The organism is Mycolicibacillus trivialis (assembly GCF_002102395.1).
GTDB lineage: Bacteria > Actinomycetota > Actinomycetes > Mycobacteriales > Mycobacteriaceae > Mycobacterium > Mycobacterium triviale.
Map to the genome: position 1 here is coordinate 1 of NZ_LQPZ01000022.1, position 46,364 is coordinate 46,364.

Below are 46,364 nucleotides of genomic sequence, written 5' to 3' on the forward strand. Positions count from 1 at the left end.
CCCGCAGACCTGCCTCCGCCCCCGGCCGACGCCCCGCCCATGGAGGCGTTCACCGCGATGCCGCCGCAGGGCCCGGCCGACCCGGGTGCGCTGCCGGACCTGCAGTCGGTGCCGCAGCCGGTGTTCGACGTGGCCAACCAGCTGATGTCCGGCGAGACCCCCACCGGGTTGACGCTGCCGGAGAACATGCCGGTCGGCCCGGAGGTCCCGCGTGACCTGGCTGGCCACCCCGACGCCGCCTATGTGCAGGAACTGTGGCAGGCCATGCAGGACCAGGGCATCAACAACGACGATGCACTGGCCGCACTGACCAACCCGGACCTGCAGCCGGCGTAAGACCGTTTCGAGTTGGGCGGGTTCGGCTTCGTGCCGGGCCCGCTCACTCGTCTCTGGGGAGGGCGTCTCTGGGGAGGGCTGAGCCGAGCCAGCCCATCAGGCCGAGCCGGCCGGATCAGGCCGAGCCCACCCACTCCTCGGTGCCGTCGGCGAAGAACTGGTGCTTCCACACCGGTAGCCGCTCCTTGATGGTGTCGACCAGCAGCGCGCAGGTGGTGAACGCCTCACGGCGGTGATCGGCGGCCACGGCGGCCACCAGGGCGGCATCGCCGATGTGCAGGGTGCCGACGCGGTGGCTGGCCGCGACCGCCCGCACCCCGTGCGCCTGCGCCGCGACCTCCGCGACCGCCTCGGCCAGCACCTCCTGGGCCGACGGGTGCGCCGAGTACTCCAGGTGCAGCACGTCGCGGCCGCCGTCGTGGTTGCGCACCGCCCCGACGAACCCGACGACCGCGCCCGCGGCGCGGTGCATCACCAGTTCCTCGTGCTCGGCGAGGACGATCGGCTCGGTGCTCAACTCCGCGCGCAAGACTTCCGCGGGGGCCGCGGTCATCGCTTGTGGTCTTTGCCGGCGATCTGGTCCAGCGCGTGGTCGAGCACGTCGGCGAGCACGCCGAGGCCGTCGCGCACCCCCCCGGTCGAGCCGGGCAGGTTCACGATCAGGGTGTTCCCGGCCACCCCGCACACCCCGCGGGACAGCACCGCGGTGGGCACCTTGGGCAGACCGGCGCGGCGGATGGCGTCGGCCAGCCCGACCACCTCGTAGTCCAGCACGGCCAGGGTCTGGGCGGGGGTGTCATCGGACGGCGAGATGCCGGTGCCGCCGGTGGTGATGACGACGTCGGCGCCGATCGCCTCGCGCAGCGCCTGCCCGACCGCGTCGCCGTCGGGAACCACCTGCGGCTCGGGGGCTGCGAAGCCGCGTTCGGCGAGCCAGTCGGCGATGATCGGCCCGGAGCGGTCCTCGTAGGTGCCGGCGGCGGCCCGGGTCGAGGCGACGATGATGTGTGCTGTCCGGTTGCTCATGAGCGCTCCCATGTTCCGTGTCGGCCGCCTTCTTTGCGCAGCACCCGCACGTCGTCGAGTGTCGCGGCGCGGTCGACTGCCTTGACCATGTCATAGAGGGTGAGGCCGGCGACGCTGACCGCGGTCAGGGCTTCCATCTCCACGCCGGTGCGGTCGGTGCTGCGCACGGTCGCGGTGATCGCGATCTCGGCGGCACCGATGTCGAACTGCACGTCGACGCCGCTGAGCGCCAACTGGTGGCAGAGCGGGATCAGTTCGCTGGTGCGTTTGGCGGCCATGATCCCGGCCAGGCGAGCGGTGGCCAGCGCGTCGCCCTTGGGCAGCCCGCCCGCCGAGATCAACTGCACCACCTGCGCCGACGTCCGGAACACCCCGGCGGCCACCGCGATGCGACGGGTGCTCGACTTCTCGGTGACGTCGACCATGTGGGCGGCGCCGTGTTCGTCGAGGTGGGAGAGCGGGCTCGGTGTCGGTTCGGACTCCTCAGCCACGCGGTTCACTCCTACTTGTTGACGACGGTGACCGGGTGCACGTAGGGGATGTCGTCGGTGGGCAGCGGGAACTCGACCTCACCGAACGGTGACAGCGCGCCGGGCCGGTCGGTCGCCAGCTCGCTCACCGCGATCTCATCGGGGCCGACGTCCGGCCACCCGTTGTCCACGTACCTGGTTTTATCCACAGTCTCAGCCACGGCCCCATTCTGACAGGTCAGGCCCGGCGATGTTGCCGGGCGTCTGTTTTACGCTGGTCGGCGATGACCGAGAACGCCCCGAACGTCACGTTGGGGTCCTGGCTGGCCGATCTTCCCGACGATCGGCTGGTCCGGCTACTGCAACTGCGCCCGGACCTGGCCCAGCCCCCGCCGGGCAGCATCGCGGCGCTGGCGGCGCGCGCCCAGGCCCGCCAGTCGATCAACGCCGCCTGCGACGACCTGGACTTCCTGCACCTGGCGGTGCTCGACGCGCTGCTGGTGCTGCACGCCGACACCACCGCGGTGCCGGTGGCGAAACTGACCGCGCTGTTCGGTGAGCGCGCCCCCCACGACGCGGTCGAGCAGGCCCTAGCCGACCTCGCCGACCGCGCGCTGGCCTGGGGCGACAGTGCGGTGCAGGTCGCCCCGGAAGCCGGCGCCGGCCTGCCCTGGTATCCCGGCCAGGTCACCGTGGAGGCCGACGACCGCGGCGCCGACGAGCTCATCGCCGTGATCGAGGACCTCGACGACGCGCAGCGCGAGGTGCTCGAGCGGCTGGTCTCCGGCTCCCCGATCGGCCGCACCCGCGACGCCGCGCCCGGCGCCCCGGCCGACCGGCCGGTGCCGCGGCTGCTGGCCGCCGGCCTGCTGCGCCAGCTCGACGACGAGACCGTAATCCTGCCCCGCCGGGTGGGCCAGGTGCTGCGCGTCGAGGAGCCCGGCCCCGAGCAGCTGACCGCCCCCGACCCGGTCGTCGCGACCCACCGTGACGTCGACGCCGCCGCCGCGGGCGCGGTCATCGACCTGCTCCGCGAGGCCGACGTCGTCCTCGACCAGCTCGGCGCGGTGCCGGCCGCCGAACTGCGCACCGGCGGACTCGGGGTGCGCGAGGTGCGCCGGCTGGCCAAGACCACCAGCATCGACGAGGTCCGGCTGAGCCTGATCCTGAGCCTGACCGCCGCCGCCGGGCTGATCGCCAGCGGCATCCCCGACCCCGAACCCGAGGACGGTGAGGGCCCGTTCTGGGCGCCGACCATCGGCACCGACCGGTTCGCCGATCTGACCACCGCGCAGCGCTGGCACGTGCTGGCCCGCACCTGGCTGGACCTGCCGGCCCGGCCGAGCCTGATCGGCAGCCGCGGCCCCGACGGCAAGACCTGCGGGGCGCTGTCGGATGCGCTGTATTCCACCGCGGCGCCGCTGGACCGCCGGCTGCTGCTGGAGTTGCTGGCCGACCTGCCCGCCGGGTCCGCCGTGGACGTGGCGTCCGCGTCGGCGGCGCTGGTGTGGCGCCGCCCGCGCTGGGCGCGCCGGCTGCAGCCCGAGCCGGTGGAGGATCTGCTCGAGGAGGCGCACGCGCTGGGCCTGGTCGGCCGCGGTGCCCTGAGCGCCCCGGGCCGGGCGCTGCTGGGCGCGGAGGACCCCGACGATGCCACCGTGGTCGCCGCGATGGACCGCGCGCTGCCCGCCCCGATCGACCACTTCCTGGTGCAGGCCGACCTGACCGTGGTGGTGCCCGGCCCGCTGGAGCGTCCGCTGGCCGAGGAGTTGGGCGTGGTGGCCACCGTCGAGTCGGCGGGGGCGGCGATGGTCTACCGGATCAGCGAGGCCTCGCTGCGCCACGCGCTGGACACCGGCCGCACCGGCGCTGGGCTGCAGGCGTTCTTCGAGAAGCACTCCAAGACCCCGATCCCGCAGGGGCTGACCTACCTCATCGACGACGTGGCACGCCGACACGGCCAGCTGCGCATCGGGGTGGCCGCGGCGTTCATCCGTTGCGACGACGCCGCGCTGCTGGCCCAGGCGGTCGCGATTCCCGACGCCGAGCGCCTGGCGCTGCGCGCCCTGGCCCCGACGGTGGCGGTCGCGCAGGCGCCGATCGCCGAGGTCCTCACCGCGCTGCGCGACGCCGGGTTCGCCCCGGCCGCCGAGGACGCCACCGGCGCCGTGGTGGATCTGCGCCCCGGCGGCGCCCGGGTGCCCGGAGCCGTGCGCCGGCGCTCCTACCGTCCGCCGCCGCCGCCGAACCCGGAGACGCTGGGCGCGATCGTCGGGGTGTTGCGCAAGGTCACCGCCGGGCCGTTCGACACCGTCCGCCAGCAGCCGGGAACGATCCTGATGCTGCTCAAACAGGCCGCGCTGGCCCACGCCGACGTCGTGCTCGGCTACGTCGACGCCGCGGGAGTCGCCACCCAGCGAGTGGTCTCCCCGATCAGCGTGGCCGGCGGGCAACTGGTGGCGTTCGACTCCGCGACCTCCCGGGTCCGCGAGTTCGCCGTGCACCGCATCACCTCGGTGGTGTCGGCGACGTCCGGATAATGGGCCGGGTGACATTGCGAAGGGAGCGGGACCGATGACCGAAGGACCGCTGATCGTCCAATCGGACAAGACCGTGCTGCTCGAGGTCGACCACGAGCTGGCCGGTGACGCCCGCGCGGCGATCGCCCCGTTCGCCGAGCTGGAACGCGCCCCCGAGCACGTGCACACCTACCGGATCACGCCGCTGGCGCTGTGGAACGCCCGCGCCGCCGGCCACGACGCCGAGCAGGTGGTCGACGCCCTGGTCAGCTACTCGCGCTACCCGGTGCCGCAGCCGCTGCTGGTCGACATCGTCGACACCATGGCCCGCTACGGCCGGCTGCAGCTGGTCAAGCATCCCGCTCACGGTCTGACCCTGGTCAGCCTGGATCGGGCGGTCCTTGAGGAGGTGCTGCGGCACAAGAAGATCGTGCCGATGCTCGGCGACCGCATCGACGACGACACCGTCGCGGTGCACCCCAGTGAGCGCGGCCGCATCAAGCAGGTGCTGCTCAAGATCGGCTGGCCGGCCGAGGACCTGGCCGGCTACGTCGACGGCGAGGCCCACCCGATCGCGCTGGAGCAGAACGGCTGGGAGCTGCGCGACTACCAGGAGATGGCCACCGACTCGTTCTGGGCCGGCGGCTCGGGCGTCGTGGTGTTGCCGTGTGGGGCGGGAAAGACGCTGGTGGGTGCGGCTGCGATGGCCAAGGCGGCGGCCACCACGCTGATCCTGGTCACCAACACCGTGGCAGGACGGCAGTGGCGCCGCGAGCTGCTCGCCCGCACGTCGCTCACGGAGGATGAGATCGGCGAGTACTCCGGGGAGCGCAAGGAGATCCGCCCGGTGACCATCGCCACCTACCAGGTGATCACCCGGCGCACCAAGGGCGAGTACCGGCACCTGGAGCTCTTCGACAGCCGCGACTGGGGGCTGATCATCTACGACGAGGTGCACCTGCTGCCGGCGCCGGTGTTCCGGATGACTGCCGATCTGCAGTCGCGGCGGCGGCTGGGGCTGACGGCCACCTTGATCCGCGAGGACGGCCGCGAGGGCGACGTGTTCTCGCTGATCGGGCCGAAGCGCTACGACGCGCCGTGGAAGGACATCGAGGCGCAGGGCTGGATCGCACCGGCCGAGTGCGTCGAGGTGCGGGTGACGATGACCGACAACGAGCGGATGCTCTACGCGACCGCCGAGCCCGAGGAGCGCTACAAGCTGTGCTCCACCGCGCACTCCAAGGTGGCGGTGGTCAAGGCGATCCTGGCCGCCCACCCCGACGAGCAGACCCTGGTGATCGGGGCCTACCTCGACCAGCTGGAGGAGCTCGGCGAGCAATTGGACGCCCCGGTGATCCAGGGTTCGACCAAGACCGCCGAGCGGGAGGCGCTGTTCGACGCGTTCCGGCGCGGGGAGATTTCCACGCTGGTGGTCTCCAAGGTCGCCAACTTCTCCATCGACCTGCCCGAGGCGGCGGTGGCGGTGCAGGTGTCGGGCACGTTCGGGTCGCGGCAGGAGGAGGCGCAGCGGCTGGGCCGGTTGCTGCGGCCCAAGGCCGGCGGCGGCGGCGCGATGTTCTACTCGGTGGTCTCCCGGGACAGCCTGGACGCCGACTACGCCGCGCACCGGCAGCGGTTCCTCGCCGAGCAGGGCTACGGCTATGTGATCAAGGACGCCGACGACCTGTTGGGGCCGGCGATCTAACACAATCAGCCCCCGCCCCGGGGGAGACAGCAGAAGGTGAGATCGGCTAACATTCCCCTATGACGACGACGACCAAGCGTGTGCTGCGTGCCGCCGGTGCTGCGCTGGCGCTGGGCATCGCCGCTCCGCTGTTCAGCGGGGTCGCGGCGGCCGACTCGACCGAGGACTACCCGATCCCGCGGCGGATCATCGCCACCGACTGCACCGCCGAGCAGATCCTGGCCGCGGCCCGCGACTTCACCCCGATCTACTACGACCGCTACATGGCCGACTACAACAACAAGTCGCCCGACGTGCAGCGGCGTACCCGCGACAAGTTCCACTGGTTTTTCTCGATCAGCCCGGCCGAGCGTCGCGCCTACTCCGAGGAGATGGCCACGAACATCTACCACGACACGCTGGTGTTCGACTGGCCTAACCACGGCAAGATCTTCTTCAACAACAAGGGCGTCGCCGCCAAGGAGACCGAGAACTGCATGAACTACCCGCCGGACGACCCGTCGGTGTGGATCCGATGAGGGCCATACGCGCAACGGTGGTCGCGGCGCTGGCGGCGCTGCCGCTCACGCTGGCCGTCCCGGCGCACGCCGACGACGTCGACAGCCAGTTCAACCGGCAGTTGCAGACCTACGGCATCTACGCGCCGAAGGACAAGAACGCCTACCTGGCCAAGATCACCTGCCACCGGTTGGGCACCCACCTGGACGCCAACGCCGCGGAGTCGATCGCGTTTCTGAGCAAGAACCTCGACCGGCACAGCACCGAGGCTCAGAAGTGGCAGTTCCTGGGCCTGTCGATCACCACCTACTGCCCCGACCTGAGCTACGTCGTCGAGCAGGCTGCCGCACAACGCTGACCGCGCGGCGCCTCTGCTGCTAGGTTTCCTTCCATGAGTAGCGGCTCGGTTCCCGGCGGGGTCGTACACGCGCTCCCCGACGATCTGCGCGAGGCGCTGGCCGCGGAGCCCGCGCTCCTGGCGGCCTGGCGTGACATCACGCCGCTGGCCCGCAACGAGTTCATCTGCTGGGTCGAGGACGCCAAGCAGGCCGCGACCCGCCAACGCCGTATCCGCCGCACCGGCGAAGAGTTGGCCGAGGGCAAGCGCCGGCCGTGCTGCTGGCCGGGGTGCAAGCATCGGGAGCGCACGGGTAAGCCATGAGAATTCAAGCGGCCGTGCTCCGCGACCCGCAGGGCCCGTTCACGATCGAGGACCTCGACCTCGCCGACCCCGGGCCGCATCAGATCCTGGTCAAGGTCGCCGCCGTCGGGCACTGCCACACCGATGTGTTGCCGCGCGCCCAGATCGGTTTCGGTGCACCGCCGATCGTGCTCGGGCACGAAGGCGCCGGAGTGGTCGAGGCGGTCGGCTCGGCGGTCGAGACCGTCGCGGTCGGCGATCACGTCGTGCTCAGCTTCGACTCGTGCGGAACGTGCGCGAATTGCCGTGGCGCACACCCGGCGTACTGCGACACGTTCTTCCCGCGCAACCTCGGCGGGCCCGCACTGGACGGGTCGGTGAGCCACGTCGACGGTGCCGGAACGCCGGTGGCGGGACGGTGGTTCGGCCAGTCCTCGTTCGCCACCCACGCACTGGTCGACGCGAAGAACGCCGTCGTCGTCGACCCGAGCCTGCCGCTGGCGATGCTGGCGCCGCTGGCCTGCGGCGTGCAGACCGGCGCCGGCGCCATCCTCGAGGCCCTCGACGTGCGCCCCGGTGACGGGGTGGTGATCACCGGGACGGGTGCGGTCGGACTCTCGGCGGTGATGGCCGCCAACGCCGTCGGCGCGGGGCCGATCATCGCCGTCGACATCAACGCCGACCGCCTCGCGCTGGCAAGCGAATTCGGCGCCACCCACGCCATCGACGGTGCGGCCGGTGACCTTACCGAGCAGATCGCTGCGCTCGCGCCGCGCTACGGCCTGGATACCACCGGGCTGCCCGCGGTCATCACCGCCGTCGTCGACGCCCTTCCCGCCCGCGGTGTGCTGGGTCTGGTCGGGGTGCAGCAATCGGATCTGGTGTTGGCGCCCACGGCGCTTGCCGCAGGCAAGACCCTCACCGGCATCTTGGAGGGCAGCGTCGATCCGCAGGTCTTCATCCCGCGACTCATCGGGCTGTGGCAGGCGGGGAAGCTGCCGTTCGACCGGCTCGTGACCACCCTGCCGCTGTCGGAGATCAATACCGCCGAGCAGCGCGCCCTGGCCGGGGAGATCATCAAGCCGGTGCTGATCCCCGGCGAGTGAGGGGTCAGGCCCTACTTACGCCTTTCCCACCGCCAGCTGCTCGGTCCGAGCTTCCTCGGCCGGGACCGGGTCGGGCGGCGGCTCGAATTCCCAGGGCTTCTGCGGCCACCAGAACCAGCGGCCCAGCAGCACCGCGATCGACGGGGTCATGAACGAACGCACCACCAGGGTGTCGAAGAGCAGACCCAGACCGATCGTCGTCCCGACCTGTCCGATGACGACCAGCTCGGAGACCGCCATCGACATCATCGTGAAGGCGAACACCAAACCCGCTGCGGTGACGACGGATCCGGTCCCGCCCATGGCTCGGATGATGCCGGTCTTCATCCCGGCGTAGACCTCTTCGCGGAATCGCGCCACCAGCAGCAGGTTGTAGTCGGCGCCGACGGCCAACAGGATGATGACCGACATCGCCAGCACCATCCAGTGCAGGTCGATGCCCAGGATGTGCTGCCAGAACAGCACGGAGAGCCCGAACGAGGCGCCCAGGGAAACCGCGACCGTCCCGACGATCACCGCCGCGGCCACGATGGCGCGGGTGATGATCAGCATGATGATGAAGATCAGCGCCAGCGAGGCCAGCCCCGCGATCATCAGGTCGATCGCCGACCCTTCCGACATGTCCTTGAACGTCGCCGCGGTGCCGGCCAGATAGATCGTCGAGCCCTCCAGCGGGGTTCCCTTGATCGCCTCCTTGGCCGCGGTCTTGATCGGCTCGATGTGCTTGATCCCCTCCGGGGACATCGGGTCGCCCTCGTGGGAGATGATGAACCGCACCGCATGACCGTCGGGCGAGAGGAACATCTTCATCCCGCGTTTGAAGTCGGGGTTGTCGAAGGCCTCCGGCGGTAGGTAGAACGAGTCGTCGTTCTTCGACTCGTCGAACGCCTTGCCCATGGCGGTCGAGTTCTCCTGCATCGCGTTCATCTGATCCTGCAGACCCTTCTGGGTCTGGTACATGGTCAGCATGTAGGTCTTCATGTTCTTCATCGTCGAGATCATCCGCGGCATCAGCGCGACCATCTGCGGCATCAACTCATCGAGTCGGTCCATGTCAGGCAGGATGTCGCTGAAGTCCTCGGTCATCACGTCGACGCCGTCGAGCGCATCGAAGATCGACCGCAGCGACCAGCAGACCGGGATGTCGAAACAGTGTGGCTCCCAGTACAAGTAGTTGCGGATCGGCCGGAAGAAGTCGTCGAAGTCGGCCAGCGCGTCGCGCATGCCCTCGATGTCGTGAACCATCGAATGCATCTTGGTGACCATGCTGTGGGTGGTGGCCGCGATGTCGGTGGTGATGGAATGCATCTCTTCCATCGTGTCGATCGTCACCTGGATGTCGTCGGCCTGTTTGAGCATGTCCGACATCATCTTCTGCTGGTAGGTCTCATTCATCTTCTGGGTGACGCCGTTCATCGAGATCTGGAACGGGATCGAGGTGTGCTCGATCGGGGTGCCCAGCGGCCGGGTGATCGACTGCACCCGCCCGATGCCCTCCACCTGGAAGATGGCCTTGGCGATCTTGTTGATGACCAGGAAGTCCGACGGGTTGCGCATGTCGTGGTCGGTCTCGATCAGCAGCAACTCGGGGTTCATCCGCGCCTGCGGGAAGTGCCGGTCCGCGGCCGCGTACCCGACGTTGGCCGGCAGGTCGGCGGGCAGATACTCACGGTCGTTGTAGCTGGTGCGGTACCCGGGCAGGGTGAGCAGCCCGATCATCGACAGCCCGACGGTGGCCACCAGGATCGGTCCCGGCCACCGGGTGATCGCCGCGCCGAGCTTGCGCCAGCCGCGGACCCGCATCATGCGCTTGGGTTCCAGCAGCCCGAACCGGCTGGCGATCGCGACCACCGCGGCGCCCATGGTCAGCGCCGCCGCCACCACGGTGACCATGCCGATCGCCAGCGGGATACCCAGCGACCGGAAGTACGGCAGGTTGGTGAAGTGCAGACAGAATGTGGCGCCGGCGATCGTCAGCCCGGAGCCCAGGATGACGTGGCCGCTGCCGTGGTACATGTCGTAGAAGGCCGCGACCCGATCCATGCCCCGGCCTCTGGCCTCCTGATATCGGCCTATCAGGAAGATCGCGTAGTCGGTGGAGGCGGCGATCGCCAGCGTCACCAAAAGGTTCGTCGCGAACGTGGAGAGCCCGATGATTTCGTGGTAGCCCAGGAAGGCCACCACGCCGCGCGCCGCCGACAGCGACATCACCACCGTGCCGAGCACGATCAGAACGGTCACGATCGAGCGGTAGACGAACAGCATCATGACCGTGATCACGATGAAGGTGACGCCGAGGATCATCTGCATGCTGCGGTCACCGGCGATGTGCTGGTCGGCTGAGAGCGCCGCCGGGCCGGTGACGTAGACCGCCAGTCCCTCGGGGCGGTCGGGGGTGTCGGCGACGATCTTCTGGGCGGCGCGCACCGACTCGTTGGCCAGGCTCTCGCCCTGGTTACCGCTCAGATACACCTGGACGTAGGCGGCCATGTTGTCCGAGCTCTGCGAACCGGACGCGGTCAGCGGGTCACCCCAGAAGTCCTGGACGTGTTCGACGTGCTCGGTGTCCTCGCGCAGGTTGGCGACCATCCGGTCGTAGAACTCGTGGTCCTGGTCGCCGAGCGGTCGGTCGGCCTCGAGCACGATCATCACCGAGCTGTTGGACTTGAATTCGTCGAACACCTCGCCGACGCGCTTCATCGCGATCATCGAGGGCGCGTTGTCCGGCGTCATCGACACCGTGCGCATCTCGCCGACCACTTCCAGCTGCGGCACGATGACGTTGAGCACCACGATGCCGGCCACCCAGGCCAGCAGGATCGGCACCGCCAGCCGGCGGATCCACAGCGGGATGCGGTCGCGTTTCGCGGTCGGTCGGGGCTCGACCGCCGCCGAATGCTTGTTGCTCATGCGGATTTCACCAGACAGAAGGTTTGAGCGTGGATCCCGGTGGTGACGTTCTCGTCTTTGACCTCGTCGTCGACGATGATGCGGCAGCCGAGGTTGTCGGGCTCACCCTGCGCGACGATGTTCGGGCTGACCGCCGGATTCGTCGATTCCAGGGTGAGCGACCACGGCAGCACCGCGCCGTTCTCCCGCTGGGGTTGGGCGTCGAGGTCGAGGTAGTTGATGTCGACGACGGCGCCGGGCGGACCGAAGATCTCGTAGGTGACCACCTTGGGGTTGAACGGTTGGGTGTCGTCGAAGACCGGGCTGGAAGTCCCGCCGGGCCCGTCGACGCCGAAGAAGCCGTGGATACGGTGGACGGTGAACCCCGTGACGAGAGCGACGATCACGATGACGAGTGGCATCCACGTGCGTTTGAGCACACTCAATTGGCTACCCCGTCCTGAGTCGCTGGTTGCATGTGTGGGTCGACCGCCCGTAGGCCATCCGCCGTTGTCCCATCACCGCGGCTCCGGGGCAACGCGAGAGTTAGATTAGCTTATTTAAGTGTCTGGGCGATACCCGCCTCACCGGTCGGGCCGGGCGGCCGCTGTGCCGCGCTGCCCGAGCATAACCGCAGGCCAACACTGTTGGACATCCAGCCTCGCGCGAGTTTTTGTGGCGTACGTCACACTCGCTGGCCCCGCCGCGATTCGCCCACAGTTCGAGGTGGTGGAGTCTTTAGCGCCCCACCGCCGAGCTCTCCCCGCCGGGCCCCACCGCCGGGCCCCACCGCCGAGCGTGCGCACAGGCTCACGCTCGCGCTCCAGCGTGAACATAGGTTCACGTTCGAGGCAGGCGGGCCGCGGCGCCGCGAGGTCTCCCCGACCACTCACCGCCCAACCGGTCAACCGCCCACAACCCAACCGCTCACCGCCCAAGAACCCAACGGCACACAACCCAACCGCTCACCCCCCAACGTGCGCATAGGTTCACATTCGAGCGCGAGCGTGAACCTATGCGCACGTTGGGCATCCAGGGCGTGCGGGGCGTGCGACCGGCCCGCAGGCCGATCACATCGGGCCGGTGTCAATCATCCCCAGCGGGCATGGCGTGCCGATCGGGAACGGCTTGGGTGCGAATGGCCAGAGTTGGCAGCCGTGATTCTGCGGTTGACTGGGCGGGGACGCGGGTGGTGCCGAATCCTTTTTGACGACACAGCCGACTCCCCATTCGTGCTCCATGCCCTCAGGGCAGGGGTCGACGCACTGTCCATTCCAGTCTTCTTTCCCGGGCGGGCAGCCCTCCGACGTCTTGATCGGCTCGCACTGACCTCCCCAGCCGATCTCTTGTCCGGGCGGGCAGCCAGGTGGCGCCACGCATTCACCGCCTGAGTTGCGCGACTGCCCATCGGGGCACGGGTTCAGGCACTGACCGTTGACGTCATCTTTTCCGGGCGGACATCCCTGCGGCGCCGGTGCCGGGCACTGGCCATCCGCAGTTCGCTCTTGCCCATCGGGGCAGGGCTCGGCCTCTGGTTCGCTGGGCTGGTCGAACCATTCACGCGTGTTGGGCGTTGGCGGCGGCGCCGGGCACGATGGCCAATCCCGGTCTTCAGGGTCAACCTGGTCAGGAGGGCAGAAGTGGTAGTTCCAGTAGTAATCGTGCCATCCGTTCATAAACGGATCCGGAAACCACGGCTCAACGCAGTCCGGTGAGTCAAACAAAATATAGCTCGAATCCGGATAGCTGCAGTATGATTCGGCGCTCGCTGGAGGCGGGGTACCGATCAGGAGAAATCCAGCACCCAGCATCACCGCGACCAGGACATACAAGGGCTTCAAGATCGTCATCATCCGTCTCCTGACTCGGGACGCGGAAAACCACGGCCCATTCGGTTGAATCAACTGTCTGATGACGTAGACAAAAGAACATCCGCCAAAGCGCGTACGGAGCCTCGCTGACGGGTCGTAGACCGACCAACCGGAGTTCGTGGCGGCCCGGCGTACATATTCGGGCCCGAACGTGAGCAGACGTTCACGCTCGCGCTCCAGCGTGAACATAGGTTCACGTTCGAGGCAGGCGGGCCGCGGCGCCGCGGGGTCTCCCAACCGCTCCCACCCAACGCACACCGCCCAACGTGCGCATAGGTTCACATTCGAGCGCGAGCGTGAACCTGTGCGCACGCTCGAGAGTGGGGCGCAGCGTCAGCGCACCCCACACCCCCCAAACGCCGGAGCCCCCCACACCAGCGGCGTGGGGGGCTCCAGACGTAAACGTTCCTACAGCAGCGACTTCGGCGGGTTGAACCGGTCGCCGTACTTGGCGGCCAACTCCTTGGCCCGCTCGACGAACCCGGCCTGCCCGCCCGGGTAGCCGACGATGTACTGGTGGGTGCCGCCGGTCCACGGCGGGAACCCGATCCCCATGATCGCGCCGATGTTGGCGTCGGCGGTCGATGTCAGCACACCCTCGTCGAGGCATTTCTGGGTCTCCAGCGCCTCGGCGAACAGCATCCGGTCGATCATGTCCTGCAGCGGGATCTCCGCGGAGCCGGACTTGAACACCTCGCGCAGCCCCGGCCACAGCCCGGTGCGCTTGCCGTCGACGTACTCGTAGAAGCCCGCGCCCTTGAGCCGCGACGGACGCCCGATCTCGATCATCTTCTCGACGACGATCTCGTTCATCTGCTTCTCGTAGGTGCCGCCCTCGGCCTCCACGCCCTCGCGGGTCGCGACGGCGATCTTGTGCATCAGCTCGAGGTTGAGCTCGTCGGAGAGCTGCAGCGGCGGCGCCGGGTAGCCGGCCTGGCTGCCGGCCTGCTCGATGCTGGCCGGCTCCGCGCCCTCACCGAGCATCGCCAGCGCTTCGTTGATGAAGGTGCCGATCACCCGGGAGGTGTAGAAGCCGCGGCTGTCGTTGACCACGATCGGCGTCTTGCGGATCGCCAGCACGTAGTCGAACACCCGGGCCAGGGTCTCATCGGAGGTCTTCTCGCCCTTGATGATCTCCACCAGCGGCATCTTGTCGACCGGCGAGAAGAAGTGGATCCCGATGAAGTCCTCCTGCCGCTTCACCCCGGTCGCCAGACCGGTGATGGGCAGCGTGGAGGTGTTGGACCCGAGCACCGCGTTGGACTCGACGACGTCCTCGATCTCCTGGAACACCTTGTGCTTGAGGTCCTGGCTTTCGAAGACGGCCTCGATCACGAAGTCCACGCCGGCGAGGTCGGCGGCGTCGGCGGTCGGAGTGATCTTGTCCAGCAGCGCCTTGGACTTCTCCTCGGTGGTCCGCCCGCGGGACAGCGCCTTCTCCTCGAGCTTCTCCGAGTAGCCCTTGCCCTTCTGGGCCGCCTCCAGCGAGACGTCCTTGAGGACGACGTCGTAGCCGGCCTTGGCCGACACATAGGCGATGCCCGCACCCATCATCCCGGCGCCGAGCACCCCGATCTTCTTGATCGGGGTCTGCGCGATGCCGTCGGGCCGGCTGCCGCCGCCGTTGATGTGCTGCAGGTCGAAGAAGAACGCCTGGATCATGTTCTTGGCGACCTGGCCGGTGACCAGCGAGGTGAAGTACCGGCTCTCGATGCGGCTGGCGGTGTCGAAGTCGACCTGCGCCCCCTCGACGGCGGTGTCGAGGATGGCCCGCGGCGCGGGCATCGGCGCACCCTTGAGCTGCTTCTTCAGCAGCGCCGGGAACGACGGCAGGATCGAGGCCAGCCCGGGCGAGCTCGGGGTGCCGCCGGGGATCTTGTAGCCCTTGACATCCCACGGCTGCACGCCGCCTTCGGGGTTGGCCTTGATCCAGGCCTTGGCGGCGGGCACCAGTTCCTCGACGGTGTCGACCAGTTCGTCGACCAGGCCGACGTCCTTGGCCTTGGCCGGCTTGAACCGGGTGCCCTGGGACAGCACCTCCATGAAGGCCTTCTGGATGCCGAACATCCGCACGGTGCGGGTCACCCCGCCCCCGGCGGGCAGCAGGCCGAGGGTCACCTCGGGCAGGCCGATCACCGAGCCCTTGACGTCGGCGGCGATGCGGCGGTGACAGGCCAGCGCGATCTCCAGGCCACCGCCCAGCGCCGCGCCGTTGATGGCCGCCACGACGGGCTTGCCCAGGGTCTCCAGGGTGCGCAGCGCCTTCTTGATGTGCTCGACCTGGTCGAACGCCTGCTGGGCGTTCTCCGGGCCGACCTGGATCATCGCCTTGAGGTCACCGCCGGCGAAGAAGGTCTTCTTGGCGCTGGTGATGACCACGCCGGTGATCGAGTCCTTTTCGGACACAAGGCGTTCCACGGCCTTGTCCATCGACTCGGTGTAGTGCTCGTTCATCACGTTGGCCGAGCCGGTCGGGTCGTCCAACGTCAGGGTGACGATGCCGTCGGCATCCTTGTCCCACTGAATGGTGTTCTCTGCCATGGTTGTTCGAATCCCTCTCAGACTCGCTCGATGATGGTGGCCACGCCCATGCCACCGCCGACGCACAGTGTGATCAGCGCACGGCGGGCACCCCGGCGCTCCAGCTCGTCGACCATGGTGCCGGTGATCATGGCGCCGGTCGCTCCGAGCGGGTGGCCCATCGCGATGGCGCCACCGTTGACGTTGAGCTTCTCGTCGGGGATGTTCAGGTCCTTCTGGAACTTCAGCACCACCGACGCGAACGCCTCGTTGAGCTCGAACAGGTCGATGTCGTCGACGGTCAGCCCGGCCCGGTCGAGCACCTTGCGGGTGGCCGGGGTGGGGCCGGTCAGCATGATGACCGGGTCGGCGCCGCTGGTGGCGGTGGCCACGATGCGCGCCCGCGGGGTCAGGCCCTGCGAGCTGCCGGCCTTCTCACTGCCGACGAGCACCAGCGCGGCGCCGTCGACGATGCCGGAGCTGTTGCCGCCGGTGTGGACGTGGTTGATCTTCTCCACCTGGTGGTACTTCTGCAGCGCCACCGCGTCGAAGCCGCCCATCTCACCGATGCCGTCGAAGGCGGTGCGCAGCTTGCCCAGGCCCTCCAGGGTGGTGTCGGGGCGCATGTGCTCGTCGTGGTCGAGGATGACCAGGCCGTTCTGGTCGCGCACCGGCACGACGGACTTGGCGAAGTAGCCGCCCGACCAGGCCGCGGCGGCCTTCTCCTGGCTGCGCAGCGCGAAGGCGTCGACGTCCTCGCGGGAGAAGCCCTCGATGGTGGCGATCAGGTCGGCGCCGATGCCCTGCGGCACGAAGCCCACCTGGTAGTTGGTCTCGGGGTCGGTGGCCCAGGCGCCGCCGTCGGAGCCCATCGGCACCCGGCTCATCGACTCGACACCGCCGGCGAGCACCAGGTCGTCCCAGCCGGAGCGCACCTTCTGCGCGGCGGTGTTGACGGCCTCCAGGCCGGAGGCGCAGAACCGGTTGAGCTGCACCCCGCCGGTGGTCTCGGGCAGCCCGGCGGCCAGCACCGCGGTGCGGGCGATGTCGCCGCCCTGGTCGCCGACCGGGGAGACCACCCCGAGGATGACGTCGCTGATCAGGTTCTCGTCGAGGTCGGGGAAGCGCGACCGCAGCTCGTCGACCAGGCCGACGACCAGGTTGAGGGGCTTGACCTCGGTCAGTGAGCCGTTCTTCTGCTTACCGCGCGGCGTGCGGATCGCCTCGTAGATAAAGGCTTCTTCGGACATGACTGTCTTCTTCCAATCCCTGTGTTGCCGGATGCTCTGTTGGGAGGTTAGTACCTGCCCGACCAGGCTAACAGCAGGGGCCGATCAACCTGTTGGTTGGTCGCGGGTAGTGGTCGCCGGGGCCGACGGACACCGGTCGCCGGGGCCGACGGGTACCGGTCGCCTCACCTCCGCGCCCGCTCTACCCTCGGAAGCCATGACGGTCTCCCGGCTGCAGCCCTACACCGCCACCACGGTGTTCGCCGAGGTGTCGGCGCTGGCCGCGCGGGTGGGCGCGGTGAACCTCGGGCAGGGTTTCCCCGACGAGGACGGCCCGCCGGCGATGCTGGCCGCCGCCCGCGACGCCATCGCCGAAGGGCACAACCAGTACCCGCCCGGGATGGGCACGCCCGAGCTGCGCCGGGCCATCGCCGCGCAGCGCCGCCGCCATTACGGCGTCGAGCACGACCCGGACACCGAGATCCTGGTGACCGTCGGGGCCACCGAGGCGATCGCCTGCGCGATGATCGGGCTGGTCGAGCCGGGCTCGGAAGTGCTGGTGATCGAGCCGTTCTACGACTCCTACTCCCCGGCCATCGCCATGGCCGGCGCGCACCGGGTGGCGGTGCCGCTGGTGCGCGACGGCAACGGTTTCGCCTTGGACGCCGACGCGCTGCGCGCCGCGGTCACCCCGCGCACCCGCGCGCTGATCGTCAACTCCCCGCACAACCCGACCGGCGCGGTGTTCAGCCCGGCCGAGTTGGCTGCGATCGCCGAGCTCGCCGTGGCCGCGGACCTGCTGGTGATCACCGACGAGGTCTACGAGCGGCTGGTGTTCTCCTCCCCCGGCGAGCACGCCCATCACCCGCTGGCCGGGTTCGACGGGATGGCCCAGCGCACCGTCAGCATCTCCAGCGCGGCGAAGATGTTCAGCTGCACCGGCTGGAAGATCGGCTGGGCGTGCGGGCCCGCGGAGCTCATCGCCGGGGTGCGCGCCGCCAAGCAGTACGTCACCTACTCCGGTGGGGCGCCGTTCCAGCCTGCGGTGGCGTTGGCCCTCGACACCGAGGACGACTGGGTGGAGGCGCAACGCGCGGCGTTCCAGACCCGCCGCGACCGGCTGGCCGCGGGCTTGCGCGACATCGGGTTCGACGTGCACGACAGCGTCGGCACCTATTTCCTGTGCGCCGACCCGCGCCCGCTGGGTTACGACGACGGTGCGGAGTTCTGCGCGCGGCTACCCGAGCAGGTGGGGGTCGCGGCGATCCCGATGGCGGCGTTCTGTGATCCGGCGATACCGCACTTCGGCGAGTGGAATCACCTGGTGCGCTTCACCTTCTGTAAGCGTGACGAAACCGTCGATGAGGGGTTGGCTCGGCTGTCGGCGCTTCGCTCGGCTCGTTGAGTGGCGCCGGCGCCCCGGTGCGGGCGCGCACCGCGCGCATCACCTGTTTGCTGAGCTGCTCGGTGGCGATCTGCAACACCACGTTGCTGGCGCGTTTGACGACGAAGCCGGGGATCGGCCCGGAGGGTTCGACGGTGATGTCGAAGCGGACCCGGGTGCGGTTGACGCCCTCGTCGAACAGGTTGTACTCGACGTGCTGGCCGCGCTGCTGGTAGGTGGATTTGGCGTCCCAGACCACCCAGTCGGGACCCCAGTGGTATTCCAGCAGTTCCTTGTCGACCAGCCCGAGGATCTTGATGGTGGCCCGCACGTGGTGCGGGCGGCCGTCAGCGTAGGTGTCGAGCACTTCCACCCGCTTGTGCAGCGGTGACCACGACGCCAGCGATTCCACGTCGGCCAGCGCCTTCAGGATCAGCTCCCGCGGCGCGTCGATGACGACTTCACGCGATGCTCGAACAGCCACTACGCCGAGGGTAGCCCTTTATCACGGCGTCGGCTCGCATTCGTCGAACCGGTCGTGAACGTGTCGGGCGGTCAGCCCTTCTTGACCTTGAGGACCTGCTTGCGCAGACCGTCGGTGGCGGTTTCCATGGCGCCCTTCATGGTTCGTTTCAGCAGGAAGCCGGGGATCGGCACCGAGGGGTCGACGTCGATGTCGAAGCGAACCTTGGTCTTGTCGCCCTGCGGGGTCAGCGTGTACTTGGCGTCCTGGGAGCGCAGTTGCCCGGCCGACACCAGCGTCCAGCTGACCGCGTTGTCGCTCCAGGTGTACTCCACGACCTGCTCGTCGGTGAGCCCGGCGGCCTTGATGGTCATCTTGACCTGGCGGGGGCGTCCGTCGTCGTAGCTGTCGAGCACCTCCGCGCTCTTGTACTGCGGCGACCACGTCGGAACGGTCTCCACAGCGGCGATCACGTCGAGGATCTCCTCGGGGGAGGCTTCGATGACGACTTCACGGGAATCCTTCACAGCCATGCCCGGAACGATAGCGGGCGCGGCGGAGAGCCGGGAGGTTTCGCCTCAGTTGACCCCGGCGCGCAGGAACGGGCGGTCCACCCCGGCGCCGGGTCCGTCGAAGTGCCACCACTCCCCGGAGTAGACGCTCAGCCCGCCGGCGTTCATCGCCGAGCGCAGCCGGGCGCGGTTGCGCTGGGCGGCCGGCGAGACCCCGTCGGTGGCGTCGGCGTGCGCGCGCGGAGTGAAGTCGTCGAAACCGGTGCCCATGTCGGCCAGGCAGATTCCGGTCCGGCCGGCCGGGCAGTGCTGCGGGCCGGCGAGGGTGACGTCGACCGAACGGCCGGCCTCGTGGCTGCGGGCGTAGTCGCCGGGGCGGGCGACCCAGGCGGGGTCGGGCACCACCTGGAACATCCGGACCTGCACGGCGTGCGGGCGGTAGCAGTCCCAGAACACCAGCCGCTCGCCGCCGGCGCGCAGCTGCTGCGCCGCGGTGGCCAGCCCGTCGCCCATCGACTCATGGACCAGGCAGCGGGCGTCGGCGGGGTAGAGCTGCACGCCGGTGAAGTTGTTGGTGGTGGCGTAGCGCAGGTCGACGATCGCGTCGGGGACCACGCTGCGCACGTCGAGCAGGCCGTCGGCCTGGGCGGCCGGGCTGACCGGGGGCACGTCGGCGACCGCCGGTGCGGCGGTCGTGATCATCACCGCGGCCACAGCCGCCAGCATCGACAGACCCGCACGCATGGGCTCCACGGTAGCCGCTCAGCACCGCCCGCCAGCGTGGCTGCGGGTCCGCCCCAAGGAGTCGCCACGGCGAGACAAGAATCCACCGCTATGATAACGCTATGATTGCGCTATGGGCACCGAGATCCGGCAATCCGACCTCCGGAACGACAACGCCGCCGTCATGCGGCGGGTAGCAGCAGGCGAGTCGTTCGTGGTCACGGTCAGCGGTCGGCCGGTGGCCGACGTGATCCCGCATCGGGCGACGACCCGCCGTCGATTCGTGCCCGCAGCAGAGGCCCTCGCCGCGCTCACCGCGAGCCCCCTCTCCGACGAGGAGGCACAACGGTGGTGGCACGACATCCGCGAAGGCGACCCGGATACCCCCGACGACCCGTGGACGCGGGATGGCTGAGGAGCCACGTCGCGCTCTCCTCGATACGTCGGCGGTGATCACCCCGCCGACTACACAACAATTGGGCCGGTACGCCGACGAGGTGGCGGTCTCGGTGATCACGATCGCGGAGTTGCAGTACGGCGTCACCGCCGCGGACGATCCCCTGGAACAGATGCGCCGCCGTCAACGCGTGCAGCACACCCTCGACGTGTTCGAGGTGTTGCCGTTCGACATCCCCACCACCGAGTACTACGGGGCGTTGGCGACGTTGGTCCGTCGCGGCGGGCGGAATCCTCGCGCCCGACGGATGGACCTACAGATGGCGGCCACCGCCGCCCGGCACGGTCTGATGTTGTTGACCCGCAACGCCGGAGACTTCGCGGGGCTGGATTCAGCCCTGACCGTCATCGACCTGTCGCAGTGAGCCGCGCATAAGTCGGGGCACCCGCGGGCACGTGACCGGCCCGTTCCACGGCCGGCCGCTCAGCACCGCCCGCCGGGCAGCTCGTCGGCGTGGCTGCGAGTCCACTGCCCCAGCGCGTCGAGCATGGCCACGGCGGTGTCGTGGCTGCCGTCGTCGGGCTGGACGGCCAGCGCGACACCGACGGTTCCGGCGGCGTTGGTCACCACCGCGAGCTGGCGCAACAGGTAGCCGCCGTCGCGCAGCGGCCCCCAGCCGGCTTTGCTGGCGGTGTCGGCGCCGGCCAGTCCCCAGCGCTGCCCGGGGACGATGCGGCGCATCTCGGTCAGCACCGGCTCGGCATCTGGGACGCACGGCAGGCCGAAGGCGAAGCGGGCGGCGTCGAGCCCAGTCCAGCGGGTCTGGCCGAACGGGCTGTAGGGCGGGTAGACCTGTTCGGTCTGCACGACGGTGTCGCCGCTGCCGGCCTCGGAGAGCACCTCGTGGACCTGCTCACCGGCGGCGGCCGGGTCGCCGAGCAGCTGCCACAGCGCCATCGCGGCGTCGTTGTCGGAGGCGGTGATGGCGCGGGTGATCAGCGGGGTCGCGGTGGCGGCGTCGACGCGCAACGCGGCGATGGAGATCGGGACCTTGATCGTCGACCAGGCCGGGCCGACGGTCCAGTCCCCGAAGCTCAGGTCGGTGTCCCCGGCGTGCACGGCCAGCCCGACCTGCCCGGGCGGCAGGGTGTCGAGCAGGGCGGTGAAGGCGGTGGCCAGCGGGGTCGGCGGCGGGAGCGGCGACGCGGCGGAGGTGGTCGTAGGTTCGGCGGGGGTCGGTTCAGTCCTCCGGTCGCACCCGGTGGTCACCGTCAGCAACAGTGCGACGGCCAGCGCGGCGAACCGGGTCCTAATAGAGGTAGACACGCGCGTCGTTTCCGCCCTCGCAGGTGATCCAGTCGTCGCCGGCGGTGCAGTGCATGACGAAGTTCTCACCCCGGCAATTCTTGTCGCCGGCTTCTCCGCACGGGCGCGAGCCGCGCACGGCGAGGTCGCGGGGTGCCCGGTCGGGTTGTCCTGCCGCCCAGTAGGCGTCGAGCACGTTGCTGGTGAAAAAGCAACTGGTAGCCGCCGATCCGCGGACCGCGCGGCTGCCGAACACGTTGCCCGGCGGGTGGACGTAGCCGGCGTCGCAGTTCACGCCGAGCGCATCGGGGCCGCGGATGCCCGGCGGCGGCACCGGCAGCGACGTCGTCGGTGCCTCGGCCGAGGTGGTGGCCGTCTGCAACGGTGTAGCGGAGGTCGTGGTGGCCGGTTTGTGGCGTTCGGAACTCACCCACAGCCCGATACCGATGCCGGTCACCGCCAGCAGCAACGCCGCTGTCGCAATCACCACCGGCACCACCCAGCGCCGACCCGGACCGGAAGGCGCTGGTGCAGGGGCCGGCGCCGGAGGCGACCAGGGTGCGGTCGGGTACGCGGCGGGTGGTGGTGCGGGGGCGGTCGGATAGGCGCTGGCGACGGCTCGTTGCTGGGGCGGAGTGAGTGCCCGCTCCGCGGCGCGCGCCAGCGCCCCCGCGCTGCCGTAGCGGTCGTCGGGTTCTTTGGCCATGCCGCGGGCGATGACCTCGTCGAAGGCGACCGGGATTCGCGGGTTGATCGCGTGCGCTGACGGCGGTGGAGTGTAGAGGTGCTCGGTCATCAGCGTGGCCATGGTCGCGGCGATGAACGGCGCTCGCCCGGTGAGACATTCGAACAGGACACAAGCCAGTCCGTAGATGTCGACCGCCGCGGTGGTGGGCTCACCGGTGAGGCGTTCGGGAGCGATATAGGCCATCGATCCCACCGCCATCCCGGTCTTGGTCAACCGGGTGTCGCCGGCTTGCTCGGCGATACCGAAGTCGAGCAGGTAGGCGAAGTCGCCGTCGGCCACGATGACGTTCTCGGGCTTGATGTCGCGGTGCACGACGCCTCGGGCGTGCGCGGCGTCGAGCGCGCCTGAGATCTGAGCGCAGATGTTGACCGCCCGGACCGGATCCATCGGTTCGTTCTCCAGCAGCTCACGCAGATTCGTCCCCGCGACCAGGCGCATGTCGATGTACAGACAGCCATCGATCTCACCCCAGTCGTGGATCGGGATGACGTGCGGCTCACCGAGTTGGGCGGCGGCGTGCGCCTCGCGGGTGAACCGCCGTCGATAGCTCTGGTCGGCGGAGTAGGTCTCCAGCAGGATCTTCAGGGCGACGGTGCGGTCCTTCTCGGTGTCGAGGGCCTCGTAGACCTCGCCCATGCCGCCGCGGCCCAGCAACCGGTTGAGCTGATACTTGCCGAATCGGGTCCCTGCCCGCGGCTGCGCTGCAGCATCCACCGAAACCCTCGCACCGAAAGCGTGTGTCGTCTCAGTCAACCACTTGACCCGCTAAGACGCCGTGAAAACGCCGATTCCGGCGTACGCTCCGCCCATGCCGCTGTCCGCGGGCGACACGTTTGCCGGTTTCACCATCGTTCGGTTGTTGGGCGCCGGTGGAATGGGCGAGGTCTATCTGGCCGAACACCCGCGCCTGAACCGCAGCGATGCGCTGAAGATCCTGCCTGCGGCGTTCTCCGCAGACGACAACTATCGGCGCCGGTTCGAGCGGGAGGCCGATCTCGCTGCGTCGCTGTGGCACCCGCACATCGTCGGCGTGCACGACCGTGGCGAGTTCGACGGTCAACTCTGGCTTTCCATGGATTACGTCGACGGCACCGACGCCTCGGTGCTGCGGCGGGAGCGCTACCCCGCCGGCATGCCGCGGGCGGAAGTGGGTGAGATCGTCACCGCGATCGCCGCGGCGCTCGATTTCGCCCACCATCGCGGGCTGCTGCACCGCGACGTGAAACCCGCGAATATCCTTCTCACCCGACCAGAATTCGGGTCACGACGAATCTTGCTGGCCGACTTCGGGATCGCGCGTGAATTGCGCGACGCGACGCGGTTGACCGCCACCAACATGACGTTGGGCACGCTCAGCTACGCCGCACCCGAACAGTTGGCCGGCGAGTCGATCGACGGTCGCGCCGACCAGTACGCGCTGGCGGGCACCGCCTACCATCTGCTGGCCGGAAGCGCGCCGTTCGATGATCCGAGTCCGGCGGTGGTGATCAGCCGGCACCTGCACGCACCCGTGCCGCCGATCTCCTCGGTCAAGCCCGAGCTGGCCGCCCTCGACCCGGTGTTCGCCCGGGCTCTGGCCAAGGATCCGGCGCAACGCTTTCCGAACTGTGCGGAGTTCGCGGCCGCGCTGGAGCGCGCCGGTTCCGTCGCCCCGGCTCATTTCGCTCCCCCGCCCCCGCGTCCGGTACGCCCACAACCCGCACCGACAGCCTCTGCTGTGCCGGTGGCACTGATATCCGCGCTCGTCGTCGCCGGGCTTCTCCTCCTCGGCGTCATGGTGTGGGTCGGCACCCGATTGGCGGGCTCCAACAGCGGTGAGCACGCCGCAGCGACCACAACAACACCCTCCGCTCACACCGCCGCCCCGCAACTCGACACGACCTCGTCGACCACGACATCAGCGAACTCGGCGACGACCACGACCCTCGCCATGCTGCTCCCCGACGCCGACGAGCAGGGCTTTCTGTCCGGCGGCGCGCGGTGCGATTCGGGTGATCGTGCGGCACTGGTGGTTCGCACCGAGTACTCCAGGGCGGTGGTCTGCACCACCACGGCTCAGCACCTGTACTACCGCGGCGTCCGGGTCAGCGACGGCGCCGGCATCGAACTCGGCCACGTCCAGCCGATGCCGGGTGGTTTCGTCGCGATCAACGACCGTGATCCGACCCGCTACGAGGTGACCCACGGCGGGTTGCGCATCGTTCAGAACGGCCGGGAGATTTCTTACGAGCCGGCGATCGCGGCGGCGCCGTGACCCCGCGTCGGGTCCCAATCTCGTATTTGTGTGAATCGGCCCCTGGGCCGCCAGGTAAATTTGCAGCACCGAAACTCGGCAGCCCCAGCCAACCAGCTGCCCGACGGGAGAGGAAACACGTGAGGCCCACCGTGTCGCGCACGGCCACCACCGCGCTGGCAACGTCGCTGCTCCTGCTCACCGGCTGCACCACCGTCTACCCCGGCGTCGGCGTGCGCAACCCGCACGCCGACCAGAACGTCAACGTCAGCCTGCTGGACACCGGCAACTTCCCCACCAAGCCCAGCGAACCGCTGGGCACCGCCAAAACCCGGGAAGCAGGAGCCCTGGTCGAGGCGCGCCGGTTGGCCGATGTGGTGACGGTGCCGTTCGAGGCCGATCCGGCGCTGACCAAGTCCGGTGGTGCCGCGGGTGCCGTGACCATCGGGAACGACATCGGGTTCAGCTATTTCTCTGAAGACACCGGCGTCGGGGTGGCGATCACCAATGCGGTCAACGACGGCGGCCTGATCACCGGGTTCAAAACCAACGCCGAGTCCGAGATCGGCTCCAACGGCCTGGCGAAGCTCAAGCACGTGGTGGTGCGCTTCGCCACGCCGGAGGACGCGACGAAAGCCGTCGACGCGATGGCCGACCATGCAGAACACGAAGCCACCGAATACAACCCGCCGCGCCAGGCACAACCGATTCCGGATCGCCCTGAGATACGCGCATTTTCGAGCTCTGACGAGGACAAACGCTCGAACGTGTTCACGTTCGTGGCGCACGGCACCTACGCGCTGATCGACTTCGCCGAGGTCGCCTACCGCAAGACCAACCTCGACGATGCGATCCGGCTGGCGACCACCACGATCGACAAGCAAATCCCGCCGCTGGACGGCTTCCAGGCAACGCCGGTGGACAAGCTCGCCGATCTCGAGATCGACCCCAGCGGGCTGCAGGCGCGGACCCTGCCGATACCGAAGAACGCCAGTTCCAGCGCACAGCCGGGGGTCTACGGCGCGCACGGGGCCCTGCACTTCATGGCCAACCCGCAGCGCAGCCAGAAAACCTTCGACGACACCGGAATGACCGAACTGTCGCGCGCCGGCGCCACCGTGTACCAAGCCCGCGACGAGAACTCGGCCAAGAAACTCGCCGACGACATCGTCGCCGAAATCGGTGGGATGAAATACCCGTCGTACCTGCCCGACGACCCGATCAGCAACCTGCCGGGCTCGAAGTGCCTGAAGCCCGACGGTGACAGCACGCTCTACGCGTTCCGGTGCGTGGTCAGTGTCGACCGCTACGTGATCGAGATCGGCGGACCCAGCGCCGTGGAGGCCCGCCGCATGGCCTCCGCCCAATACGTGATGCTCACCGCGAAATAGTGCACCGATCGATGCGACCCGCAACCCCTGACGACCACCAAGCGAGGCCACAATGACCATGCCCGCCGGAGCCCAGGTATCCGGATACACGATCGAGCGGGTGCTCGGTGCCGGCGGGATGGGCACGGTCTATCTGGCCCGGCACCCAACGCTGCCACGCAGTGTCGCGTTGAAGGTGCTGTCCGCCGAACTCTCCGCCGACCCGGAGTTCCGGGCCCGGTTCCGCCGCGAAGCCGACCTCGCCGCCAGCCTGGACCACCCCAACATCGTGCGGGTCTACACCCGCGGTGAGTCCGAAGACGGCCGGCTGTGGATCGCGATGCAGTTCATCGACGGCACCGACGCCGGCAACCTGGTCGACCAGGGTCCGCTGCCCGTCGAGCGTGCCCTGCACATCCTCGGCGAGGTCGCCAAGGCGTTGGACTACGCCCACTCCCGTCGCCTGCTGCACCGCGACATCAAGCCGGCCAACTTCCTGCTGACCGGTGAGCCCGGCCCGCATGAGCGAGTGTTGTTGGCCGACTTCGGTATCGCGCGTGCTCTTGAGGACGCCACCCGGTTGACCGCGACCGGGTCGATGATGGCCACCGTCGCCTACGCCTCGCCCGAAGCGATCGAGGGCCACGCGCTCGACCACCGCTCCGACCTGTATTCCCTGGGTTGTGCGATGTACCGGATGTTGTGCGGGCGCAGCCCGTTCCAGGACGCCGGCACCATGTCGGCGGTCATGATGGCCCACCTGACCCGCCAGGCGCCGCCGGTCACCAGCTTCGCACCGCAGTTGCCGCCGGCGATCAACGCGGTGCTGGCCATCGCCATCGCCAAGGACCCGGCTGCCCGCTTCGACTCGGCACGGCAGTTCTTCGAAGCCGCCCAGGCGGCGTTGCTGCACAACCAGATGCCGGCCAAGCCGGTGCCGGAGCCGACGACGGGTGCGGTGTCCGGGCAGGACCCACTGACCTATCCGACCGGGGCGTTCAGCGGCGCCATCGCCAAACTGAAACCCGGTGGGGACCCGAAGAAGCGTCGGAAGCTGATCGGTGCCGGCGTCGTCGCCGCGGCGGTCGTGCTGATCGGCGTGCTCATCGCGGTCACCTCCGGTCCCGGCCCGCTGCCGTATCCGCCGCAGTCGTTCAGCCACACCTATGGCTCCACGATGCTCGAGCAGCGGCCGAAGTCGGTGGCCGCACTGACGTTGGCCGACGCCGACACCGCGCTGTCCCTCGGCGTCCAGCCGGTCGCGCTGGTCACCCCCGGCGACTCGCCGCCGAGCTGGCTGGCCGACCTCATCGACGGCAAACCCACCCTGATGCCGAATGTCGACGCCAAAGCCCTCGAGTCGGTGAAGCCGGACCTGATCATCGACACCGGTGAGCTGAACCGGGACCAGTACGACCAGCTCGCCGCGGTCGGGCCGACCATCACGCGACCGGCCACCGCCGGGCAGTCGCTGACCGCCGAGTCACGGCTGAGCTGGCTCGCCAGCATCCTGGGTAAGCAGGACACCGTGGACGCCGTCCGGGAGCGGATCAAGGACGGTCAGGACAAGCTGCGTGCGGAGAACCCGAAACTCAACGAGTTGACCGTCTCGGTGTACGGCCTCGCCGACGACGGGGTCACCGCGGTGCTGTCGAGCTCACCGGCGGCGGCCTATCTCACCGGTCTGGGTTTGGTCTACAACACCAAGCTGCAGAGCGGCTCGGAGGGCACCACCGAGGAGCCGGCGGCTCTCGACCAGCTGGTCAAGTACGGCAAGACCGCACTGACCATCGTCGTCCGCACCGACAAGGACGCCGGCTCCGGTGGCTTCTACGGGATGCCCAGCCAGTTGGAGCAGCGCTCCAACACCGTGGTCGTCGTCGACGACCCCGCGATGATCGCGGCCCTCGACAGCGCTGGTCCGGCCGCCACGCAGTACCTCAACGACAACCTGGTGCCCGACATCCTGGCCGAGTTGAACTGACCGATGACCCATTCACCGACCGTCCCGAGCGGAGGACCCCGATGCTGACCGTCCGGAGCCTGTTGGCCCTGCTCGCACTCACCTCCGTCATCGCGGCCGGGTGCTCGAACACCACCGAGGGGGACGCCGCCAAGAAACCCGCCACCGCGGACTCCGCCGAACTGAACGCCGGCAACTACCCCACCACACCGCGCCCGCCGCTGGGCGACGCCGGGACGGAAGGACAGTACGTCGAAGCCCGCCGGATGGCCGATTTCGTCGTGATGCCGTTCGACGTGGACCCGGCCCTCACCGCCGGCGGCGGCATCAGCTTCTTCAATGGCCCGTTCAAGGGTGCCGACGCCATCGGGGTCATCTTCGACACGTTCTTCCCGGACACCGCCGCCCGCAACTACGTCACCGGCTTCATGACCAGCCGGCAACACGAAGGCGGCCGCAACCCGAATCTGTTCTCCGGCGTGCTGCGCTACCAGGCCGCCGAGGACGCCGCCGCGGCCGCCGACGTGTTGGGCGTCGAGGGCGGGCCGGACCCGGCGAGATATCCGGACAACAAGGCACCCGACGCCACCCCGACGAGCATCCCCGGCCACCCCGAATCGCGCGGGCTGACCTGGTCGGGCACCGGGACCACGGTCACCGCGTACACACCGCACGGCCCCTACCTGCTGGTCCACCAGTCCTACTCCACGGTCGGGCCCAATGAGGCGATGGACCTGGTCACAAGGGCGATCGACAAACAGCTCCCGATGATCGACCAGTTCAAGCCCACGCCGGTGGACAAGCTGGCCGAATTGCCGCTGGACCCCGACGGCCTGCTGGCGCGGACGTTGGAACCGCGGCCCGATGAGCGCGGCCGGTTGCGGTTCGGGCTCTACGGCGTGCACGCGTTCCGAGCCTTCTCCGACGACCCCGCGGGCGACGAGAAACTGCTCAACGATGCCGGGGTGGATCTGATCGCGATCTCCGGTGCGGATGTCTACCGCGCCCGCGACGCTGCGGGCGCCGGGCAGATCATCGACGCGTGGGCCAAGACCCGCGGCGAGGACGGTGACTGGGATGCGATCGACCCGGTCGCGGGCCTGCCCGATTCGCACTGTTTCAAGATGGAGAACAAGCCGGGCAGCGACGACGCCTATACCTACTACAGCTGCCTGTACACCGCGGACCGCTACGCCGTCGACGTGATCGCGTCGCAGAAGGCGGCGCTGTCCCAGAAGGCCGCCGCCCAGTACCTGCTGCTCACAGCCGAATAAGCTACCGAGGGAGTCATGATGAACGAGCCGCAGAACCCCCCGCCCACTCGGGGCTGGCAGCCCTCACCGCAGGACCAGCCCGGCCAGCCCCAGCAGCCGCCGGCCACCCGCGCGTGGCAGCCGAGTCCGCCCGGCCAGCCGTCGCACCAGTACGCGCCGCCCGGGTATGCGGCTCCGCAGCCGCCCCCGTCCGGACAGTATGTGCAGCCCGGCCCGTCGGGGCAGTTCGATGCCGGCCCACCGCCGGGATATGAGCCCACCACCGCAATCAGCACCGGCGCGGCCAAGCGCCGCCGTTTCGGCGGTTCGAAGCTCCGCACCCCACTGCTGGGGTTGCTGGGGCTCGTGGTGCTGGCGGTGTTGGTCACCGGTTTCTGGAAGCCGGGCTTCCTGCGCAAAGCGGAATTGGATGTCCACGGCGCGGAGAACGGGGTGCGTCAGGTCCTGACCGACCCGGCCACCGGTTACGGCCTCGCCGATGTCACCGACGTGCGCTGCAACGACGGGAAGAACCCGGAGATCAAGGTCAACGCCACCTTCACCTGCGAGGCCACCATCGCCGGGACCAAGCGGACGGTGGAGGTCACCTTCGCCGACGATAAAGGCTCCTACTGGGTCGGTAGCCCCAGCTGATCGGGCATGGAGGTCGGAGGTAACGCGGCGTCGGCCAAGCGATATGTTGGCGCCATGACGCCGGTGGCCGGGTTCGCTGCAGCAACAGGCAGAGCACGATGATCCCGATCGGAGCGGTGGTGGCCGGCTACCGGGTGCGGCGCGTCATCGGATCCGGCGGCATGGGCACCATTTACGCGGTCGACGACCCGCAGTTGCCGCGGCTGGACGCACTGAAGGTGCTGTCCGCCGAGCTGTGCGCCGACCCCAAGTTCCGGGCCCGCTTCGTTCGCGAGGCCGACGTCGCCGCCGGGCTGGATCACCCGAACATCGTCTCGATCTACGACCGCGGGGAGACGCGCGACGGCCAGCTGTGGATCGCCATGCAGCTGGTGGACGGCACCGACGCCGACGCCGCCATCCGCACCGGCACCATGAACCCGCGCCGGGCGGTCCACATCATCAACGAGGTGGCCGAGGCGCTGGATTACGCCCACGCCCACCAGGTGCTGCACCGCGACGTCAAACCGGCGAACTTCCTGCTCACCGGGCCGGTCGGTCCCGATGAGCGAGTGCTGCTCGGCGACTTCGGGATCGCCCGCGCTGTCGACGACGCCGGCTTGACCGGAACCAACATGGTGATGGCCACGATGGCCTACGCCGCTCCGGAGGTTCTGGAGGGGCGCCCCATCGACTACCGCTCCGACCTGTATTCGCTGGGCTGCGCACTGTTCCATCTGCTGACCAACCAGGTCCCCTACGCCGACACCACCGGCGCCTCAGCCCAGGCGATGGCGCATCTGCGTCGGCCCCCACCGCAGCCCAGCGCGGTCGCTCCCGGCTTGGGGCCGATGTTCGACCACGTGATCGCCACCGCGATGGCCAAGGACCCGGCCCAGCGTTACCCGACGGGGCGTGCGCTGGCGGAAGCGGCGAAAGCCGCTCTCGCCCAACGCGATCACACCACCGACCCGCAGCGCCCCGACAGCGGGCCGCACTCGTCACCCACCCTGCGGCCCCCCGCTGCTGCGCCGCCGCGCAGCAGCCGGGGCAAGCTCATCGGGATCGTCGCCGGGGTCGCGGTGGTGGCCGTCGCCGCCGGTGCCGTGGCGTTGTTCGCCGGCGGCAAGAGCGACGACCAGGCTTCGCCGCCGACGGCGCCACCAAGCCACCCGCCCACCAGTGCCGCACCCACCGTGGCGTCGTCGGACCTGGCGTCGTTGATGCTGCCGGACAACCGGCTCACGGAGGCCGTCGGGGCCGCGACCAAGGCGGGGCCCGAACCGTGGCGGGAGTTCGCGCGCGACACCTACGCCGACTGCGGCGGCATCGTCTACCCGATGCAAAGCAACTCGTATTCGGGGAGCGGATCGGTCGACAAGTACGTCCAGGTCGGGGTCGACGTTCGCGATCAGACCCGAAGCAACGTCGTCCAGGGTGTCGTCGCGTTCCCGTCGGCCGACCTCGCCGCCCGCTTCGTGGACCGCCAGCGCGCGCTGTGGCCACCATGCGCCTATCAGACGGTGCGGGTGAGCGCGTCCAACGATCAGCCCGAGTTCTTCTGGCGGATAACGGATGTCAACGCCACCGGGGACATCATCACCGCCAAAGCGCTCCGCGAGGACAACGGGCGTACTTGCCAGCACGCGCTGACCTCGATGAACAACATCGTCGTCGACGTCTTGGCCTGCTCGGCCGACAAATCCAACCCCGGTCTGGATATCGCCCGGGGCATCGCCGACGGGATACCGCACGCGTGATTGCGGGCCGGCCCGGGTTCGCCGGATAGCCATGCTCCCGATCGGATCGGTCGTCGCCGGCTACCGGGTCGAGCGGGTGCTCGGCGCCGGTGGCATGGGCACCGTCTACCTGGTGGCCAATCCCGAACTGCCGCGCCGCGATGCGCTCAAGCTGCTGTCCAGCGAGTTGTCCCGTGACGAGCGGTTCCGGGCCCGCTTCATGCGCGAGGCCGACGTCGCCTCCCGACTCAGTCACCCCAACATCGTCACGATCTACCGGCGCGGGCGCACCGAGGACGGCCGGTTGTGGATCGCGATGCAGTTCGTCGACGGCATCGATGCCGACGAGGCGCTCAATCGCGGTGAGATGACCCCGCAGCGCGCGGTCCACATCGTCGGCGAGATCGGCAAGGCCCTCGACTACGCCCACCGTCACGGGGTGGTCCACCGCGACGTGAAGCCGGCGAACTTCCTGCTGGAGAACTCCCCCGGCTCCGACGAGCGGGTGTTGTTGGGCGACTTCGGGATCGCTCGTGCGCTCGATGACACCAGTCTGACCGCCACCGGGTCGATGGTGGCGACCGTCGCCTACGCCGCCCCCGAGGTGCTGTCCGGGCAATCGGTGGACGGGCGCGCTGACCTGTATTCGTTGGGCTGCACGCTGTTTCGGATGCTGACCGGCAGGACGCCGTTCGCCGACGCCCAGGGCGCCCCGGCGATGATGATGGCGCACCTGACGCAGCCGCCGCCGCACGTCACTCAGCACGCGCCGTGGTTGCCGCCGGCCCTGGATGCGGTGATCGCCACCGCGATGGCCAAAGACCCGGCCCACCGGTTCTCCAGCGGCGCCGAGTTGGCCGCCGCGGCCCGCGCCGCCCTGCACGGCGGCCCGCCCACCCCGACTCCCGGCCAGCCGGGTTTCCACGGCGCACCGACCCAACTCTCCCCGGCGGGCACCGCGGCGTGGGGCCAATCCGCGCCGAAACCCCGGCGCCGCGGCAAAATCCTCGCCGCGCTGGCCGGGGTGGTGGTGCTGGCGGTGGCGGCGACCACCACGATCGTGTTGACCTCGCGCTCGTCGGGCAGCGACAACACCGCCCCTCCCCCGCCGTCGAGCACCGAGTCCTCGACCACCAGCACCGGGCCGCCACCGCCCACCGTGTCGGCGGCCGCCCTCGACGGGGTGATGTTGTCCGCCGAACAACTCGCCGCCATCATCGGCGCACCCGGCCTGACCAAGTACGGGTCGATGGACTCCCCGGCCGAGGACTCGCCGACCATCGAAGAGAAGGACTGCCTGAGCGCGTGGGCGCCCGGGCAGCGCGCCGTCTACTCCCCGCTGGGCTGGGTGGCCGCCCGCAACCAGGGCTTTCAGGATCAGCCCGAAAGTCCGCTCTTCCGGGTCATCGAGGCGGTGATCACGCTGCCGTCGGCGGCGGCCACCGAGAAGCTGCTCGACAGCCAGGCCGAGCAGTGGAAGAAGTGCGCGAACACCCGCATCACGTTGAACTACCCGACGCCGCCCACCCCGCAGCGCTGGACCTTCGGGGAGCCCACCCGCACCGGTGACATGCTGTCGATCAGCTACACGATGGAGGCGGGGGTCGGCATGGGCTGTCAGCGGGCGCTGACCGTCGCCAACAACGCGGCGGTCGACGTGCTGGTATGCCGCTCCGATGTGGGGGATCAGGCCGTGACGGTGGCCGAGACACTGCGCAACAAGATCCCCAACTAGCTCATCAGCCCGGAGTCGCGGATCGCTTCGGCGAGCGGGTCGAGGACCGCCGGGTCGTAGGGCACCGGCAGGTAGATGATCGCCAGATCCAATCCGTGCTCGCCGAGGGCGGCGGCGTCGTCGATCACCTTCGCGTAGTTGTGGTCCGCGTCCAGGCGGACGTGCGCGGAGAGCAGGATCTCGGTCGGGTCGCGGCCGATGTCGGCGCAGTGGGCTGCCAGCACGTCGCGTTTGCGGGCGAATTCGGCCGGGGTGCCGCCGACGAAGTTCCAGTGCTGGGCGTATTTCGCGGTGATGCGCAGGGTGCGTTTCTCGCCGCTGCCGCCGATGCAGATCGGCGGGTGCGGGCGCTGCGGCCCCTTGGGTTCGTTGCGGGCGGCTTTGAGTTGGTAGAAGCGGCCGTCGAAGTCGGTGGTCTCCTGGCTGAGCAGGCCGATGAGGACCTGGCAGGCCTCCTCGAAGCGGTCGAAGCGGTCGCGCAGGCTGCCCAGTTCGATGCCGTAGGCCTCGGATTCCTCCTCGTACCAGCCGGCGCCGATGCCCAGCTCCAGTCGCCCTCCGGAGATGATGTCGAGCGCGGCGGCCATGTTGGCCAGCACCGCGGGGTGGCGGTAGTGGATGCCGGTGACCAGGGTGCCCAGCCGCAGCCGGGTGGTGGCCTGGGCCAGGGCGGTCAGCGTGGTCCAGCCCTCCAGGCACGGGCCGGTGGGGTCGGAGAAGATCGGGTAGAAGTGGTCAAAGGTCCAGCCCGAGTCGAAGACGTCGATGTCGTCGGCGGCCCGCCAGACCGCGAGCATCTCCGGCCAGCCGGTGTTCTGCGGTGAGGTCTTGAATGCGAAGCGCATTCCCGTGAGGGTAGTCACGGGTGGCGAGTTCTCGCGACGCATTCTCGAAGCGGGACGGAAAGGAGCGCGTGATGGCGACCGAGGACGACGTCCGGCGGATCGCTCTGGGTCTTCCCGGTGCATACGAGCAGGCGTCCTACGGCGGCAGCCCGTCCTGGCGGACGAAGCCGCGGATGTTCGCCTGGATCCGCGATGACGACGGCGCGCTGGTGGTGTGGGTCGGGTCGGTGGAGGAGAAGGAACTGCTGCTGGGCGCCGACCCGGCGAAGTTCTTCACCACCGACCACTACGACGGTCACCCGATCGTTCTGGTCCGACTTCCCGCCGTCGACGTCGATGAGCTCGGCGAATTGATCGAGGAATCCTGGTATCTGCGGGCGCCGCGGTCACTGACTCGGGAGCACCGCTGAGCCGACGAGCGGCGGGGCGCTGCGGCAGACTGGGCTGATGGATCCGGTGGAGGCGCTGCGCCAGATCGCGTTCTACAAGGACCGGGCACGTGAGGACCCGCGTCGGGTGATGGCCTATCGCCGCGCCGCCGAGGTGATCGAGGCTCTCGACGACGACGAGCGCCACCGCCACGGGGTGGCCGAAAGCTGGCAGTCCCTGCCAGGAATCGGGCCGAAGACCGCCGCGGTGATCATTCAGGCCTGGGCCGGCGGCGAGCCGGACACCCTGGTGCGGTTACGTGAGGAGGCGCCCGATCTCGGAGGCGGGGCACTGCGGGCGGCGTTGCGCGGGGACCTGCACCTGCACTCGGACTGGTCGGACGGCTCGGCGCCGATCGAGGAGATGATGGCCACCGCCGCCGCGCTGGGCCATGAGTACTGCGCGCTGACCGATCACTCGCCGCGGCTGACCATCGCCAACGGCTTGTCGGCGGAGCGGCTTCGCCACCAGCTCGACGTGATCGACGGGTTACGGGAGCGCTTGGCGCCGCTGCGGATTCTGACCGGCATCGAGGTCGACATCCTCGACGACGGCAGCCTCGATCAGGAGCCGGACCTCCTGGAGCGCCTCGATGTGGTGGTGGCCAGCGTGCATTCCAAACTCAAGATGGAGTCGGCGGCGATGACGCGGCGGATGGTGCGCGCGGTGTCGAATCCGGTGGTCGACGTGTTGGGGCATTGCACCGGGCGGCTGGTCGGCGGTGGGCGCGGGCGGCGCCCGGAGTCGCAGTTCGACGCCGAGGCGGTGTTCACCGCCTGCCGCGATCATGACACCGCGGTGGAGATCAACTGCCGCCCGGAGCGCCGCGATCCGCCGACCCGGCTGCTGCACCTCGCCCACGAGTTGGGGTGCGTGTTCAGCATCGACACCGATGCGCACGCGCCCGGTCAGCTCGATTTCCTGGGCTTCGGTGCGCAGCGGGCATTGGAGGCGGAGATTCCGGCCGACCGGATCGTCAACACCTGGCCGGTCGAGAAGTTATTGGCCTGGGCGGCTTAGGTCTTGCGGTGGCGCAGGTGGGCGCCGGTGTCGCGGCCCGCTACGGTCGGCCTCACGTGACCAATCGGGCCGATACTGTGCACAAGTTATCACTGCGCTATAGCAGCCCGAATCCGAATGTGGGAAAATCGCACATATGGATGGCAAGCTTCTCGGCGAGCGCATCACCGAAGCTCGCAAGTCCCTCGACCTGACCCAAGAACACCTAGCCAATCGGGTCGGGATAGACCGCACCGCGCTTGGACTGATCGAAAAGGGCAAACGCAAGGTGTCGGCGATCGAACTCGTGGACCTCGCCGCAGCGCTCGAAACGCCCCTGGCCTGGTTCGTACGCACCCCGGTCCCTGCCGTGATCAGCCGCCGCTCTGAATCGGGACCGACGCACGAATCCACCGCCCGACTGGACCGCGAACTGGAACTGTTTGCCGGCGACGTCTCGTCCTTAGTCACCACGGGCGTGATCGAAGACGTCGTTGACCGCCGGACTTGGGACGCCCCACGATCTCACGGCGACTGCGAACGGATTGCCGGTGAAGTGCGGGCACTCCTCGACATCGGTTCCGGCCCGCTGTACGACCTGGCCGGCGCCGCAGAGCAGTTCGGTATGTACTCATGCTCACTATCGCTCGGCGATGGCGGAGCGGACGGTGCCCTCGTAGAAGTGACCGAAGGCAGCGCCGCGGTCGTGATCGACGGCGATGCCCGACTAGGTCGTCGTCGGATGTCGCTCGCGCATGAACTCGGGCATTGGCTGTTCGGTGACGCCTACGATGCGGCCGCGAGCGACGCCGAGCGTCTGATCAACTCGTTCGCCGCACACCTGCTTGCTCCCCGAGCAGGTATTACCAAGCTCTGGCACACCAATCGCAACGACTCGGTCCGTGATCGCACGATCCGAATCGCTGGAACGTACCGAATGTCATGGTCGGCGGTGATCGCGCACCTGCGCAGTCTGGGGCAGATCACGGATGATGAATTTCGTTCCATGGACGGTCGCAATCCAGTTGTTGGTGAATTCGACAGACTGCAACTCCCACGCTTCCGGGATGAATTGTGCTCGCCGTCCGTGTCACCTCGAATGACCGCAGCGGTCCTTGACGCCTACGTCGACCGGCGAATGACCAAAGCGAGAGCGGTCGAACTGCTGCGCGGTGCGCTCGGCACTGAAGACCTGCCACCACAGCGGGCAGAGACAGCTGCCGACTACGCAAGCCTGTGACCGCGCCGGCAGGCGCCCGCTGGGTGATGGATACCTCGACCTTCACCCACTTCTGCCGTGCTGGCCACCAGGATATTCTGCGGCGACTCGCCCCCGGAGGCCTGATCCTCATCCCGGACACGGTGTACAGCGAGGTGGAAAACGGGCGCGATCGGGGTTACGCCATCCCGTCCATCGCCGAACTCTCCTGGGTCGAACTCGGTGTTCTGACCACCGAGGAAACCAACAGCCAGCTCCGCATCAAGATCGATATCCCGTCGAAGAAGGGCGATTCACCGCGAAAGAATCTAGGTGAGTGCGCAGTCCTCGCATGCGCCATCCACCGGAACATGGTGGCGGTGATCGATGACAGCGCTGCCCGCGCGCAGGCGCGACAACGCGGCGTCCGATTCGTGACGTCGATGTGGATCATCGCCGCCGCATACAAATACCTCGACGACGTGGATTCCGCTGTGGCGGAGCGGATCTATGAAGACTTACGCTCCACGGGGATGCGGCTTCCAATGGTGGGCAGCATTATCGGGTGGGCGTACGAGATCGGACTCTTGCCTTGAGCCGTCACCGATATGCAGCGTCGACACCGACGCGCACGTGCCCGGTCAGCTCGACTTCCTGGGCTTCGGCACGCAGCGGGCATTGGAGGCGCAGATCCCGGCCGACCGGATCGTCAACACCTGGCCGGTCGAGAAGTTATTGGCCTGGGCGGCTTAGGTCTTGCGGTGGCGCAGGTGGGCGCCGGTGCGGTGGATCGGCACTTTCTCGCCGGGGTGGATGTGCTTTTTGAACGGCATGACCTCGTAGGTGGTGGTCGCTGAGGTCTTGCCCTTCTTGGCGATCCCGACGATGCGGCCTTCCAGGTCGTGGGCCGAGCGGTAATTGAAGTAGACGGGGTCTTTGACCTTGAAGGTGTCTTCGGTCGTGGTTGCCATCGCGGTGTCCTTCCGTGGTCGCGTCTTTGAGATTTCCAGCGAAAAGGGTCTTCTGCAAGGGTTGCCCGGTCCGGCGGCAAGGAAAACATCACCTTCCCGGCGTCGGCTCACGCTCGATGCATCACGCGAAGCCGGTGTTCTCCCACTTCCACCGCGCGATGCGTGGAGAGACCCAGAACCCGTAGATGCCAAGCGTGATGATGATCAGGAGCAGCCATTTCAGCCACAGGCCGAACAGCCCCCACGCGCTTCCGTTGAACACCAGCTGGCGCCCGCCGATGTAGGAGTGCTTCGCGCGCCACCTCTCGCGGAGCACCAGAGCGAACGGATAGCAGATCCCCAACGTGCACACGGTGATGAGAAACGCCAGGACCGCGGTCCCGATGTAGGTCGCGGCGCCGCCGTCGAAGGCGAACTCCCGCTGCAGGGCCCGCTCCGGAATGTAGGGAGTCGCGGCCGGCGGTGCCGCAGAGTAGTTGGACGGCTCGCCGGGTTCCGAGTAGGGCCCCGGCATCGGTGACGCAGTCATGGCATCCTCGCTCGGTCTGGAACGTACGGGGAGTTTTCTCCCTTGAGCGCGACGATACGGCCGGTGACCGACAAGCACCCGAGCTCGCACGGCGTCGGCTCCCACCCACCTCGTCCTACGACCCCCGCCCGATCTACGCGCTTTTGACGATGTTGATCCCCTCGCGACGGCCGATAGTCGATCCATGCGCCCCACGCCCGGTAGGCGGCGGAGGGGCCGGCGCAGGAGAACGGAGACGACGATGAAAACGCTCCAGGTGGCCGCGGCGGCGGTCCTCGGGATGGCCGGGATGTTCGCCTCCGGCACCGTTGCCGGGCCGCTTCCGGCCGCCCACGCCGACTGCGGCTGGCTGGATGGCGTGGCGACTCTGGGCATCAGCTGTCTGGTCACCGAGTTCGATACCGGCGGGACCCGGCCGAGTTGCCCGCCCGGATGGCAGGACATGGGGCTGCGCCAAGACCCCGACGGGATGAAACTGCTGTGTTACGACCCGAACTCCGAACCGGTGCAGACCGACGCCCAGGGGCGAGTCGGCACGGAGTGCCCGGACGGGACCTTTGTCGACACCAGCCAGATCCCCGGTCTACCGAAAAGGTCGGAGGTCTGCGCCGAGCATATGGGCGCAGAAAGCCCGCCCGTGTCCCCACCGAAACAACAAGGCCCCTGCCCGGAGGGGTATGAGGAGTGGAACGGCGAATGTCCGCGCCCGTGCCCGGAAGGCAAAGAGCACCGGCCTAACGGTCAGTGTGCCTGCCCGGACGGGACCGAGGAGTACGGCGCGAAATGCCTTCCGGCGTGCCCCGAGGGACAGCAGCGCCGGTGGGGTGAGAGCGAATGCACCGCCGTCGAGCAGCCGCCCGCTACTCCACCGGAGCAACCGAAGTTCCACGGGTGTCAGTGGTTCCCGCTGCCGCCGGTGCGGACCCCGATCGAGATCGCGTGCTTACCCGGTCAGATCGACACCGGACCGATGCCCTGAGCGGGGCGAACGCGGCGTCGGCGCTCGAAAGCCAGCACACCATCACGAACTGTGCCATTGCCAAACGGCACAGTTCGTGATGGACTGCTGCGCGTGACGGAATCCGACCGACCACGCCTGCCGTCGGTACCTGACCGCGCCTCGGCGCGGGCGGTGGCCTCGGCTGCGCTCACCCGCTGGACGCTGGGCAGCCTCACCGGGGTCATCCCGCCGACCAGGTCGGGGGTGCGGTTCAGCCGCGCCCTGGTCGCCTCGATCATGGGGACGCTCGGCTCCATGCCCGGCGGCACCACGGTCATCGACGTCGACACCCCGCAGGTGCGCGGCGAGTGGGTTCTGGCGCCCGGGGTCGAGTTCGGTCAGCGCGCCGGCTACTACGTGCACGGCAGCGCCTACGCCATCTGCTCGGCCCGCACCCACCGCAAGCTGGTCGCCCGTCTCTCGGAGGCCACCGGCCTGCCGATGTTCGTCGTGGACTACCGACTGGCCCCGGAACACCGGTTCCCGACCGCCGCCGACGACGTCGAGGCCGGCTACCGCTGGCTGCTGGCCCAGGGCTACGCAGGCGGCGATCTCGTCATCGGCGCCGACTCCGCCGGTGGCCACCTCACCGTCGACCTGCTGTTGGCCCACGCCGACGAGCCGGACTTCCAGCCCGCCGGGGTGGTGCTGTTCTCACCGCTGATCGATCTGACCCTCGGTCTTGCCGCGCAACAGGAACGGCTGCGCCGCGACCCCGCGATGTCCGCCGGGGCCGCGCGCCGGTTGGTGGGGCTCTACACCGAGGGCCACGACCAGACCGATCCCCGGTTGCGGCTGGGCTTCACCGACGCCGCCGCGCTCCCGCCGATGCTCATCCAGGCCGGCGGCTTCGAGATGCTGCAAGCCGACGCCCGCTACCTGCACGACGCCATCACCGACGCCGGCGGCAGCAGTCGCCTGGAGATCTGGCCGGGGATGCTGCACGTCTTTCAGGCGCTGCCGCGTCTGGCACCTGAGGCCAAGCCGGCGTTGCGCCGGGCGGCGGCCTTCATCTCGAACGTCTACCAGCGCGACCGCTCCCACGACACCGAAGAGGTGTGCTGATGTTCCCGATCGACACCCTGCTCAATTTCCTGCGCACCGATCGGCGCTCCGCCAAGGCCAAGGCGGTGGTCACCGGCGCGGGCAGCGGCATCGGGCGCTCCTTCGCCCTGGAACTCGCCCGCCGCGGCGGTGAGGTCATCTGCGCCGACATCGACGCCGACCGCGCCGCCGAAACCGTCGCTCTGGTCGACGGGTTGCCCACCGGCAGCGCGCACGCGACGCAGTGCGACGTGTCCGATCGCGCCGCGGTGGAGAAACTCGCCGCCACCGCCCAGGAGGTCTTCGGTGGCCCGCCCACCCTGGTGATCAACAACGCCGGGGTCGGTATCGGCGGAAAGCCCGTCGGCGACATCGGCTTCGAGGATTGGGACTGGGCGCTGGGCATCAACCTGTGGGGCGTGATCTACGGCTGCGAGGTGTTCACCCCGCTGCTGCGGGAGGCGGGCCGCGGCGGCATCGTCAACGTGGCCTCGGCCGCCGGGTTCGCCGCCGCACCGTCGATGGCCGCCTACAACGTGTCCAAGGCCGGGGTGATGTCCCTGTCGGAGACTTTGGCCGCGGAGCTCAACGACACCGATATCGCGGTGACGGTGCTGTGCCCGACGTTCGTCAAGACCAACGTCTTCGACGACGGCCGCATCACCCCCGGCTCGATGAACCTGACCAAGCAACTGGCCCGCTGGACCGGGCTGTCGCCCGACAGCGTCGCGGCCCGCACCCTCGACGCGCACGACGCCGGCCGCCTCTACGTGGTCCCGCAGGTCGACGCCACCGTCATCTGGCACCTGAAACGACACCTCCCGGGCCTCTACGTCCGCGGCGCCGGCCTGCTCGGCCGGCTGCTGCCCGACAACTGACCCGCCCTACCCGAAAGGAAACGATCATGGCAATGGACATGGACGCCATGCTGCAGACGATCAAGGACCGCCAGTGGGCACTGGCCGACATCGACTGGGACGCACCGGGCGCCGAACTCATCGAGCCGGAGCTGTGGGCCAAGCTCAAACCGTTCATGTCCGATCTGATGTGGATCGAGAACGTCGGCGCCCGCGGCTTCGCCGCGCTGGCCAAAAAGGCCCCCACCCCGACGCTCAAGAGCATCTACGAGCACTTCCACGCCGAGGAGCAAAAGCACGCCAACGCCGAACTCGCGCTGATGCGCCGCTGGGGCATGCTCGAGGACGACGAGATCCCGGCGCCGAACGTCAACGTGCAGCTGGTGATCAACTGGCTCGACAAACACTCCGACGGGATGGGCCTGACGTTTTTGGGCACGGTCATCCCGATGCTGGAGGTGGCCCTGGACGGGGCGCTGATCAAGTTCATCACCGAGGAGGTCAAGGACCCGATCGCCCAGGAGGTGTTCCGGCGGATCAACTCCGACGAATCCCGGCACCTGGCCGTCGATTTCGAGGTGATGCATCTGCTCGGCCAGGCCGACATGCACAAGCTGCTCATCGAGCTGGTCGGCGGCTGGATCAAGCCCTCCTTCCTGATCGGCGTGCTCAGCTACTTCCCGCTGCTGAACAAGATGCGCGACAACATCGTCGCCATGGGCGTCAACGAGGAGCGGCTGTATCAGGCCATGCGCCGGTTCCAGAGCGTCGGCGAACGAAGTGCATTCACCCGCAGGCTGCCGATGTACCGGATCGTCTCCTGGCAGGCCCGCAAGGTGATCGACCGCACCTCCAAATACCACTGGCTGGCCGATTCACTGGTGAAGGCCACCAGCATCATCCCGATGCCGCTGGTGCGCAACACCCCGACCTGGTCGCGCGAACTGACCTACGAGCCGGTCGCCTGAAGGAGCCGCACGCCATGACGATCTCCGTAGCCATCATCGGTGCCGGCTTCGCCGGCATCGGCGCCGCGATCCGACTCAAAGATGAAGGCGTCACCGATTTCGTGATCTTCGAGCGGGACACTCGGGTCGGCGGCACCTGGCGGGACAACACCTACCCGGGCGCGGCGTGCGACATCCCCTCGCACCTGTACTCCTACAGCTTCGCCCCCAAACCGGACTGGTCGCACACCTATTCCGGCAGCGCCGAGATCCTCGACTACATCGACGACATGGTCGAATCCACCGGCGTCGGCAGCCACATCCGCTTCCAGCACACCGTGACCGGCATCGGCTACGACGCGACCGCCGGTGAGTGGACCGTCAGCTTCGCTGACCAGGAACCGGTGCGGGCCCGCGCCGTCATCGTCGCCTCCGGCCCACTGGCCAACGCCGGTTTTCCCGACATCCCGGGCATCGACGAGTACCGGGGCCACAAGATCCACAGCGCACGCTGGGATCACGACTACGATTTCGCCGGCAAGCGGGTGGCGGTGATCGGCACCGGCGCCAGCGCGGTGCAGATCATCCCGGAACTGGTCAAGACCGCCGCCACGGTCAAGGTGTTTCAGCGCACCCCCGGCTGGGTGCTGCCGCGGGTCAACGCCCGAAGCAGTGGGCTGGTCAAGCGGGTCTTCAAGGAGTTGCCGCTGGCGCAGAAGGTGGCGCGTTCGGCCTGGTATTGGGGCCACGAGTCGATGGCGCTCGGGCTGGTGTGGGACAGCCCGGCCACCCGGCTCGTGGAGGCGGTCAGCGCGCTGAATCTGCGCCTGCAGGTGAAGGATCCGTGGTTGCGCCGGCAGTTGACGCCGGACTTCTCCGCCGGGTGCAAACGCATCCTGATGACCAGTGACTACTACCCCGCGCTGCAGGCCGACAACTGCACGCTGGTGACCTGGCCGATCGCGCGGCTGGCCGCCGAGGGGATTCGCACCGTCGAGGGCATCGAGCACCAATTCGATTGCATCGTCTTCGCCACCGGGTTCGAGGTCTCCAAGGCCGGCACCCCGTTCCCGATCACCGGGGTCGACGGGCGGGATCTGGCATCGGAGTGGAGCCGCGGCGCCTACGCCTACCGCAGCGTCGCGGTATCGGGTTATCCGAACCTGTTCTTCACGTTCGGACCGAACTCCGGGCCGGGCCACAACTCGGCGCTGGTGTACATGGAGGCCCAGATCGACTACATCGTCGAAGCGATCGGCACACTGCTGCAGTTCGACTGGAAGTCGCTGGATGTGCGCCCCGAGGTGCAGGAGCGCTACAACGAGGACATCCAGCAGCGGTTGCAATCGACCACCTGGAACTCCGGGTGCCAGAGCTGGTATCTGACCGAGGACGGCTTCAACGCCACCATGTTCCCCGGCTTCGCCACCCAGTACGTCAACCAGCTCAAGCACGTGGACCTGCAGGATTTCAAGATCCACGCCCGCCAGGAGCTGGGCAGCCCGGTCGCGGTCGGCTAGGAGCGCGCCGTGGCGGAGTACCGGATCGATGACCTGGCGCGGGAGGCCGGGACGACGGCCCGCAACGTGCGCGTCTACCAGGAGAGCGGGCTGCTGACCCGCCCGGTGCGGCGCGGCCGGGTGGCCATCTACACCGATCGGCATCTGCGCCAGTTGCAGACCGTCATCCGGTTGCTCGGCGAGGGGTTCACCGTCAAGCACATCCTGAAGTTCCTGACCGGGCTGCGTGACGGGCAGGAGCTGGCGGAGGTGCTCAACCTCGACGATTTGGCGGAGTTGGTCACCGCGCCGTGGTCGCATCCGGAGTCGCGGACGATGTCGTTGGCGCAGTTGACCGAGCGCCTCGGCGATCTGGACGCGCCGACCCTGCGGCGGCTGTGCCGCACCGGGGTGATCGAGGCGACCGGCGACGCGGACAGCTACCTGGTGCCGGACCGCCGGATCATCGATGACTATGCGGAGCTGATCGCCCGCGGCATGCCGCTGTCGACGATCCTGACGGCCACCGCGGCCACCGACAAGAAGCTGGACGCCGCGGCTCGCGCGTTGGTGCGCCACGGGCACACCGAGATCACCCGGCAACGCGGGCCCGGCTGGTATCCGGGCGACGACGCCGAACTCGCCTGGGCCGCCGACATCATCGCGGTGATGCGCCGGGTGGCCGGGCGCGCCGCGCACGCCAGCCTGGACCGGGCGTTGGAGGCGGCGGTCCGCGACGAGTTGGACGACTACAACCGGGCGGCCAAGACGATCTCTGTTGTCGAGGCAGAGGCCGAGGCCTCCGGGCCGGAAGCTCAGACCGGAAGTTAGCCGACGCCGCGGCCCGCGCTCGGATCGGCGACCCGGCGCTCACCGAGGACGCGCCCCATCCAGCGCAGCACTGTCGGCATCGCCCAGCCGGCGGCGATCAGGTGCTCCCCGGGCACGGGTAGGTAGTCGACGTCGGCTCCCCGGGCCCGCCAGGTGTCGATGAGCTCGAGAACGCCTTCCTCGGGGATGAACTGGTCACCGAGGAATCGGCCACTCGAGCCGTGGTAGAACAGCACCGGCATCGTCGGGGCGGCAGCTCCGGGCTTGTTGTCGGCGATGACGGCCTGGGCGATCTCCGATTCCAACGGCTCAGGGACCGTGGCGATTCGGCCCAGATCGAGGCGGGCCAGCCCGGCCGCTGCCAGCGGGGGCTGGGGCAAGTCTTTGATGAGGGTGGCCACGTAGAACGCGAAATCGCCGAAGAGCTCCGCCATCTGCGGGTATTCGCGGGCCTGCCCGATGACGGCCGCGGCAAAGAGTCCCGAGCCCAGGCCGGCGTTCATGCTGCGAAACAGCAGCGCATAGTCGGTGGGCGTTCCGCCCGCCGCGGCGCCTCGGAAGCTCAACTCGGGGGCGTAGGTCGGTTGTTCCTGGGCGGCCCACACGGTGGCGATCGCACCGCCGCTGTAGCCGTCCATCACCATCGGCGAATCGACGAGTTCCGGTTGTAGTGTGCGCATGCCGCGCACCGAGTCGAGCACGGCGTGCCCGGCCATCCGCCCCGCGGAGTACGCCATCCGGGGGCCTTCATGATCGGGGAGCAATACCGCGTAGTTGCGCGCCAGGAGCAGCGGCAGATACGGCGGCACATCGACGTAGAGCCCGTGGGCGATGCGGTAGGACGGCGCGGCCTTGAGCCCGAGGGAATTGATCGGCTGGTTGCGCACCACGACCGGTCGCGGCCCGCTGCCCCGCCAGGGGCGGTGCGGTTCGATCAGCGTGGCGGTCACCGGCACGGCATTACCGGCGGTGTCGGTGGAACGCACCATAAACCGGTGGACGGCTGCTCTGGGTATCGGCAGCCGCGGGCTCACCCGCTCGGCGCGGATGATCTCACCGTTGGTCAGCGCGCTGAGATCACCGGGCGCGGAATAGAAGCCGCTTCCTGTGATGGGTGTGGGCAGGATCGCGGCGTGGCGGTCGGCGCGCTGCGCGTCGGTCAACCGGCGGCCTGCCCAGTCGTTGAGTCGCGCGATCACCGCGGGGCTGCGCAGTGCCGCAGCCGATCCGGCGACCCCAGTGACCGCGGCACCCGCCGCCAATGCCACCGACGATGCGGAGCGGGGCGTTTTCGCCATCGATCTTCTCCTGCCTCAAACCACGCGGCAACGGGCAACATCAGTGCTTCGGCCACCCGTCAGAGCGAGTGAGCCCGTCCGCACTGAGTCAGCTTAAGCGGCGCACCCGTGGCCACGGTTCTGTTCGTCCCGATCCGGCACGTTCTCCGAGAGACGAAGCCTGACCGTTCACCCCTGGACGCGCTTCTCACCAGTGTCGGCGAGGTCAGCCTGGGGACAGCCGCTTTTCGCTCCGCTTTCCCCATCGATGGAGACCAATATGTCACCACGGCTTGGGGCAGCCTCCCGGCCCCTTGAGGGTCTCGGCCGCGAGAGCGGACGCCCCGCCAAACCGTAGGAGGAAGATCGCGCCGCCGCGAGTCCCGCCTGCCACACTGCATCACATGGAGTTCACGGAAGTCGCCGGCTTCAGGGTCGTCCGGCAGCTCGGGGCCGGAGGCATGGGACAAGTCTTCCTCGTTCAACACCCGCGTCTTCCGCGGTACGACGCCCTGAAGCTCCTCGACGCCGGAGTCTCCCGCAACGACGACTTCAAGGCGCGGTTCCAACACGAGGCCGATCTGCTCGCCCAACTAAGCCTCGATCCACGGACGAATTGGCTGGTCGTCGGGTGTCGTGACGAGGAAAGTGCCCTCTGAGCTGCGATGATG

The 46,364-nt window shown here is 68.8% G+C and carries 43 protein-coding genes and 4 pseudogenes; 29 read left to right on the forward strand and 18 right to left on the reverse strand.

Features of this window, described 5'->3' with window-relative positions:
- Nucleotides 1–336: pseudogene (locus AWC30_RS09320) on the forward strand (transglycosylase family protein); the annotation flags it as partial.
- Nucleotides 337–451: 115 nt separating this feature from the next.
- Here the strand turns inward: AWC30_RS09320 and AWC30_RS09325 are convergent.
- From AWC30_RS09325 to AWC30_RS09340, 4 genes are all read right to left on the reverse strand, one after another.
- Nucleotides 452–889, reverse strand: coding sequence for a molybdenum cofactor biosynthesis protein MoaE (locus AWC30_RS09325; protein WP_085109927.1), 438 nt, complete (start codon nucleotides 887–889; stop codon nucleotides 452–454).
- A complete protein-coding gene (locus tag AWC30_RS09330; protein WP_085109928.1) occupies nucleotides 886–1,362 on the reverse strand; it encodes a MogA/MoaB family molybdenum cofactor biosynthesis protein in 477 nt (158 codons plus the stop codon). The genes AWC30_RS09325 and AWC30_RS09330 overlap by 4 nt, the downstream gene beginning before the upstream one ends.
- On the reverse strand, nucleotides 1,359–1,787 hold the full coding sequence (moaC, locus tag AWC30_RS09335) for a cyclic pyranopterin monophosphate synthase MoaC (protein ID WP_109562006.1): 429 nt from the start codon (nucleotides 1,785–1,787) through the stop codon (nucleotides 1,359–1,361). Before moaC ends, AWC30_RS09330 begins: the two co-directional genes overlap by 4 nt.
- A 77-nt stretch (nucleotides 1,788–1,864) precedes the next feature.
- Nucleotides 1,865–2,053, reverse strand: coding sequence for a hypothetical protein (locus AWC30_RS09340; protein WP_085109930.1), 189 nt, complete (start codon nucleotides 2,051–2,053; stop codon nucleotides 1,865–1,867).
- Between the two features lie 63 nt (nucleotides 2,054–2,116).
- Between AWC30_RS09340 and AWC30_RS09345 the strand changes: the two genes are divergently transcribed.
- The 6 genes from AWC30_RS09345 to AWC30_RS09370 are packed head-to-tail and all read left to right on the forward strand — an operon-like array spanning nucleotide 2,117 to nucleotide 8,300.
- A complete protein-coding gene (locus tag AWC30_RS09345; RefSeq protein WP_085109931.1) occupies nucleotides 2,117–4,372 on the forward strand; it encodes a helicase-associated domain-containing protein in 2,256 nt (751 codons plus the stop codon).
- A 34-nt stretch (nucleotides 4,373–4,406) separates the two neighbouring features.
- Nucleotides 4,407–6,056, forward strand: a complete 1,650-nt coding sequence (locus tag AWC30_RS09350) for a DNA repair helicase XPB (RefSeq protein ID WP_085109932.1) — start codon at nucleotides 4,407–4,409, stop codon at nucleotides 6,054–6,056.
- A 59-nt stretch (nucleotides 6,057–6,115) separates the two neighbouring features.
- Nucleotides 6,116–6,574 carry a DUF5078 domain-containing protein gene (locus AWC30_RS09355; protein ID WP_085109933.1) on the forward strand — a complete coding sequence of 153 codons (459 nt, stop codon included), beginning with the start codon at nucleotides 6,116–6,118 and terminating at the stop codon, nucleotides 6,572–6,574.
- A complete protein-coding gene (locus tag AWC30_RS09360) occupies nucleotides 6,571–6,912 on the forward strand; it encodes a DUF732 domain-containing protein (RefSeq protein WP_085109934.1) in 342 nt (113 codons plus the stop codon). The genes AWC30_RS09355 and AWC30_RS09360 overlap by 4 nt, the downstream gene beginning before the upstream one ends.
- A 33-nt stretch (nucleotides 6,913–6,945) precedes the next feature.
- Nucleotides 6,946–7,215 carry a YdeI/OmpD-associated family protein gene (locus AWC30_RS09365; RefSeq protein WP_085109935.1) on the forward strand — a complete coding sequence of 90 codons (270 nt, stop codon included), beginning with the start codon at nucleotides 6,946–6,948 and terminating at the stop codon, nucleotides 7,213–7,215.
- Nucleotides 7,212–8,300, forward strand: a complete 1,089-nt coding sequence (locus tag AWC30_RS09370) for an NAD(P)-dependent alcohol dehydrogenase (protein ID WP_085109936.1) — start codon at nucleotides 7,212–7,214, stop codon at nucleotides 8,298–8,300. Before AWC30_RS09365 ends, AWC30_RS09370 begins: the two co-directional genes overlap by 4 nt.
- 15 nt (nucleotides 8,301–8,315) lie before the next feature.
- Here AWC30_RS09370 and AWC30_RS09375 read toward each other — a convergent pair whose 3' ends face one another.
- The 5 genes from AWC30_RS09375 to AWC30_RS09390 all read right to left on the reverse strand — a co-directional run bounded on the left by AWC30_RS09375 (nucleotide 8,316) and on the right by AWC30_RS09390 (nucleotide 16,830).
- Nucleotides 8,316–11,210: an MMPL/RND family transporter gene (locus tag AWC30_RS09375; RefSeq protein ID WP_085109937.1), complete on the reverse strand. Its 2,895-nt coding sequence runs from the start codon at nucleotides 11,208–11,210 to the stop codon at nucleotides 8,316–8,318.
- A complete protein-coding gene (locus tag AWC30_RS09380; RefSeq protein WP_272937749.1) occupies nucleotides 11,207–11,635 on the reverse strand; it encodes an MmpS family transport accessory protein in 429 nt (142 codons plus the stop codon). Before AWC30_RS09380 ends, AWC30_RS09375 begins: the two co-directional genes overlap by 4 nt.
- A gap of 624 nt (nucleotides 11,636–12,259) precedes the next feature.
- Nucleotides 12,260–13,249, reverse strand: coding sequence for a hypothetical protein (locus tag AWC30_RS17595; protein WP_133053678.1), 990 nt, complete (start codon nucleotides 13,247–13,249; stop codon nucleotides 12,260–12,262).
- A 219-nt stretch (nucleotides 13,250–13,468) separates the two neighbouring features.
- The gene (locus AWC30_RS09385) at nucleotides 13,469–15,601 is read right to left on the reverse strand and encodes a 3-hydroxyacyl-CoA dehydrogenase NAD-binding domain-containing protein (RefSeq protein ID WP_085109938.1); all 2,133 of its coding nucleotides are present in this window, start codon (nucleotides 15,599–15,601) and stop codon (nucleotides 13,469–13,471) included.
- Between the two features lie 17 nt (nucleotides 15,602–15,618).
- Nucleotides 15,619–16,830 carry an acetyl-CoA C-acetyltransferase gene (locus AWC30_RS09390; protein ID WP_085109939.1) on the reverse strand — a complete coding sequence of 404 codons (1,212 nt, stop codon included), beginning with the start codon at nucleotides 16,828–16,830 and terminating at the stop codon, nucleotides 15,619–15,621.
- Nucleotides 16,831–17,026: 196 nt separating this feature from the next.
- Between AWC30_RS09390 and AWC30_RS09395 the strand changes: the two genes are divergently transcribed.
- Nucleotides 17,027–18,214, forward strand: coding sequence for a pyridoxal phosphate-dependent aminotransferase (locus AWC30_RS09395; RefSeq protein WP_085109940.1), 1,188 nt, complete (start codon nucleotides 17,027–17,029; stop codon nucleotides 18,212–18,214).
- Between the two features lie 4 nt (nucleotides 18,215–18,218).
- Here AWC30_RS09395 and AWC30_RS09400 read toward each other — a convergent pair.
- The 3 genes and pseudogenes from AWC30_RS09400 to AWC30_RS09410 all read right to left on the reverse strand — a co-directional run.
- Nucleotides 18,219–18,677, reverse strand: a pseudogene (locus AWC30_RS09400) (SRPBCC family protein); the annotation flags it as partial.
- Between the two features lie 71 nt (nucleotides 18,678–18,748).
- A complete protein-coding gene (locus AWC30_RS09405; RefSeq protein ID WP_085109942.1) occupies nucleotides 18,749–19,189 on the reverse strand; it encodes an SRPBCC family protein in 441 nt (146 codons plus the stop codon).
- 45 nt (nucleotides 19,190–19,234) lie between these two features.
- Entirely contained in the window at nucleotides 19,235–19,894 is a 660-nt protein-coding gene (locus tag AWC30_RS09410; RefSeq protein WP_234808017.1) for a M15 family metallopeptidase, read from the reverse strand.
- Nucleotides 19,895–20,024: 130 nt separating this feature from the next.
- On the opposite strand from AWC30_RS09410, the gene AWC30_RS09415 reads away from it, so the two are divergent.
- Both AWC30_RS09415 and AWC30_RS09420 read left to right on the forward strand, forming a co-directional pair.
- On the forward strand, nucleotides 20,025–20,306 hold the full coding sequence (locus AWC30_RS09415; RefSeq protein ID WP_085109944.1) for a type II toxin-antitoxin system Phd/YefM family antitoxin: 282 nt from the start codon (nucleotides 20,025–20,027) through the stop codon (nucleotides 20,304–20,306).
- On the forward strand, nucleotides 20,299–20,712 hold the full coding sequence (locus tag AWC30_RS09420) for a type II toxin-antitoxin system VapC family toxin (RefSeq protein WP_085109945.1): 414 nt from the start codon (nucleotides 20,299–20,301) through the stop codon (nucleotides 20,710–20,712). Before AWC30_RS09415 ends, AWC30_RS09420 begins: the two co-directional genes overlap by 8 nt.
- Nucleotides 20,713–20,771: 59 nt before the next feature.
- Here the strand turns inward: AWC30_RS09420 and AWC30_RS09425 are convergent, their stop codons facing one another.
- Nucleotides 20,772–21,614 (reverse strand): hypothetical protein, encoded by an 843-nt coding sequence (locus AWC30_RS09425; RefSeq protein WP_133053679.1) that lies wholly within the window; start codon nucleotides 21,612–21,614, stop codon nucleotides 20,772–20,774.
- Nucleotides 21,598–23,055, reverse strand: coding sequence for a serine/threonine-protein kinase (locus AWC30_RS09430; RefSeq protein ID WP_234808015.1), 1,458 nt, complete (start codon nucleotides 23,053–23,055; stop codon nucleotides 21,598–21,600). Before AWC30_RS09430 ends, AWC30_RS09425 begins: the two co-directional genes overlap by 17 nt.
- Before the next feature lie 94 nt (nucleotides 23,056–23,149).
- Between AWC30_RS09430 and AWC30_RS09435 the strand changes: the two genes are divergently transcribed.
- From AWC30_RS09435 to AWC30_RS09465, 7 genes are all read left to right on the forward strand, one after another.
- Nucleotides 23,150–24,595, forward strand: a complete 1,446-nt coding sequence (locus tag AWC30_RS09435; protein ID WP_085109948.1) for a serine/threonine-protein kinase — start codon at nucleotides 23,150–23,152, stop codon at nucleotides 24,593–24,595.
- Nucleotides 24,592–25,965, forward strand: a complete 1,374-nt coding sequence (locus AWC30_RS09440; RefSeq protein WP_133053680.1) for a DUF7373 family lipoprotein — start codon at nucleotides 24,592–24,594, stop codon at nucleotides 25,963–25,965. Before AWC30_RS09435 ends, AWC30_RS09440 begins: the two co-directional genes overlap by 4 nt.
- A gap of 52 nt (nucleotides 25,966–26,017) precedes the next feature.
- Nucleotides 26,018–27,928 (forward strand): serine/threonine-protein kinase, encoded by a 1,911-nt coding sequence (locus AWC30_RS18205; protein ID WP_109562005.1) that lies wholly within the window; start codon nucleotides 26,018–26,020, stop codon nucleotides 27,926–27,928.
- Between the two features lie 41 nt (nucleotides 27,929–27,969).
- Nucleotides 27,970–29,181 carry a DUF7373 family lipoprotein gene (locus AWC30_RS09450; RefSeq protein ID WP_085109950.1) on the forward strand — a complete coding sequence of 404 codons (1,212 nt, stop codon included), beginning with the start codon at nucleotides 27,970–27,972 and terminating at the stop codon, nucleotides 29,179–29,181.
- A gap of 18 nt (nucleotides 29,182–29,199) precedes the next feature.
- Nucleotides 29,200–29,814 carry a DUF4333 domain-containing protein gene (locus AWC30_RS09455; protein ID WP_085109968.1) on the forward strand — a complete coding sequence of 205 codons (615 nt, stop codon included), beginning with the start codon at nucleotides 29,200–29,202 and terminating at the stop codon, nucleotides 29,812–29,814.
- 98 nt (nucleotides 29,815–29,912) lie between these two features.
- Nucleotides 29,913–31,553: a serine/threonine-protein kinase PknH/PknJ gene (locus AWC30_RS09460; RefSeq protein WP_085109951.1), complete on the forward strand. Its 1,641-nt coding sequence runs from the start codon at nucleotides 29,913–29,915 to the stop codon at nucleotides 31,551–31,553.
- Between the two features lie 31 nt (nucleotides 31,554–31,584).
- Complete coding sequence (locus tag AWC30_RS09465; RefSeq protein WP_085109952.1) at nucleotides 31,585–33,267, forward strand: serine/threonine-protein kinase PknH/PknJ; 1,683 nt, start codon at nucleotides 31,585–31,587, stop codon at nucleotides 33,265–33,267.
- Here the strand turns inward: AWC30_RS09465 and AWC30_RS09470 are convergent.
- On the reverse strand, nucleotides 33,264–34,112 hold the full coding sequence (locus tag AWC30_RS09470) for an LLM class F420-dependent oxidoreductase (protein ID WP_085109953.1): 849 nt from the start codon (nucleotides 34,110–34,112) through the stop codon (nucleotides 33,264–33,266). The two genes, AWC30_RS09465 and AWC30_RS09470, sit on opposite strands and share 4 nt — an antisense overlap.
- Before the next feature lie 71 nt (nucleotides 34,113–34,183).
- On the opposite strand from AWC30_RS09470, the gene AWC30_RS09475 reads away from it, so the two are divergent.
- The 5 genes and pseudogenes from AWC30_RS09475 to AWC30_RS17395 form a co-directional block, all read left to right on the forward strand.
- Nucleotides 34,184–34,522 carry an MmcQ/YjbR family DNA-binding protein gene (locus AWC30_RS09475; RefSeq protein ID WP_085109954.1) on the forward strand — a complete coding sequence of 113 codons (339 nt, stop codon included), beginning with the start codon at nucleotides 34,184–34,186 and terminating at the stop codon, nucleotides 34,520–34,522.
- Between the two features lie 37 nt (nucleotides 34,523–34,559).
- Complete coding sequence (locus AWC30_RS09480) at nucleotides 34,560–35,561, forward strand: PHP domain-containing protein (protein ID WP_085109955.1); 1,002 nt, start codon at nucleotides 34,560–34,562, stop codon at nucleotides 35,559–35,561.
- A 136-nt stretch (nucleotides 35,562–35,697) separates the two neighbouring features.
- Nucleotides 35,698–36,780 carry a helix-turn-helix domain-containing protein gene (locus AWC30_RS09485; protein WP_085109956.1) on the forward strand — a complete coding sequence of 361 codons (1,083 nt, stop codon included), beginning with the start codon at nucleotides 35,698–35,700 and terminating at the stop codon, nucleotides 36,778–36,780.
- On the forward strand, nucleotides 36,777–37,334 hold the full coding sequence (locus tag AWC30_RS17600) for a PIN domain-containing protein (protein WP_085109957.1): 558 nt from the start codon (nucleotides 36,777–36,779) through the stop codon (nucleotides 37,332–37,334). The genes AWC30_RS09485 and AWC30_RS17600 overlap by 4 nt, the downstream gene beginning before the upstream one ends.
- A gap of 10 nt (nucleotides 37,335–37,344) precedes the next feature.
- Nucleotides 37,345–37,491 (forward strand): annotated as a pseudogene (locus tag AWC30_RS17395) (PHP domain-containing protein); the annotation flags it as partial.
- Here AWC30_RS17395 and AWC30_RS09495 read toward each other — a convergent pair.
- Nucleotides 37,488–37,709: a hypothetical protein gene (locus tag AWC30_RS09495; protein WP_085109958.1), complete on the reverse strand. Its 222-nt coding sequence runs from the start codon at nucleotides 37,707–37,709 to the stop codon at nucleotides 37,488–37,490. The pseudogene AWC30_RS17395 and the gene AWC30_RS09495 overlap by 4 nt on opposite strands.
- Nucleotides 37,710–37,830: 121 nt before the next feature.
- Complete coding sequence (locus tag AWC30_RS09500; RefSeq protein WP_234808016.1) at nucleotides 37,831–38,238, reverse strand: DUF898 family protein; 408 nt, start codon at nucleotides 38,236–38,238, stop codon at nucleotides 37,831–37,833.
- A gap of 241 nt (nucleotides 38,239–38,479) precedes the next feature.
- Here AWC30_RS09500 and AWC30_RS09505 point away from each other — a divergent pair, with 241 nt between their 5' ends.
- From AWC30_RS09505 to AWC30_RS09530, 6 genes are all read left to right on the forward strand, one after another.
- Nucleotides 38,480–39,217, forward strand: a complete 738-nt coding sequence (locus AWC30_RS09505; protein WP_085109960.1) for a hypothetical protein — start codon at nucleotides 38,480–38,482, stop codon at nucleotides 39,215–39,217.
- Between the two features lie 93 nt (nucleotides 39,218–39,310).
- The gene (locus AWC30_RS09510) at nucleotides 39,311–40,303 is read left to right on the forward strand and encodes an alpha/beta hydrolase (RefSeq protein ID WP_085109961.1); all 993 of its coding nucleotides are present in this window, start codon (nucleotides 39,311–39,313) and stop codon (nucleotides 40,301–40,303) included.
- Nucleotides 40,303–41,160: an SDR family NAD(P)-dependent oxidoreductase gene (locus AWC30_RS09515; protein WP_109562007.1), complete on the forward strand. Its 858-nt coding sequence runs from the start codon at nucleotides 40,303–40,305 to the stop codon at nucleotides 41,158–41,160. Before AWC30_RS09510 ends, AWC30_RS09515 begins: the two co-directional genes overlap by 1 nt.
- A gap of 26 nt (nucleotides 41,161–41,186) precedes the next feature.
- The gene (locus tag AWC30_RS09520; protein WP_085109962.1) at nucleotides 41,187–42,107 is read left to right on the forward strand and encodes a ferritin family protein; all 921 of its coding nucleotides are present in this window, start codon (nucleotides 41,187–41,189) and stop codon (nucleotides 42,105–42,107) included.
- 14 nt (nucleotides 42,108–42,121) lie between these two features.
- Complete coding sequence (locus AWC30_RS09525; RefSeq protein ID WP_085109963.1) at nucleotides 42,122–43,606, forward strand: flavin-containing monooxygenase; 1,485 nt, start codon at nucleotides 42,122–42,124, stop codon at nucleotides 43,604–43,606.
- 9 nt (nucleotides 43,607–43,615) lie between these two features.
- The gene (locus tag AWC30_RS09530; protein WP_085109964.1) at nucleotides 43,616–44,416 is read left to right on the forward strand and encodes a MerR family transcriptional regulator; all 801 of its coding nucleotides are present in this window, start codon (nucleotides 43,616–43,618) and stop codon (nucleotides 44,414–44,416) included.
- On the opposite strand, the gene AWC30_RS09535 is transcribed toward AWC30_RS09530, so the two are convergent.
- Nucleotides 44,413–45,714, reverse strand: a complete 1,302-nt coding sequence (locus tag AWC30_RS09535; RefSeq protein WP_085109965.1) for a lipase family protein — start codon at nucleotides 45,712–45,714, stop codon at nucleotides 44,413–44,415. The genes AWC30_RS09530 and AWC30_RS09535 overlap by 4 nt on opposite strands.
- 383 nt (nucleotides 45,715–46,097) lie before the next feature.
- Between AWC30_RS09535 and AWC30_RS09540 the strand changes: the two are divergent.
- Nucleotides 46,098–46,292 (forward strand): annotated as a pseudogene (locus AWC30_RS09540) (serine/threonine protein kinase); the annotation flags it as partial.
- Between the last annotated feature and the right edge of the window lie 72 nt (nucleotides 46,293–46,364).

What these genes read in the sequence shown, in the direction of transcription:
- AWC30_RS09515 (WP_109562007.1), top strand. Translation starts at nt 40,303, where the DNA reads ATGTTCCCGATCGACACCCTGCTCAATTTCCTGCGCACCGATCGGCGC.
- AWC30_RS09345 (WP_085109931.1), top strand. Translation starts at nt 2,117, where the DNA reads ATGACCGAGAACGCCCCGAACGTCACGTTGGGGTCCTGGCTGGCCGAT.
- AWC30_RS09450 (WP_085109950.1), top strand. Translation starts at nt 27,970, where the DNA reads ATGCTGACCGTCCGGAGCCTGTTGGCCCTGCTCGCACTCACCTCCGTC.
- AWC30_RS09355 (WP_085109933.1), top strand. Translation starts at nt 6,116, where the DNA reads ATGACGACGACGACCAAGCGTGTGCTGCGTGCCGCCGGTGCTGCGCTG.
- AWC30_RS09415 (WP_085109944.1), top strand. Translation starts at nt 20,025, where the DNA reads ATGGGCACCGAGATCCGGCAATCCGACCTCCGGAACGACAACGCCGCC.
- AWC30_RS09365 (WP_085109935.1), top strand. Translation starts at nt 6,946, where the DNA reads ATGAGTAGCGGCTCGGTTCCCGGCGGGGTCGTACACGCGCTCCCCGAC.
- AWC30_RS09350 (WP_085109932.1), top strand. Translation starts at nt 4,407, where the DNA reads ATGACCGAAGGACCGCTGATCGTCCAATCGGACAAGACCGTGCTGCTC.
- AWC30_RS09500 (WP_234808016.1), bottom strand. Translation starts at nt 38,238, where the DNA reads ATGACTGCGTCACCGATGCCGGGGCCCTACTCGGAACCCGGCGAGCCG.
- AWC30_RS09465 (WP_085109952.1), top strand. Translation starts at nt 31,585, where the DNA reads ATGCTCCCGATCGGATCGGTCGTCGCCGGCTACCGGGTCGAGCGGGTG.
- AWC30_RS09455 (WP_085109968.1), top strand. Translation starts at nt 29,200, where the DNA reads ATGAACGAGCCGCAGAACCCCCCGCCCACTCGGGGCTGGCAGCCCTCA.
- AWC30_RS17595 (WP_133053678.1), bottom strand. Translation starts at nt 13,249, where the DNA reads ATGTTCACGCTGGAGCGCGAGCGTGAACGTCTGCTCACGTTCGGGCCC.
- moaC (WP_109562006.1), bottom strand. Translation starts at nt 1,787, where the DNA reads ATGGTCGACGTCACCGAGAAGTCGAGCACCCGTCGCATCGCGGTGGCC.
- AWC30_RS09460 (WP_085109951.1), top strand. Translation starts at nt 29,913, where the DNA reads ATGATCCCGATCGGAGCGGTGGTGGCCGGCTACCGGGTGCGGCGCGTC.
- AWC30_RS09330 (WP_085109928.1), bottom strand. Translation starts at nt 1,362, where the DNA reads ATGAGCAACCGGACAGCACACATCATCGTCGCCTCGACCCGGGCCGCC.
- AWC30_RS09375 (WP_085109937.1), bottom strand. Translation starts at nt 11,210, where the DNA reads ATGAGCAACAAGCATTCGGCGGCGGTCGAGCCCCGACCGACCGCGAAA.
- AWC30_RS09395 (WP_085109940.1), top strand. Translation starts at nt 17,027, where the DNA reads ATGACGGTCTCCCGGCTGCAGCCCTACACCGCCACCACGGTGTTCGCC.
- AWC30_RS09475 (WP_085109954.1), top strand. Translation starts at nt 34,184, where the DNA reads ATGGCGACCGAGGACGACGTCCGGCGGATCGCTCTGGGTCTTCCCGGT.
- AWC30_RS09390 (WP_085109939.1), bottom strand. Translation starts at nt 16,830, where the DNA reads ATGTCCGAAGAAGCCTTTATCTACGAGGCGATCCGCACGCCGCGCGGT.
- AWC30_RS09370 (WP_085109936.1), top strand. Translation starts at nt 7,212, where the DNA reads ATGAGAATTCAAGCGGCCGTGCTCCGCGACCCGCAGGGCCCGTTCACG.
- AWC30_RS09420 (WP_085109945.1), top strand. Translation starts at nt 20,299, where the DNA reads ATGGCTGAGGAGCCACGTCGCGCTCTCCTCGATACGTCGGCGGTGATC.
- AWC30_RS09325 (WP_085109927.1), bottom strand. Translation starts at nt 889, where the DNA reads ATGACCGCGGCCCCCGCGGAAGTCTTGCGCGCGGAGTTGAGCACCGAG.
- AWC30_RS09470 (WP_085109953.1), bottom strand. Translation starts at nt 34,112, where the DNA reads ATGCGCTTCGCATTCAAGACCTCACCGCAGAACACCGGCTGGCCGGAG.
- AWC30_RS09535 (WP_085109965.1), bottom strand. Translation starts at nt 45,714, where the DNA reads ATGGCGAAAACGCCCCGCTCCGCATCGTCGGTGGCATTGGCGGCGGGT.
- AWC30_RS09480 (WP_085109955.1), top strand. Translation starts at nt 34,560, where the DNA reads ATGGATCCGGTGGAGGCGCTGCGCCAGATCGCGTTCTACAAGGACCGG.
- AWC30_RS09505 (WP_085109960.1), top strand. Translation starts at nt 38,480, where the DNA reads ATGAAAACGCTCCAGGTGGCCGCGGCGGCGGTCCTCGGGATGGCCGGG.
- AWC30_RS09520 (WP_085109962.1), top strand. Translation starts at nt 41,187, where the DNA reads ATGGCAATGGACATGGACGCCATGCTGCAGACGATCAAGGACCGCCAG.
- AWC30_RS09360 (WP_085109934.1), top strand. Translation starts at nt 6,571, where the DNA reads ATGAGGGCCATACGCGCAACGGTGGTCGCGGCGCTGGCGGCGCTGCCG.
- AWC30_RS09485 (WP_085109956.1), top strand. Translation starts at nt 35,698, where the DNA reads ATGGATGGCAAGCTTCTCGGCGAGCGCATCACCGAAGCTCGCAAGTCC.
- AWC30_RS18205 (WP_109562005.1), top strand. Translation starts at nt 26,018, where the DNA reads ATGACCATGCCCGCCGGAGCCCAGGTATCCGGATACACGATCGAGCGG.
- AWC30_RS09410 (WP_234808017.1), bottom strand. Translation starts at nt 19,894, where the DNA reads ATGCTGGCGGCTGTGGCCGCGGTGATGATCACGACCGCCGCACCGGCG.
- AWC30_RS09495 (WP_085109958.1), bottom strand. Translation starts at nt 37,709, where the DNA reads ATGGCAACCACGACCGAAGACACCTTCAAGGTCAAAGACCCCGTCTAC.
- AWC30_RS09405 (WP_085109942.1), bottom strand. Translation starts at nt 19,189, where the DNA reads ATGGCTGTGAAGGATTCCCGTGAAGTCGTCATCGAAGCCTCCCCCGAG.
- AWC30_RS09435 (WP_085109948.1), top strand. Translation starts at nt 23,150, where the DNA reads ATGCCGCTGTCCGCGGGCGACACGTTTGCCGGTTTCACCATCGTTCGG.
- AWC30_RS09525 (WP_085109963.1), top strand. Translation starts at nt 42,122, where the DNA reads ATGACGATCTCCGTAGCCATCATCGGTGCCGGCTTCGCCGGCATCGGC.
- AWC30_RS09385 (WP_085109938.1), bottom strand. Translation starts at nt 15,601, where the DNA reads ATGGCAGAGAACACCATTCAGTGGGACAAGGATGCCGACGGCATCGTC.